This window comes from Janthinobacterium psychrotolerans, assembly GCF_001677885.1.
GTDB classification, from domain to species: domain Bacteria; phylum Pseudomonadota; class Gammaproteobacteria; order Burkholderiales; family Burkholderiaceae_D; genus Janthinobacterium; species Janthinobacterium psychrotolerans.
This window is the reverse complement of record NZ_LOCQ01000040.1, coordinates 1-57,671: the sequence shown is the minus strand read 5'-3', so window position 1 is coordinate 57,671 and position 57,671 is coordinate 1. Positions and strand designations below refer to the sequence as shown.

The window sequence follows — 57,671 nt, the reverse complement described above, 5'->3', positions numbered from 1 at the left end:
CGATAAGCGTAAAATCGGGTTGACAGCGTCCTCCTCTCGTCCTATTGTTGATATTGAATTTGCTCGCACCTGAGCAACCGCGGTGGGTCAAACTCTTGCAACCCACACGTCCTGGCCAGCCTTGCCAGGATCAGAGTCTCTGTAGCGCTTCTACCACCCCGATCGGGAAGACCTTTTCTCGATCCCTTGGGGTTCGGATGGTCTTCCTTTCGCTATTATTGACTGGAGATCATCATGATGACCAATAACAACCGCAACAATTCTTCGAAAACACCTGGTTCGCTGCGTCAAGCCGAGCAGGGAAAAGCTCCTGATCCTTCAGGGTACTTTGATTTGCACACCAAAGGTTGCGGCTATATGAACCGGATCCGTTGGGTAACTCCCAAGGGTAGCGGCCGTAAAGCAGAAAAGTTCCTGGCGTGTGCCATCAATGCCTTACATGGAAAAATCGTCGATCCGCAATACAGTTATATGGATCTGCGGGTCAGCGGACAAGAAGCGATCAATCTCGTTTCTGAGCTGATGGCCGATTGCGAAGCTGGTCGTAAGATCTTCGTCGCCTTCACCGTTGGTGATATCTATGCGCATACGTACCTTCGCGATATCAAGGAGCAGGGTCGAAAAACTGGTGAGCAGGAAGCGGCAGCCGTCATCAAAGGGCGTCTGCTACTTATTACCCATATTGCGATCGATGACGTCGTGGTCTATCACCTCGAGCATGACGGGCATGCGGATGCTTCATCCGCCAGCCAGCATAGTAGTGAACAAGCCGGGGGCGGCGATGACCATGGTCAGATGGATGAAGATCATGGTTCGCAGGAAGACGCCGTGGAAGATGGCCCAGCTGGTCGTATTAGCCAATTTCCTTCGCGCATAGGCGGGGGGCTAAGGCAGCCAGTCAGAGATCCTCGTAGCGTCGCGGAGTCGGCGTTCCGAGGCAGCTTCCGTGGAGGCGCCTGAGCTTGAACGAGAGGCATGTCGAACCTTAATAGGTCTTTTTTACTTTCAACCGAGTCCCCTCAATATGAGGGGATTCTTTTCATTGCAGACTTGATGGGAGTCTGCTATGGAAAGAATGGCATCGATTTCACCACGTGTTTTCCAGTTTTTGACGCATCAAAAACTGGTTTTTTGCAACGCGTCAACTCCTGGAACGCGTACGGTCTTCGGACCTGGAGTCCTTGTGTAATGAGCGATCCGCTCCGGCCAACCCCGCAAGTTGGCGGCATGGATCGTGAGCTCCGAGTTTGGAATCTCGAAGCAAAGTCCAATCTGCAGCCAGTCTGGAACTGGCTGCTTTCGCGTTGGAAACAGAGTCCCTTTACAGTTCCCACTCCTTCGTCCAGCCAAAAGCAATGACGACGTCCCTGCGGCTTTCGAATGGCGGAGGCGCAAGCGGTAACACGCTCGCCATTCGAAAGCCGCGGGTTCCGCTGGAAGCTGAAAACTGGGCAGCAGCCGCCCCCAGAGCTGTAGCCTTTGCTGCTAGGATTTCGCTAGCGCAAACCTATTGCCACCCTTGGCCTTCGCATTCGGGTGACCCGAGAAGCACCGTCGCATAATGTCGATCACCGCCAGATCTTCATTGGCACTGGCCGCTGCGGAGAAGGCAAATTCCAAGCTGCATCATTCCCAGATGGGTTCCTGGAAGAGGCATTCGTCTCTTCCAGGGAAGCACATGGCTATCTTATTCACTCATCTTCCCGGCACGGTCCTGGCGCGCCAAGCGCCCCCCCATTTTTTCTTACTGCGAACGGCTCAGTTGAAGGTAATTTATGTAATCCATTCGCTACCAGATGCTCGCGCCGATCGCAAGCGCATAACAGTTCCTCGTATGCCATTTTTTCCAAGGACCTGATGCCTACCTCACGCTAAGTTAGAAGTGTGCAGCAGGGCAATCCACAAACGATTTTTCTGCAGCAGCGTCAAGAATTTTTCTCGACGCGAAACCGGTCATGGTGTTCCGATTTTTTGTTATGAAAGGAGATTATCGATATGGATACGTTTTTAAGTCGGCATCCCGTTTCAGTGATTCGGCCGACGAAGGAGCAGGTACGGCGCTGGATGGAGGATCGGCGGTGTTCTTCGTTGCCGCCGCCATCACAGAGCGAAATTCGGCGTCAGCTCGGATGGGAGCTCGTCCATCCAGAAACATGGGTGACGCGATAGAGAGGTAACTTTTACAGGAGGTTATGATGAAAATGCTCGCTAAGGACTTTCATGGCGTGGCCGTCACGCCAAATACCAGCTGCGGTTCGACAAAACGTGCTGGACAGCGGGAGAGGAATGACTATGTCCATTATCGCGTTGCGAAACGCGTCGAGGATTTGATCGTGGCTGCGGGTCAGATCACAGGCAAAGACCTGGCGGCCGAGATGAAAATGTCAATGGACCAGCTGCGAAAGTACACCAGATATCTGCAAGCCGGCGGCCGTGCGCACAAAATGCGCGGCCTGCAGTATCCGACCGGCGTGTGGATTCCTGGTCCTGAAACTGCCCACGAACATGAGCGGGGCCAAGTGCCGGTGCACTTGCGTGTGAAGCACTGGCAGCGCTCCGCCTGTCGAATTGAACTGGCTGAAGCGCTTTTGTTCAACCGCTTTCCTGCACTGACGGCTGCCCTGCTCGACGACAAGAAAAGGATGGCGACCACCATTCGCTTTCCCAAAGCCGAGTAGGGTTGGATTTGCCAATGTTTCTTGCTGGATTTTTCTAAACGTAGCATGTCATTGTAGTGGACGATTTTGGCCTCTGCGACTACACTGACTTTCGAGGTACGCTGAATTTCGATTCGGCGCAAGCTAGTCAACCCCTGAAACTAGCGCAGCTTTTTGCTCGGGGTACATGTCCACCATCACCGCTCCTTAGGCCAGCCCTAAGGGCGACGCTCCGGGAGTTTCTCTGACCAAAGGAGCTTTTATGTCGAGCTTTCAATTTGATTCGTTAGGGTATTCCGAGCGTCTTCAAGAGGCCGGCGTATCCGCCGCACAAGCTGCTGTTCACGCAAAGGTCATGGCCGAAGTGCTGTCCAGATCTGTTGCATTTCCGGAGGATATGATGAGACTTGAATCCTCACTATTGCAGAAGATCGAAACCTCGCAGTTGAAAATGACAGCCGAGCTTGAGAAGCTTCGTAGCGATACGACGTTGCTCAAGGCAATGGTGGGTTTCCTGATCAGCTTGCAGCTTCCGGTTCTCTTTAAACTTTACTTCGGCTAGTCGCCGACGTAATTCCCGCGTAGGAAGTCTTCTACGTCTTGCATGGCCGATACCGGTGGTTTTTGGTATGTGAGCCTCTTTTGACCTTCCTTGTTCAATGATTTTCCAGCGCATTTTTGCTTGGAGTTAATCACTTGCGCACTATTTTTAATAAGTTTGTAGCTGACGTATGTGCCCGGCCGGGAAGAACTCCTTCCCATCCGGGACTGCGTTCTCCCGGCCATTTTTTACCTTTAGGAGAATGCTATGTCGTCGATGACCCGTGAACAAATATCCGTAGTGGAAAACGAAAGCATGTTGCTTGCAGTCGATGCGTTTGCCGGCACAGGCAAGACCACTACTCTCGTTGAGTATTCGAAGTGCAGGCCGGATAAACGCATCCTGTACATTGCCTTTAACAAATCGGTCGCATCGGAGGCCTGCGCGCGGTTTCCGGAAAATGTGCAATGCCGAACTACCCATTCCCTGGCATACACCCGGGTGGGGAAACGTTATCAGGAAAAGCTTGGCAGTCCCAAGGCTTGGGAAATTGCCCAGACTTTCCAGTGCAATACCAAAAGGGCCAAGGATGCATTGCAGACCTTGGCCAACTGGTTTTGCTCGGCGGATTCTTTGATCTCCGAGGAACACCTGGATGTGGAGCTGCAGGGTGATTCTGCCGTCGCAAGCGATATCGTGCAACTTGCCGACAAAGTGTTTGCTGCGATGAAGGATAAGCGGTCACCGATCAAGATGCCGCACGATGGGTATCTGAAGATCTGGGCGCTTGAACTTCCGAACTTGGCGTTCGACATTATCTTGCTCGATGAAGCCCAGGACACCAATCCGGTGACCCTGGACGTGGTGATGCGACAGGACTGCCAGAAAGTATTGGTGGGCGACCGGCACCAAGGAATTTATGGCTTTCGTCGTGCGGTCAACGCGATGGAGACGGTGCAGGCCAAATCTCGCGTTGCATTGACGCAGTCGTTCCGATTCAGTGAGCAGATCGCCGGTATCGCAAGTGCGCTGCTCACTGACTTTAAAGGGGAAGACAAGACCATTGTGGGACGTGCAGATATGAGCAATGCCTGGTCCATCGATCGGTCGCAACCATTTACGATCATTGGTCGAACAAACGCTGGCTTGTTCAGCAGTGCGGCGGCGCTGGTACTGGACAACGACGTGAAGCTGCATTTCATTGGCGGCTTCGACAGCTATGTCTTTGGGAAAGTTCTCGATGCCTATTTTTTATGGGCGGACGAACGGTCGAGGATCACAAGTCCAAGCATCGGCAGGTTCAATTGTTTCGGGGATTTCCAGCAATACGGAGTGGAGGCCGGGGACCTGGAGATTGCGGCACTGGTGAAAACCGTCGAGCAGTACCAGAGCCAGGTTCCACGCATCTACGAAGCCATGAAAGCATCGCAGGTTAGTCTGCAAGAGAAGGCGGACGTCATTTTGACAACCGCCCATCGTGCAAAAGGCCTGGAATTCGACCAAGTGCATATGCAGGATGACTTTATCGAGCTGCCACCGGAAAAGCAATACGATCCGGAGGAAATCAACCTCCTGTATGTGGCTTTAACCCGCGCAATCCATGCAGTGCGGTTGCCCGAGAGCCTTACCCGTTGGCTAAGGGGCCGGGCGCAACGGACGAACTCGGTGAAAGCTACCGAAACGGTCGATGGCACCGAACGGTGGCATTCCTTGCAGGGCGAGATGTCCGAACGGGAGGCGTGGGTACGGGAAAATGTTGAAGCATTTGATCGTACATCGGCCGACGTCATCCGGTTTCTCCTTCAGAAAGTCGACATTCTGAGGGATGCGCTGGATTGATGTTGCATGGAAGACGCTTCTTTCGGGCGTCTTCCCTTTTTATGTTGTTTTTAATGAAACTATTTGAACTGGGAGGCTGTGGATATTCGAGCAAAATCGACATCTGTGCAATATTTTGCTTGTAAACCTAGAAAAGTTATATACGTTTTTGACTGTAAACGTTAATATCCGGTCGCGTCATCGCTTTTTGATTTTTTTTGCAAAAAGCGGCGACAATGCTAAAAACCACCAATCACCGAGGTAAGCGCATGTCTGCCAAACGAATTCTGCCTGCACGAAACGTCGTCGATATCGACGGCTTGATCCGCATCGCTGATCGCGCGGAGGCTACGCTGCTGCAGCTGCGTGACGATCTGTTGGCGCCTTGGCCACGGAAAACGTCACCCATGATATCTGGCACGCGATTGGCGCAAATGTGCAATATCGAGCGCACGAAGCTCAATCATCTCTGCAGCAAGGGCATCATACCAGCTGGCCAGTTGAAGGGTAACGGCCGTAGCCGCATGTTCACCCTGGCTGAGGCGCGCGCCATCGTGCAGCAGATCGGCCCGCACAAGCGGCGTCCGGCCGGCACGCTGGGCCTTGTCGTCTGTTGCGGCAACTTCAAAGGCGGCGTGGGCAAAACCACCACTACAGTTGCGGTGGCCCAGGGTTTGACCTTAATGGGACACAGCGTCTGCCTGGTTGATTTGGATCCTCAGGCATCCACCACCACGTTGATGGGATTTGTGCCGGATGCGGAAGTGACCGAGGATATGACGGTGATGCCGGTGGTCTACGGCGACAAGGAAGATCTTCTGTATGCTGCGCTACCCAGTTACTGGGACGGTATTGACCTGATTCCATCGTCGCCTGACCTGTTTGGCGCCGACTATTACTTGCCCAACAAGCAGGCCAGTGACCCGACGTTCCAGTTTTGGGACGTCCTGAACAAAGCCATGCAGCCGTTGCGCGAAAAATATGATGTGATCATTATCGACACGCCTCCTACCTTGTCGTATTTGGCGCTGGCTAGCTTCATGGCATCCGACGGCATGATCATCCCCCTGCCCCCGGAAACCTTGGACTACGCTTCGTCGACGCAATTTTTCCGACAGTTTTCCGAGCTGTTCAATTCGATGCGACACGGAAAGCAGATCGACAAGGAATTCGAGTTCATCAAGATCGTGTTGTCGAAGGTGAAGTCGTCAGTCTCGATGACCGATATCGTCAAGACGTGGATCAAGCAGACCTACCCGGAGCTGCTGGGAACGGCCGAAATTCCGGAGACCGATCTGGTAAAAAACGCCTACGCGGAGTTCAAGACCATTTACGATCTCGAGAGCTATGACGGCAGCCAGCGCACCTACAACCGTGCGATCGAGGCGTTCAACGCCGTCGTGGCGGAACTCGACGTGTCCCTGCAGACCTGCTGGGCACACCGCGAAATGAAGGAAGCAGCATGAGTAACAAAGACGACAAGCGCCCACCGCGCGTCAATAAGTTGGCGGCGCGGCTGCTCGGCCAGACGGCCAACCTGGAACGCAATGTCAGCGAGAATCCTCCAACGCCGATCGCCAGCCAGCGCAATGTGACCATGCCTGGCCAGCTCGGCGCCTTCCGCATTGAAGCCCAGAAGTACCAAGCCAAGATTGACGAGCTGCAACGGCAGCTGGACGAAGCGGTGGCCAAGCAGGCTGACGGTGGCTCGGACGTGGAGTCCGCGGATCTGCGTGCGCGCCTTGCGCAATTGCAGGAAGCGAGCCGGGCCGAAGTTGAGGCGCTTAAAGCTGCGCTCGATGAGGCAGCTTTAAGCGCGGGTGTGCCCTTCGAGGCACCTGTAGCCCGTATCCGTAAAATTCCTGGACGCCAGCGGCAACTGACCAATGCTGAAAGGGACGCGCTGTACGCCAACCTCGATAGCAACAAGCTGGTCACGCCTGTGACGCTCCGCCCTACCCCGGATGGCTGGTATGAGGTGGTATCCGGACATAACCGATTTGATTTTTACGTCGATCGTGGCCGTGCAACCATCCCTGCCGTACTGGATCTATCGGACGACGAACACGCAGATCGTGATGCTTTTTATGCAAACTTGCTTCACAACACCCTGCCGGATTATGCGAAGTATGTGGGGTTCAAGAAACTGCTGGACGAAGATCAAACGCTGACCATCGCCGATGTGGCAAAACATGCCGGCGTGCCTCGAACTACTGTGGCCAATCTGATGGTGTTCGGTGAATTACCGGCTGAGGCGATACGGCTGCTCGATGCACAGCAGGATAAGGTCGGCCGCAGTGCGGCCGCCGAGTTGGCTGCGCTCCATGCCAAAGGGCATACCGAAGGTGTCATGGCGGCGATTCAAGCGATCGTCAATGGCACGTCCTCCCAGTCCGAGGCAGTGGCGATGGCGACCAGGTCGGCTCGGCGTGCGGTTGCGCCGCGCGTGGCGCCGGCCCCGGTGACCGTACGCTCGGGACGTGCAACCTACTGCAAGGTCCATCAGGCCAAAAAAGTGCTGCGTCTTGAATTTACCAAAGATGTGGATGCCGAACTGGCGATGAACGAAATTACCAAGGTGCTACAAGCTCTGGCCGATGGCAGCAAGAAATAACCGGTCGATTAACGAAGATATAAGGACTGCGATGACGAGCTAATCTGAAACGCTAACAATTTGATGCCCTAAAAAGCAAAAGGCCCGGCGGGAACCGGGCCTCTGCTAATGCTCTGGCAGTGCCAAAACATGAATCACGTACTCTTCAGCCGTGATTCTAGTTCGGTGCTTAAGTCAGTGCAAGGGATTTTTTACGCCTGTCACTTGGCAATTGGAGCTCCCATGACGAATCATGGCCGAGGTGAGTATCTGCTCGCCCTAAAATTCAAGTGCTCTACCAGGCTTGCGCTGCAAGTTGGCACTGTCTTGCCGCCCCTTAGGAGCAAGTGGTGAATAGCGTCGCTGAGCCTGATGTTCGATATTTCGAGCACGGTACCGCCTTGCACCGGGTGCTGCAAGAAGCGGCCTATATTCCGCGCTGCAGTGACAACAAAACCGCGACCCGCACTCGGCCTCGCGAGTTCGCGGTACGTTATCCGTATATGCAAATCAATCGGCCAGGCCTTGTCAGCTGGCTGATCTTCGACCTCGACCATGCAAATTCCATGATATGGGAAGATGCTGGCCTGCCGGCGCCAAATCTGATCGTGCGAAATCGCGCTTCCGGTAATAGTCACCTTTACTATGCGATTACTCCGGTGTGCACGACCGAGGCCGCGCGCGACAAGCCCATCGCCTTCATGAAAGCCGTCTATGCAGCTTTTTCGATAGCGCTGCGCGCAGATCCCAATTTCCACTCAGGACCGGTGGCCAAGACGCCGGGGCATCCCTGGTGGTCGACCGAAGAGTTACACAACTCCGTGTACGAACTGGGCGCCTTGGCCGACTACGTCGACCTGGCCGTGGCGGCTCCTTGGGCCAAGAGAGTCAAGGTGGACGACATTGCACACTCGCGCCATTGTCTGCTGTTCGAGCATTTGCGACACTATGCTTATTCCATCGTCAACCGCGAGCGGCAGAGTGGAAGCTACGATGGTTTCGTGCGCTGGCTCGATGCTAAAGCGCACGAGCTGAATAGATTCACGGTGCAAGGTTTCGCCCAGGATCTACCGCTATCGTCACTGAAAGCAACGATACGCTCGATTGCTCGGTGGACATGGACCAACTATACGGGCAGCGGCCGCTGCAAGCGCGGCATCATGCAGCTTGATCCTGAGCTTCCGCTTCCAGCGCGGCAAACCCTGGCTGCTGAACGCACGCACAGCGAACGGCAGAAAAGTACAGCGGACAGGATTCGTGCTGCCTGCAGGCTTTTGCGGCAGCGTGGAGAGAGCCTCACCCAGATGGCGATCGGACGCATCGCCGGCGTGACACGGCAGACGGTGGCCACCTACAAAACAATCGTCGAGCAAGCCCGCCAGGCTCTGAAAACAGCTGAAGCGCAGAGCGCCGTCACAGCACCAGAGAATGTTAAGTTTGCTACACATCAGGTACCTGCTGTGGGGGTTGCTTTTTTGCAACTTTCGCTACCTGTGGCTTTTGAGGGCGATTCACGTGAGACTTCTGTGGTGCTGGCTAGCCGACAGTGGATTGAGGACGGGTGATCTTCTGTGTGACGGGTTTTTTGAGATATTGCTTGGTGGTGTTTGCAGCAAGTGTCTGGAGGCGTGTAGGTTGTGTGTGGTTTTAGGATTTTGAATTTATGGGTTTCCAAGTTAACCGGGCGTGGCGACGGGGGTTCCGTCGGGGCGCAAGCAAGCGGGCTCGCCCGCGCGCGAAGGCAGACTGCGGAATTTTTTTCAGTGGCTTTTTTTTTACTTGAAGCTGGCTCTTGCAGAATTAAACAATCACGCATACACTGTATATACATACAGTATTAAGTTGACAACGATTGTGTTTCCTCATGGCTTTGCTCTGCTCTCAAGTTCGCTCTGAATTCTCCGCGGAGGTTACGGATCCGTTGGTGATTTCTCACGTCTGGCGTGCAAGTGAGCTGGCCGTGTCACGTGAAGTAAGTTGTTCATCTGGCTATCCTTTGCTGGATGGGGAATTGCCAGGTGCCGGCTGGCCGCGTTCGTCGCTTGTCGAGTTGCTTGTTCAGCAATCCGGCATAGGAGAATTGCAACTGCTTAAGCCATTGCTTGCAAAGTTATCTAATAAGCAAAGAATTGTTTTAGTTCAACCTCCGTATATTCCGCATTCGCTTGCATTCAAGATATGGGGCGTCGATGTTACCCGGTTGATATGGGTTCGTGCTCCCAGTACAGGTGATGCTCTTTGGACGACGGAACAGATACTGAAAAACGGTAGTTGTGGTGCTGTAGTGTTTTGGCAGAACCATATCCGTTCCGATTCCCTGCGGCGCTTGAATCTGGCGGCCCAGGGTGCTGAAACCTGGTTCTGGCTGATTCGTCCAATGGCGTGCGCAACTGAAGCCTCGCCCGCGTCTCTTCGGCTGGGAGTTCGACCAGCGATGGGAGGTGTCCATGTTGAGGTTTTAAAGCGGCGTGGTCCTGTCTCCGATAAAACTTTATTTATTCCGCTTGCTGATATGCCTACTGGCCGTCACCCCGTGCATCATGAAAACGCCCCTGCTGTTAACTTTATACCTTCCGCTGTTACCGCTCGAAACGCTCCGCCCGTCTTGGTCTGATGCAGGCTCGTATGTGGTTGTGGATGGTGGGAAAGTGGTGGTCGCTTCGACAGAAGCGGTCTATGCCGGCGTGCGAGTCGGCATGCGGTCTGGTGGCGTGGCAACCATTGCACCTGGTACGATCATTTTGGATCGAGATATAGAAAAGGAATCGCGTGCGCTTGATTCCATTGCCATGGCAATGTTGCAGTTCACGCCCGAGGTTGCATTTACTGATGATTTCAGTTTGTTGCTTGATGTCGGTGCGAGTCTTGCGTTGTTTGGCGGTCCGCTTTCATTGTGTCGGCGGGTAAGCGACAGCATCCGCCGCCTCGGATTTACCGGACGGCTGGGTGCGGCGCCGACGGCGGAAGGTGCCTGGCTGCTTGCCCACGTAAAGAGTGGACGGCATTCTCCGCGTAGAAGGTGTCTGCAATCTGCGACTCTGGCTTTTCGCCTTGACGGCTTACCCTGTTCACTTGTTCCATCCGCCGCGCCATTCCTTACCTGGTTCGATGGTATCGGTGCCAGTACGCTGAGCGATGTGCGGAAATTGCCGAGGACTGGACTGCTACGGCGGACGAGCAAACAGCTCTTGCATGCCCTCGATCTTGCGTATGGTGATATCGAAGAAATGCATCGTTGGATATCGGTGCCGGCGCAATTCTCCGCCCATATCGAAACCTTCGATCGAATCGAGCATGCGGAAGCGTTGATGCATGGCGCCACGACATTGATCCTGCAGCTCATAGGCTGGCTTGCTGCACGCCAGCTGGCCGTGATCACATTCAAACTGCAGCTGGAGCACGAGCGTGGTCGTTCAGCGGTGCCGCCGACACCTGTTGAAATTACGTTGGCCGAGCCGGCGTGGAAAGAAACGCATTTGTTGCGGCTGTTGAAAGAGCGCCTGGCCAAGACAGAATTGAGCGCGCCGGTTATCGGTTTACGGCTGGAAGTGGTACAGCTGGAACCGAGGCGACCGCTGTCCGATCAATTATTTCCGGAGCCTGGCGGGTCGCCGGCTGATTTCACACGTCTGCTGGAACTATTGTCCGCCAGATTAGGTCCGGACAACGTTCTGGTCCCGGTACCATCGCCCGATCATCGGCCCGAGCAGTGCAATAGCTGGGGGCCGGCCACGGCGAAAATAACGTCATCCAGCGAGGATGAGTTGGTGCTGGATCGTCCGTGTTTTGTGCTGCCCAAGCCCATACAGCTGCTGACGCGGGACGAAAGGCCTTTTTATTTAAGCCCTCTCAGGCTGATACGCGGACCGGAGCGACTTGAGGCCGGCTGGTGGGATGCGCAGTCGGTCGCGCGCGACTACTATGTTGCGCAAGGTACTGATGCGACATGTTACTGGATTTACCTCGAGCGTACTGCGGATAGTCGCTGGTTTCTGCACGGATTGTACGCCTGACGGATGCGCGCCATGGCGACCGCCCTCCCCTCCTACGCCGAATTGCAGTGCGTGAGTCATTTTACGTTTTTGCATGGATCGTCCACTCCAGAACAACTGGTGCAACGCGCCGCTGGCCTCGGCTATCACGCTCTGGCGATCACCGACGAATGCACGGTGGCCGGTGTGGTGAAGGCACATCTTGCCGCCAAGGAGACTGGCCTCAAGTTGCTGATTGGGAGCCAGATGCTGGTGACGCCAGAGGACGGTTCACCGCCCTTCTCCTTGCTAATCCTGGCCATGAACCGGAACGGCTATGGCAATTTGTGTGAACTGATTACCGTCGCGCGCCGGCGAGCGAAGAAGGGAGAGTATCTTGTGCGGCCTCGTGATATTGCGGCGCCGCCGCCTGATTTGGTTGCGTTGCGAGGTATGCCCGATTGTCAGCTGATTCTGCTGCCAAGCTACGGCGCAGGGCTCGAAGTCATCGAGCGGCAAGGGGCCTGGCTGTTGCAATGTGCGGCCGGTCGTGCGCGGATCGCGCTGACCTTGCACTTTCGATCACGCGACCAGGAACATAAGGACATCGTCGCTGCTGTCGGCGCCCAGTTCGACTTGCCCGTGGTGGCTACCGGCAACGTCGTGATGCATGTACGTTCCGCCAAGCCCTTGCAGGACACGATGACTGCGATCCGTCATGGCGTTCCGGTCGCACAGTGTGGCTATCGGCTAGCATCGAACGCGGAGCAGCACCTGCGCTCCAGAGTAAGACTGGGAAACCTTTATTCGCGCGCCGCGCTCGAGGAGACGGTCCGCGTCGCAAATCTGTGTACGTTTTCGCTCGACGAGTTGCGGTACGAGTACCCGGTGGAGATTGTGCCAGAGGGGATGACGCCAAGCGGTTATTTGCGGCAGCAAGCCTACCTTGGTGCGCACTGGCGCTATCCCGCCGGCGTGCCGGCCAACGTCCAGTCTCTCATCGAGCGGGAGCTCGAACTGATTGCGGAGATGTCCTACGAGAGCTACTTTCTCACGGTCTACGATATCGTGCGCTTCGCACGGGCCAACAGGATTTTGTGCCAGGGACGCGGCTCGGCGGCCAACAGCGCCGTGTGCTACTGCCTGGGCGTGACCGAGGTCGATCCATCGCGTGGCACCCTGCTGTTCGAACGATTTATTTCCAAGGAACGTAACGAACCTCCCGACATCGACGTGGACTTCGAGCACCAGCGCCGTGAGGAGGTGATCCAGTATATCTATCAGAAGTACGGCCGCACTCGCGCTGCACTCACGGCCGTTGTCATCAGCTATCGCCCGAAGAGCGTGTTGCGTGACGTGGGTACCGCGCTCGGCGTTGATCTTTCCATTGTTGATAAGGTGGCCAAGGCCAACCACGGATGGGGAGGGCGGGCCGAATTGGCGGAGCGCATGCATAGCTGCGGACTGGATCCTGACTCCGACGTCGCCCGAAAGTGGGCTTTCCTGGCTGAACACATGATGCGCTTTCCGCGTCACATGTCACAGCACCCTGGCGGTTTCGTTATCTCGCACAGCAAGCTGTCGCGTTTGGTGCCGGTGGAAAATGCCAGCATGGAGAACCGTACCATCGTGCAGTGGGATAAGGACGATCTGGATGCGGTCGGTTTGTTAAAGATCGATATCCTGGCGCTGGGCATGTTGAGTGCCATGCGTCGCACACTGGAACTGGTATCGGCCAGGCGCGGCGAGCGATTTGAATTGGCAGACATTCCGAAAGAGGATGCTGCGACGTACGAGATGATCTGCCAGGCCGACACAGTCGGCGTGTTCCAAATCGAGAGCCGTGCCCAGATGTCGATGCTGCCGCGGCTGAAGCCAAAAGTGTTTTACGATCTGGTTATCGAGGTAGCCATTATCCGCCCAGGCCCCATTCAAGGGGGGATGATCCATCCTTACCTGCGCCGGCGCGAGGGGACCGATCCCGTGTCCTATCCCAGTCCGGAAATGGAGGCTGTGTTGTCACGGACACTGGGTATCCCCATCTTTCAGGAACAGGTAATGCAGATCGCGATGGTCGCGGCCGGTTTCACAGCTGGCGAGGCAGATCAGCTGCGTCGTGCCATGGCCGCGTGGAAGCGAAAAGGGGGCTTGGAGCAATTTGAAGACAAGCTCAAAACAGGCATGGCGGCGCGCGGCTACAGCGACGATTTCGCTAACGGCATCATTGGTCAGATCCGGGGATTCGCCGAGTATGGTTTTCCAGAATCGCATGCTGCCAGTTTTGCTCTCCTTGCCTACGCATCGAGCTGGATGAAACGGCATGAGCCGGCCGCGTTTCTGGCCGCCCTGCTGAACAGCCAGCCGATGGGTTTCTACAGTCCGTCTCAACTGGTACAGGACGCCGTGCGACATGGCGTTGAGGTGCGTGGTGTGGACATCAATATCAGCGGCTGGGAGGCCACGTTGGAGGCTTCAACTGGCGCCCAACCTGCGGTACGCCTGGGGCTCAACCTGATTCGAGGTATGGAGCGTGAAGCCGCTTGGCGGATTGAAGAGGCGAGGGCTGTGCGGCCGTTCAAGGATTTGCATGACTTGGGCGTACGCGCGGCGCTCGATGCGGCGCAACTGAAGCTGCTAGCCAGTGCAAATGCGTTGTTGGAGATCAGCGGCAATCGGCGCCAGGCGATATGGAATGCGGCGGGGAGCGTTCCTGACTGCGGACTCTTGCGGGAGGCCCACATCGTTGAGGAAGAGTTGATGATTGCGCCGGCCACTGAAGGGCAGGAGCTGGTGGCGGATTACCGCCATATGGGATTGACGCTCGGCCGTCATCCGCTTGCGCTGTTACGTGCGCGGTTGCACGCGATGCGGTTCATGCCTGCCGAAATTCTGAATTTGTATGATGATGCGCGCCTCGCGCGTGGCTGCGGTTTGGTAACCTTGCGGCAGCGCCCGGAGACTGCGAAGGGCGTCGTGTTCTTGACGATCGAGGACGAGACAGGAAACGTCAATGTCATCGTCTGGCCGAGCCTTTTAGAGCAGCAGCGCCGGGAGGTGATGAGCGCGCGCTTGCTGGGTGTGTATGGCCAATGGCAGTGTGCGAATAATGTCAGGCACCTGGTGGCGAAGCGGCTGGTGGATCTTACCCATTTGCTTGGGGATCTGGACACGCGAAGCCGCAACTTCCATTGAGCTGTCTTTCTATACCAATGTTCATTTTAATGTTGATAACTCCCAAACATCATGCATCTATTAATACCGCTTACGGGAGTAGAACGAAAACAGTAAGTCTTTGATTTTATAGGGTGTTCAAGTTGAACATGTTATTTTCATTCAAAATATCACGGGCGTGAGGTTGCCTGGGAGGTACAGAGGATGGCCTGGATGGCCAGCCTGTGTCCTGCGCAGGCGGTGCAGACTCGGTACCATGGCCCGAACTGCTTGGTCGCGTCCGAGGTGAGTGCCGTTTGTGCCCCATGCAGCTACCACTATGCCGGCGCTGCCTGCAAGGGTGACAAGGTGCTTGTCATTCTCCGGGCCGATTGGATCGGTTGCTGCCAACATGTCGGCTGGCTTAGTCGCACGGAATGCGAACAGATTGGTCATGCACAGTGCGCCATATCCCCAAGATTTAGCGAACGCCATGCAGCGCCGAATTGTTGGGTCGTCCAAGACCTCATCGGCTGTGCTTGGATTCAAGCCGATGAACATCGCGTAGCCGTCACCGCCCAGGTTCCCGACATCGCGCCAGAGCGTGTAGCGATAGGTGCGGCAGAGCGAAAGGATCGTTTCACGGGTGGTCATATTTATCGGCTTACTCAAGTTCATAGTCACGCTCAAGCGTGTTGTCTTTAAGGCGGCACTCCTTGAGCGTCTGGAGCATGACATGGCCATCGATGATCGCGCGAATCACGTCACGCAACGTATTCAAGTCTACTGACGCTTCAAGCTCGACTTCCACATCAGGGAATTCACCATCAGGTTGAGCCGTCAGCGAAGTCGTGACACCTGCCGCAGCGCATGCCGACATAAACTCCGTTACATCTGTTGGGCATTCGGCCCTAAATGAAAAAAATGCCATCGAAATTCCTAACCCCGGATACCGTCCAGGTTACGGGCTTTTACAAGCACAACTCAGTCACAATGTGGAATGCCATCGCTGGTTATGGACCGAGTTGGTGCTTCGGGGGGGCAGTAGTGAGGACCGGTATCAACGCAGTGAGCTATTCCAGTACCTTCAAGTGACCATTTTCTGCCCTCTGGACAACCATGTGGGGTAGGAGGGGAGATACAAGCGGATAGGGCAATACCGCGCGAACAATCGTTGTCGAACTGCTCCTTTGTTCGGACATCTCCAGCAGCCTTGGCCAACAAGAAGGGATCATCCCGAGGTGGTGGCATATCACCTGGACAGCCAGAATAGGTCTTATTCTTGTAAGAGTAGGGAGTGCAAAGCACCCCCTTAATCACCACGTTTTGCCAAGCGAAAACAGGTGATGTAAAGAGCGAAACGCCAGTTCCCAAGATGAGAAGAATTGATGATTTATTGATCATTGCAAATATTTCCTCCGTCGGCATCCGGCCGCTACGGGCGCCTAAGGCGCGTTTACCCCACCTCTACAATTTCGACGGCTTGCCGCCGCTTACTGTTTCATCCTGTTTGATACCGAGGCGTCAAGGACCTCCTTCCTTGATCAAGTTTGACGTTAGTCAGATCGTCAGCCGTCAGAAACCTTGCGACTCGTGCATTGAGCTAAAATGTGGTTACATTTATATGGAAGTGCTACCACGGCGGTATTCTCGACGTACGGTTCCATATTTAGCGATAAGGTCTTGAACTGTGCAACGCAAACCGAGTTTCTGCGCGATATCCAAGGTGAGAACCCAAATATCCGGGCGATCGCTCGGCAGCGATCGTTGCACTTCAGCGTATGCATTTAATGTATTATCCAACGAAACCAGAGCATCGCTGTCAAGTCCTACGCCATCTGAGATACCGAATCTTACATTTGACACTTTGCCACTATGCAGATCAACCGACGCAAACACCGGGCCGCCAGCAGATCTGCCAGTTGGAAGCGGGAGACTAATGGCGACATCGAAAATCTCACCGTCGAGTTCAACCCAAGAATGGTCGAAGCATGGACCATTGAACCTGACCTCGCCAATGCATAAGTGTGGCTTTAGTCCCATTTCTGATAATAATATGAATAGGACTGCAGAAGTCGAGTGGCATGCACCGAAGTAATTTGTATCCCAAACATATAGCAATAAGGCTCTATATGCCTCTGCTGCTGCCCCGTTAATCTCTTTCTGAGCAACCGCTGTCTGCAGTCTACTTGAGTAGTGTTTAGCACATGCCATACGTCCCAACCACATATCTTCACCATGGTCATGAGCGCGATGTTTCTTCGCAAAAATATCTCCTTGCTTTCGCTCTTCAGGTATCTCTTTATTGCTGGCGTGGTTCATAATGTCTCGCTGTTTTAAGATGGGTCGGTACCCTGCCTGGCCTTTTGGATGCTCTCTTTCTTCGCACAGGCAGTGGGTGCTGCGGTGGGTGTCACCTATGCATCGTGATTATCTATCGTTACCATGTTGATCTTGGCTGACCAATCGTACCGGCGTAGGATTGGTATTGATCGTTACTGAAGCTACCTTGTGAATGACAATGCTCGTCGGATCGAGCTGTAGGGCCGGTTCCGGCTGGTGCGTGCTCGCCAAATAGCAACGCCGCTCGCTCGGTTGTTGCCGATATATTTTCGGATCATACTCATCGTACTCGTCACCGCCTTCATCGTGGGCCGTCCATAATTCCGCACTGGCGGTAACGTTTTCAAGGTCGGCATCGACTGCCATCGCAGCTTTGTAGAATAGAACGACATTCATATTCTCGGCGCCGTGCGGTCCGTTCGACACTTGCACGGACGGGTAGAGAATACCGTCGATATCAACTTCAGTATGCATTGCCAGATAATCCGCGATCACCTGCGTGATAAGGTAATTGCGATCCTGTTCCTCTGGCATCACTGGGACCGTCATTTTTCGCGAAAGCGTCTCAAGAAAGTCACGTCGCTGAAATGATGCCATGGTCGCGGGATCGAATAAGCTAGCGTTGTGCGGGATATGCACTAGTGCCAACGAAGCAAGGTTCAACAGCTTCAACGGCCGCACAATATCGAAGCGCGCTACAACAACTTGACTGCCGACGGGAGGACGTACCTCGGCAAGTGCGGTAGCCTGTTGGGATGCGCCGTAAAAGGCGGGTTGCCCGGCCGTATTCATTCGGCCTGCGTTGCCCATACCCATCGGCGGCGCTCCAAGCCATTTTTCCGGATGGCAAAGGGCTTTTTTGATATCCTGGTCGGACTGGAATACGCGGGCCCGATAGAATGCACGGTACTCAGAAGCGGGTCCTACGTCGACCAACACCGACAATCCATTGGCGGTGACGTCCGATGCAATCCCTCCGAATATCCGCTCCATGAACCCGGATACTTTTGGATTGAAGAATCTGGCTTCGCTGCGAAGGCTAATTTCCATTTGCGACCACTCCCACGGCAATTGGGAGTCAACGGCGCGACGTCGTACGAACCATGGCTCATCAGGCCATTCCTCTTCCAACACCTCCACGATGTCGGCAGCCACATCCCAGGTCACTCCTGCCATATTTTCGATCGTATCGGGAAAATCCTGGCCGTTAGGCATTCGATCATAGACAATCACAGCCATAGTCTGGCTGGAGTCGTCGTAAAAGGCATGTAGTACCTCACTGCAGCGCGCGGCCACCGTTGAAATTGGCGCAGCGGGGTAACCACCCTCACAGTAGTCGCAGGAATAATCGTCGGATGCTTTCGATTCAATTTCTAAGCGAAGGAAGGGTTCGGTAATACACGCGATACAAATATGTTTCATCGGTTCCATGATCAAGATCGGTGGGTATCACTGGGCGGATGGAGCGGTGATGATACGCATTTTGCAATAAAAAAGCTACGTGAGCTGACACCGTTTCCCATGCGCGGCGGGGTGATGCTTCCGGGGACCAAAACCGTGCCTTGTACCTCAGACCGACACTCCTCAGGCGATGATGCAAGCGCCGCTGTAGCGGTTGCAAGTCGAGCCGCGCGACAAGCGTTGGCTGTGCCGTACGTAGGCCGCCGATTGATCCTATCGAGGTCATATGACGGTGCGCGCCGCAGGCACCACTCCAATAGCCGACAATGCTACATGCAGCCCCATCCTGAGATGCTAGCTAAGTCGGCGGTCACCCCTGCCATGTGGATCTTTCCAAGGGGCCTGCAGTTTTGGCGCGATCTGGCAGCAGCCAACTGATGGTGGCGCACCAAAGCCCCGCGACTTAGCTGCAGGACCACAAGTCCCATTGGCTACACCTGCATTTCGCGCAGGGCCGCACCGAACCGGTGCCGCTGGCCACCGTCAATTGCGAGCCGCAGCGCTGGCCGTTGGAGAATGTGCTGGGGCGCGTCGATGAAACCGCCGCCCGGTGCTCTCGTTCACTGACGGGGCCGCCCGCACCATCTGGCTGGTGACTCACTGCGTAGAGTCCATGCTAGTCAAATGTCCGATGACCGACGCGGCACCGCTGCAGGCGCTAGCCGGCCTGGACGGCGGCCAGCCGTCGATACCCTGTTTAAGCAAAAAACTGAGTGAAACCGTTTGTTCGATCAGCGGCAGAGGAGCGGTGGTAGCGGCAGGCGGTAGGTGCCGACATGGCGGGCAGCTGCCTCGGCGTGGACCATAGAGGGGGAGAACACAGGATTCGGAAAAAATCGGGCGCTAAGCCACTTCACTCGTTATTGCGGAACCCCAACGGCCGAAATTGTCCATCGTCGCTCTTCCGACTCTGACGCCAGACGTAATCTCCGGTCAGATTGATGTGTTCCCAGCCCAAGGGCGAAAGGTATTGCAGCATGTCGTCCTTGGCCAGCTTGCCTGACTCGCGCAAGGCCTGCGTGGCCCGCTCCAGGTACACGGTGTTCCATAGCACAATGGCGGCCGTCACCAGATTCAGGCCGCTGGCACGATACCGCTGCTGTTCAAAGCTCCGGTCCCGAATTTCGCCCAGCCGGTGGATGAAGACTGCCCTGGCCAGCGCGTTGCGCGCCTCCCCTTTGTTCAATCCGGCGTGGACGCGCCGGCGTAGCTCGACGCTTTGGAGCCAGTCCAGAATGAACAGCGTGCGCTCGATGCGGCCCAGTTCACGCAGCGCGATCGCCAGACCGTTCTGGCGCGGATAACTGCCGAGCTTGCGCAGCATGAGCGATGCGGTGACGGTGCCATGCTTGATTGACGCCGCCAGGCGCAGGATTTCGTCCCAGTGCGCGCGCAAGTGCTTGATGTTCAGGGTACCGCCGATCATGGACTTCAACCCTGGATAGTCCGCAATGGCGCCCGGAATGTACAGCTTCGTGTCGCCGAGGTCGCGAATGCGTGGCGCGAAGCGAAAGCCCAGCGTATGCATCAGCGCGAACACGTGGTCCGTGAAGCCGGCGGTGTCCGTGTAGTGCTCCTCGATGCGCAGGTCTGATTCGTGATACAGCAATCCGTCGAGCACATAGGTCGAATCCCTGACGCCGACGTTGACCATCTTGGTGCTGAACGGAGCGTAGTTGTCGGCGATATGCGTGTAGATCATCTTTCCCGGTTCGGCGCCGTACTTCGGGTTGATGTGTCCGGTACTTTCGGCCCGGCCGGCCGCGCGGAAGCGCTGGCCATCCGATGATGACGTGGTGCCGTCGCCCCAGTTAGCGGCAAACGCGTGAGAGGATTGAGCGTTGACGAGGTCGGCCAAGCCGGCCGAATAGGTTTCGTCACGGATGTGCCAGGCCTGTAACCACGACAGCTTGGAATAGGTCACGCCGGGGCTCGATTCCGCCATCTTGGTCAGGCCGAGGTTGATGGCGTCGGCAAGAATCGCCGACAGCAGCAGTGTCCTGTCCTTGGCCTGCTCGCCGTTTTTCAGATGGACGAAGTGGCGGGTGAATCCGGTCCAGTCGTCGACGTCCATCAGCAGTTCCGTAATCTTGATGCGTGGCAGCATCGCGCTGGTGAGGTCGATCAGTGCCTGGGCCGACTCGGGCACCACCGCGTCCTGCGGGCTGATTTTGAGGCCAGTGTCGGTAATAATGGCGTCCGGCAGTTCATTGGCCAGCGCAAGCCGGTTGACCGTGGCCAGTTGCTGGTTCAGCAGCATCACGCGTTCGAGCAAGTACTGGTCGAGGTCAGGGTTGATTGCAATGGGCAGCGTACGGGCCTGTCTGAGTTCGCTGAATTTTTCCGGTGACAGCAAATACTCCTCGAAATCCCGGAACTGGCGCGAGCCCTGCACCCAAATATCGCCGGAGCGCAGGGCGTTCTTCAGTTCGGACAGTGCGCATATCTCATAGAAGCGTCGGTCGATGCCATCGCTGGTGATAACTAGCGGTTTCCAGCGGGCTTTGACGAATGTGATGGTCGCATCTTCCGGTACCTTGCGCGCTCCGGTCGTGTTCATCTTACGCACGACATCAATGGCGTCGAGCACCGCTTGTGCTGCGGGCGCCGCCTTGAGCTTGAGCACGTCGAGAAATTCGGGCGTATAGCGACGCAATGTGCTGTACTGCTCTTCAATCAATTTTAGATGGTCAAAGGTGGCGGGCCGGGCGAGCTGGGTGGCCTCGGTGACGCTTTGTTCAAATTCAATCCACGGCAGCACGGACTCGATCGCGGCATATGGGTCGTCGCCGGATTCTTTGGCTTTGACCAGCGCACGGCCAATTTTCGAATACAGACGTACCTTGTCGTTGATCGCCTTGCCTTGCTTTTGGAACTGCTCCTGGTGCTTGTTCTTGGCGGCGCTGAACATCTTGACCATGATGCGGTCGTGCAGGTCGACCAACTCGTCCGTCACGGTGGCCATGCCTTCGATGGCCAGTGCTGCCAGTGTGGCATAGCGCCGCTCGTCCTCAAATCTGGCAAGGTCACTCGGTTGCATCTGCGCGCCTTCACGCGCAATCTTCAGCAGACGGTTTTGGTGAATATGCCGGCCCAGTCCCTCCGGCAGGGCGAGCGACTGGAAGATCTTGAGGCGCTCGATATGCTCCCGCACGTAGCGGGAATTCGGTTTGCGTGGTGACTGACGCAACCATACGAGCCAAGTGATTTTTATGTCCGGCGCAACATTGAGCAGGTTATCCAGCCCGCTTCGGTGATGTCGTTCCAGCGGCTCGATCAACGTCCGATAGATGCGCCTGTTGGCCCGCGTCACAGCTTCCGCGCAAGCACGCTCAATGACCGATAGAGCCGGCAAGATAATCCGTTTCTGCCTCAGCGTTTGCAAGGCATGGCTTGCGAGCACGATGCCTTTGTCAGTCTGCATGGCAAGGTCAGCCAAACTGTGAGCCAGCTTCCGAAAATCCGTCAACCCGAACGGTGACAATCCGAGATAGGCGCGCAACTCATGCAAATGCTCATTCCGCGTTTTTTCGCGCACCCCGTATTCCTGCCAAGTGGCGGCATCGCTTCGTACCTGGCGGGCGACCCATTGAATCACCATATCCGGCACCAGCATGTCGCCAGCCAGCGCGTAGCCAGGGTAGCGCAGCAGGCACAATTGGACGGCGAAGCCGATTCGGTTGGCGTCGCCGCGGCGCTGCCGGATCATGGACAAATCGGACTCGGTGAAGCTGTAATGCTGAATGAGATCGTCTTCGGCCTCCGGGAGGGCCAATAGGCTCTCCCGTTCCGTTGAGGAAAGTACCGAACGACGCGCCATACGTTACGTCATCCTGCCGACGCATAGGCACCTCATGTTGGCCCCGCTCCGCCAATTCGCGAAATGGTTTCAATCAGCGTGGTTCGCTTGACCCCAAAGGTTCGGCAGACAGCCGCCTTGGACATGCCGTCGCGCAGTGCGGCAAGAATGGACTCCAATTTTTCGCCGGTAATTGACGGTGGGCGGCCGCCGACACGACCGCGCCGACGCGCTGCGGCAAGTCCGGCGGTCACGCGTTCCTTGGTCAACGCCCGCTCGAACTGGGCCAGCGCGCCGAAAACATGGAACAGCAGTTCGCCGGAAGCTGTCGTCGTGTCCATTCCTTCGGTGAGTGACCGAAAGGCGACCTGCTTGTCTTTGAGCGTGTTTACGATGGAAAGTAGGTGCGGCAATGAGCGGCCGAGCCGATCTAGCTTCCAGACGACAAGCACATCACCAGGCCGCAAGAATTCAAGCGCCTGAGCCAAGCCTGGCCGATCATCCTTGGAACCGGACGCACGGTCTTCATAAAGATGCCGGACATCGACGCCCGCCGCCTGCAGCGCGTCGCGCTGCAGGTTGGTGTTTTGGCGGTCAGACTCGGACGAAACCCGCATGTACCCGACAAGCATGTACGGAAAACCCATGAAATATGATTGTCGTATGCTACACCATGACGACATAGTATTCCGTACACTTTTCATGCCTTGGGGTGTAAGCTCGAGATATCGCCTGTCGAGCCGTCGGAAAACATCTGTTTTCCGACAGGCAGCTTTCGGCCAAAAGCGGACTGTCGCTGTCCGGCAAGCCCGTAGTAGCGAACCTGTGGGCCAGTTGGTGCCCGCCGGTCGTCGAGAGACGCCGGTCTTGGCCAAAGCGCAGGCAGGGCGTGGCGATGTCGTCTTCATCTTTGCTAATCAGGGTGGTTTTGCCCCGGCATTCAAATGCTGTCTTTCCCAAAAAAGCCTGGTCCTGCAAAATGTTCTGATCGACCATATTGGCGCCATGGCGCGCTAATCAGGGGCGCGCTATCGCCGGCGACCTTGGCCAAGCATCTCGACAAGCTAGCCGTTCGGCGACAGCGCTGTGGGCCATCAGCATCGCGATGCCGTGGCCAAACGCAACGACCTCGATCCTCACGTTGTCGGCGCCCAGGTCATCCTGCGCATTGCAAGTATTGTTGAGCGTCAGATTCCGTTTCATGGGGTTGGCGTCGCTCCCCTGGAAGACGACCCGCCATGCGGTGGCAGTCCCTGCGGCTGCAGCTCCAGAAAGAATTCCAAGTGCACCGGGCGCTGCCAGGGCAAGCGCTTGGGTCACGACCGCCCCGCGCGATGGTGCGTTTTTGCCCATTTTGTCCAGGAATCGTTACCGCCGCAGTGCGACGCGCTGCACGCGGTACCTGAACGTACTGAAACCCGCCGCAGGCCGACAATCCGGCGCTCATTATTTCTGCCAGCCCCACTTGGCAAAGATCGCGCTGCCTTGCGTCGATTGCAGGAATGCGATGAACTGCTTCGCTTGCGGGTTGGCGGCGCCATGCTCAGTCAACGCCACGCCGGTATCGCGGTAAATCGCATAATCAGGTTCGATTGGCACGACGTCGGCCAGGCGCGGGTTCGACACCTGCCAGATATTCCAGATAAGCCACGCGTCGATGTCGGTGCGGGCGGTCCAGGTATCGCGCGCGCTCGCGCTGTTGGGTGCGTAACTGGCAATATTCGCGCGTACCTTGCGCACCGACTCCATGCTGCCTTTGCGGCCAGCCATGTCTTCCCAGACGCCGTTCTGGCCGGCGCCGTTGACCACAAGCAGACGCACGCCAGGCTGCATCAGGTCGGCCACGCCGCGGAGGTGCTTGGGATTGCCGGGACGCACCAGGATCGCCAGGGGACGCATATATAGCGGGGTAATGCTTGCCTCCTGTATCTTGCCGCCCATCGCTACCGTAAAGTCCGTCATCATCGTTTCCGAACCGCTGTAAATGATGTCCGCATCCTGTTTTGCATGGTCGATCCAGCTTGGCGTGGGGCCGGCCGTGACGGTGACTTTGATGCCGTTCGCATGCTCGAATGCCGCCGCTGCTTCTTTCATCGCAGGAGCCGGTCCACCCGGGCCGTACACCAGCAACGGCTGCTGGGCACACGCGATACCAGCGGTGAGCGCAACTGCAGCAACAAGGCTGCAGCGCGCCGCGGTCAAATAGTGATGTGATGTCATGGCGTTATCTTTCGTTTGTGGAAAATGGATGGCGTACTGCTACGCCCTTAAACACCCAGAAATTTGATCAGGGTGAAACTGATGACACCAAGGCCGAGCAGCGAAAAAATGACAACCCCGGCGACCTTGCCGCCGGCACGCAGGACAGCGCGGGCATCGACGCCGAGGCCGAGCGCGGCCATCGACATAATGGTGAAAAAATTGGCGGCATCGTGCGCTGGCGCCAGCGCTGCCTGCGGAATCCAGCCCAGCGAGCGCAAGCCCAGCAATGCAAGGAAGCCGACGATAAACCACGGCACCAGGTGCGCGACGTTCAGGCGGGCGCCTCCCCGTCCGCTTCCCATCAGAGACAACACCAGCACGACCGGGCCCAGCATCAACACGCGCACCAGCTTGACCAGGGTGCCAATGTGTACGCTGACTGCGGACACCGAACTCGTTGCCGCCAGTACCTGTGGCACGGCATACACGGTCAGCCCGGCAAACACGCCGTATTGAACCGGCGTGAATGACAACAGCCCCACCAGCAACGGCAACCCGAGCACCACCACCACACCCAGCACCGCCGTAAAGGCGATGGAGGCGGCCACGTCCTTGCCATCTGCGTCGATCACCGGGGCCACCGCCGCAATCGCCGAGTTGCCGCAAATTGAATTGCCGCAAGCAATCAGGATCGCCATCTTTTTCGGCAGACCGGCGCTGCGGCCCAGGAAATAACTGAACAGAATCGCCAGTACGACTACCCCGGCAATGCCGCCGACCAGTCCCATGCCGTTTTCGAGCAGCGCGCCGGCGCTGACGGACGCGCCCAGCAGCACCACGGCAATCTCAAGCAGCAGCTTGGCGCCCATGTGGATGCCTGGCTCGAACCGCTGATCGAGACGGTGCACGGTGCGCAGTCCAGTTCCGAGCAAAATCGCCAGGACCAGGCTTTCGAGCCACGCGCGTCCGAACAGGTGGGCTTCTGCAGCTTCCATTCCATACGCGGCCAGCGTGACAGCGCCGCACAGCAACAGGCCGGGGACAAATGGAGCGCATTTTTGATACTGGGATGTCATGGTCGACTCTCGTTCAGATGTTCAGAGCATGCATTATCGAACGGTGATTTCGTTCGGTCCATCGTATAATTAATTACAAATCATTAGATTGGATCGAACGATGACATTGGACCAGCTACGCATTTTTGTTGAAGTCGCACAACGGCAGCACCTTACCCAAGCGGCTGCCGCCCTATTTTTGTCCCCGTCGGCCGTCAGCTCCTCGATCAAGGCCCTGGAAGAGCACTACGGCACGGCACTGTTCCATCGCATCGGGCGGCGCATCGAACTCTCCGAAGCCGGGCGGATCTTTTTGGCGGGGGCTCAGCGCACGCTGGCCAGCGTGCGCGCCGCCGAAAACATGCTTTCGGAACTAGGTGAGATGAGGCGCGGCACGCTGGCCATTCATGCCAGTCAGACTATCGCCAGCTACTGGCTGCCTCGCCTGCTCGTTCAATTTCGTCAAACGTACCCCGCCATCGACCTGACTTTGGAAGTGGGCAATACCGACAGCGTGGCGCAGGCCATCCTGCTGGGTGGCGCTGACCTCGGTTTCATCGAAGGCGACATCGACGAACCCTCCCTGGCCATCGAAGCTGTGGGGGAGGATCAGCTCGTTGTCGTGGTAGCACCCGATCATCCATGGTCCGCCGGGGTGCCGCTGGCGGCTGCCGACCTGGTGCAGGCGCAATGGATTTTGCGCGAAACCGGTTCCGGCACGCGTTCGGCGTTTGAGAAAGCGCTGTCGGACATGGGCGTGCCGGTCGCCGCAATGCAGGTTGCTCTCAGCCTGCCGTCCAACGAGGCGGTGCGCAGCGCGGTGATGGCCGGTCCCTTTGCCACCGCGATTTCCGAACTGGTCGTGGCATCGCATGTTCAGGCGGGCCTGCTGGCGCGCGCGGCGCTGGTCCTGCCGGCGCGTGGGTTCTCGATGCTGCGTCATCCTGAACGCCATCGCAGCCGTGCGGCGCTGGCATTTGAAGAATTGATGAACACAAAAAAATAAATACAAATACATGGAATAAAAACAGGGCAATGACGTTTGCACCTGTAGCAAGCCCGTTTTTCAACCTGACCTGTACTGGACCGCACCCATGAAAACCACCCACCTGATGTTCCTGTTGGCCAGCACCATCGGCATCGCCACCACGGCTGTTGCCGGGCCTGCGCTGGATATGGCGCAAGCCCACTTCGCCGCCATTGGCGCCGGTGAACACGCCGCCATCGTGCATGATTACGCCGACAATGCGCGGCTGACCTGGGTTGGTGGACCGCTTGACGGCAGCTACGACGGTGCAGCCGCCATCGGCGCCGTATGGAGCAAGTTCGGCGCGATGGGCCCGCTGCGCGTCACCGTTATGGGCGCGTCCGAGTCGGTCAATCCGAAGGGTGCGACCGTCACGGCGGCAGTGCAATTCGACGGCAAGGCCTCCATCAAGGTGCGCTACGTGTTGACCTACCGCGACGGCAAACTGGTCAATGAAACCTGGCAGATCGATCCGAAGCTGGCCGCCAGCGCGATGTAATCACTGGTTCCATGAGCGTCCTGCCCCTTCTTCCCGGCGCGGAGTTGCTGGCGTGTGTCCCGCGGCTGCGGCGCTACGCGCGCGCGCTCGTGGGCGAGCGCGCCGCGGCCGATGACCTGGTGCAGGACACGCTCGAACGCGGCTGGGCCCAGCGCGCCGCGCTGCAACCCGGCACGGACGCGCGCGCCTGGCTGTTTGCGATCATGCACAATATGCGTATCGATCAGATACGGCGCGGCGCACTGGTCACCGAGCCGCTCGACGATGATACGCCGATGCCGGCCCTGGCGGATCGCAGCACGGTCAGCATCCAGGTGCGCGAGATGGATGCCGCGCTGCGCCTGCTGAGCGAAGAACAGCGCGCGATCCTGCTGATGGTCGGGCTGGAAGACATGCGTTATGAAGAAGTGGCGTCGACGCTCGGCATCCCGGTCGGGACCGTCATGTCGCGGCTCGCGCGCGCCCGCGAAAAGCTGCGCAGCCTGATGGACGGCGGCGCCCGCGTGAACTCGTTGAAAGTCGTGAAATGAACCTGCCCGTGACTGAAGCCGATCTGCACGCGTACGTCGACGGCGTGCTGCCGGCAGCACGCGCTGCCGAGGTCGCCGCCTACCTGGCAGAGCGCCCCGAGGAAGCTGCGCGCGTGCGCGCCTACGCGGCCCAGAACGACGCCATGCATCGCCTGTTCGATCCGGTGCTGGGCGAACCGGTCCCGGCGCCCATGGCAGCGGCCACCACGCCGCATCGCAACCGGCACTGGCAATGGCAGGCGCTGGCGGCGGGCCTGGCAATCGCGTTGGTGAGCGGTGGCGCCGGCTGGGGCTTGCGCGGCGCGGCAACTGGCCAGTCCCTGGCGCGTATGGAGCAGCAAGCGCCCGCGTATCAGCAGGCAGCGTGGTCCGGCCTGGCACACCAGGCCGCAATAGCCCATGCCGTGTACAGCCCGGATGTGCGCCGGCCAGTGGAAATTCGCGCCGACCAGGAAGACCAGTTGGTGACCTGGCTGTCGAAGCGCATGGGCAGCAAGATCCGTCCGCCGCATTTGGGCAAGCTGGGCTATGAACTGATCGGCGGGCGCCTGCTGCCCGGGGCCAGCGGGCCGGTAGCGCAATTCATGTACCACGACGGCGCTGGCCAGCGCCTGACGCTGTACGTGTCGACGGAGCAGGCGCGCAACAAGAACACCGGCTTTCGGTTCGCCAAAGAGGGCGACGTCAACGTGTTTTACTGGATCGACGGGAAGTTCGGCTATGCGCTGTCCGCAGCCGTCGACAAGGGCGAACTGGCACGGGTTGCCAGCGCCGTCTATGAACAACTGGAGGGACCGGTTTGAAATTTTCACTTTTTTTGGGCGCCATGCTCTGGTGCTGCACCGCCACAGTCTCGGCGCAGCATGCTGGCCACCATGGCGCGACTGCGCCGCCTGCCTCGTTTATCGCCAGTAGCGACAGGCCCTATGCGTCTCTCGCGGATGATGCCATGGCGATCATGGATGACGGCATGCGACGCGCGCCCACAACCGGGGATCCCGCGCATGACTTCATGAGCATGATGATTCCTCACCATCAAGGCGCGATCGATATGGCCAAGGCCATCCTGGTGCACAGTAACGACCGCGAACTGCGCAACCTGGCACAAGGCATCATCGTCGAACAACAGAACGAAATCAATGTAATGCGCGCCTGGTTGCAACGCTACCAGGCAGCCCACGGCGCAAGAGCCGATTCCACCAACGCAGACACCAGGAAAGACTCTCATGCAACTCACTGAATTGAATAAGCTCACCTTCGCCATGACGCTTGCGGTCGCTGCCATGGGTACTGCGCAGGCTGCGCCAGGCACACAGGACCGCGTCTATACAGCTGACCAGAACAGCAACACCGTTTCGGTGATCGATCCATCCACCAATCAGTTGCTGGGACAAATCCGGTTGGGTAATCAGCGGCCCGACATCCTGTCTCCTTTGTACAAGGGGCAAGTGAATGTTCATGGACTGGGTTTTTCGCCGGACCATAAAACCTTGATTGCGATATCGAATGGCTCCAATTCGGTGACCTTCATCGACACGGCCACCAATAAGGTCAAGGGCGTTACCTATATCGGGCGGTCGCCTCACGAAGGATTTTTCACCGCGGACGGTCGCGAAGTCTGGGTCGTGGTACGCGGCGAAGATTACGTCTCGGTCATCGATCCTGTCACCTTCAAGGAAAAACGCCGGATCCAGACAACAGGTGGTCCGGGCATGGTGATGTTCCATCCCGATGGCAAACTGGCGTTCGTGGTATCGAGCTTTAATCCTGTCGTCGATGTCATCGACATGAAAACATCCAAAGTGATCAAGCATATTTCTGTCACTAGCCCGTTCTCGCCGTTCTTGCAGTTCACGCCTGATTTCAAGGAAGTCTGGATGACGCACAAGGACGTTGGCAAGGTCACCCGCATCGACGTGGCGACGCTGACAGTCAAAGGCGTCATCGACACCGGTTTTATTACCAACCACCTGGCGTTCGGGAAGAACGCTGGCGGCGCAAGAGCCTACGTGACAGTGGGCGGAGAAAATGTCGTCAAGGTCTATTCCACCGGTGATCAGCCACAACTCATGGCGACGATACCGACCGGGGCCTTGCCGCATGGCGCATGGGCGTCGGACGACGGCAGCAAAGTGTACGTTGGTCTCGAAAACGGCGATGGTGTCGACGTGATCGACACCGCAAGCAACAAGGTCGTCGCGCATGTGGCGGCCGGCCAGGCGCCGCAAGCGCTTGTCTACGTGTCCCATGCCGTGCCCACCGGTGCTGGTACCAGCAACCTGGTGCCGCGTGTGAACGGCGAGTCGAGCAATATCGCTCTCAAGTCCCGCGGCGACGGCAAAGGATTCGTGGTCGTGCGCAGCCTGGGCGTGACCGATGCACTGGAAGTGTTCTTGTACAAACTGAAACCGGAGACTGTTTACAACGTCTACGCCGGTGGTCAGCGCGCGCCGGTGGGTCGCTTCAAGACTGACGGCAAAGGCATGGCGAACGGTACTGCCATTGGGCCCATGCGCGACGTGCGGCCGGGCCTGGCGCAGCAGCCTGCTGGCGCCAGCCGGATCCTGGTGATGGAGGGCGACACGCCAGCCGGAGCGGAGCAGGCAGCGCTGGCGAGCAGCGAGTGACGTCTGGCGTGCCGGTGGCTCCCTTGCTGGACGATGTAGCCGAACTGGCACGCCGCGTCGAACTGCTGTCTCTTCCCCATGTGGTCGCGCTCAACCAGTGGGTCGACACGCACGCAGCCGTCCGCGCGCTGCCGTACTTCGATCCGCTGGACGGCGGCGCCGATGCGTCCATTCTCATCTTGCTGGAAGCGCCGGCGCGCCATGCGATGCGCCCGCGCTTCGTCTCGCGCGACAATCCTGGTCCTGCGCAGCGCAATCTTCAACGTTTCCTGGCGCAAGCCGCCGTCGCGCGTGCGCGTACCGTGCTGTGGAATACCGTGCCCTGGCTGGCCGACGAGCAAGCTCCGCCGGCGCGCCTGGGTGTGGCGGCGGTACGTGCAGGCATCGCCATGCTAGGCGATGTGCTGGACCTCCTGCCATGCCTGCGGGTGGTCGTGCTGGCCGGACGCACGGCCCGCCAGGCCCACGCTGCCATCGAGGCCAGGCGGCCGGGCTTGATCGTACTGGAAATGCCTCATCCGAGTCCGCTATCTGTTTGTACGTCGCCAACTGTGGCCCCGCAAATCGTCGCGACACTGGCGCGCGCGGCGCAACTGGCGCGCTGAACGTTGGCCTTCAGGGCCGGTTCATCGACGCAATACAGGGAGAGACGAACAGGTTGCCACGGTAAGCGCCGAGCGCGGTGCGCCATGCGACAACCAGCCACAGGCTTGCCAGTACCACTACCAGCGCGCTGCCGAAGACCTCGAAGAACAGCGAATCGAGCACCTTCGCCAGACGCAGCGTGGTGACCGCGAATACGCCGAGCGGAAAGGTATAGCCCCACCAGCCCAGGTTGAATGGAACGGCTGCCCTGAAGTAGCGCAGCGTAATCAGGGTTGCCAGCATCATCCACCACAGGCCGAGTCCCCAAAGCAGCAGGCCGCTCACCACGCCCATCCCGTTGGCCACGTGGCCAACCTCGGCCAGGCCAAACGGCGCCAGCGTCGCCGGCGCGGCGGCGCCGAGCACCAGCATGCCGAGCGCGCCGGTGCCCACTGGTCCCAGCGCCAGCCAGCTCGATGCCGCCATGCTTTCGTGCGGCAGTTTGTGCAGGGCCATGCGTAATAACAGAATCGCGAGAATGCTGAGCGCCACTGGCACCGAGTATGCCCACAGCACGTAGCCGGTGATCAGGACTGTGAAGCGCGCGCCACCATCCTGCAGGTGCGGCACAAGCAGCCCGGCGCTCGCCGCTGCAACCTCGGCAGCGACGACCGGCAGCAGCCAGACCGCCGTCATCTGGTCGATGCTGTGCTGCTGGCGCGTGAACATCAGGTAAGGAATGAGGACGCCGCAAGCAAGTGCCATGGCCACATCGATCCACCACAAAGCTTCGGCCACCGCGACGGCGGCGGCGCCCCAGCGCGCCACGCCAAAGCTGAGAAATCCATTGATAATTGTAGCTAATCCCATGGGAATGGTACCGAAGAACATGGAGACGGTCGCATGGCCGAACACCTGTTTCGCTTCGTCGAAAAACATGACCCAGCGCGCGCTGTACAGCGCGGCAAACAACACGAACAGCGCAATGTTAAAAAGCCAGAGTCCCTCGGCCAGGCGGGCCATCCCCGGGAGCGCGCCTGGCAGTTGGGCGAGCGCAAGCGACAAGATGCCGGTGCCCATCGTTGCCGCAAACCAGTTCGGCGTAAACTGACGGATCACTTCGATAGGACTGCGCAGCTGGCGTAAGGGTGTGGCGCCAGCGGCCATCGCCTGAATTTCCTTGAATGACATGCAAATCCTTGATTGAAGGCGTGAAGCCGGATGGCATCCGGCATATTCCGTCAGCATAAAGCAAAGGCCGTACTAGCATTAATCAACCTGTTTCCTAGCTAGATATGACTTGAATTATGCGTTTTCCTGTTTTGATGCGGAGTATTAAAGTGGTTTCATTCTGCTGACCTGCAAAGGTCGCGGTCAGCACCGCTCCCCACCATTTACGAGGAAAACATCATGCACGCTCCAAAACGTATCGCGGTCACCGGCGCCGCCGGACAAATCGGTTATGCCTTGCTGTTTCGCATCGCCAGTGGCGATTTGCTGGGCCCAGATCAGCCGGTTATCCTGCACCTGCTTGACCTTCCCCGCGCGCTCGGCGCACTGAACGGCATCCGAATGGAGTTGGATGATTGCGCGTTTCCACTGTTACAGCAAGTCGTCATCACGGATGATCCACTGACAGCGTTTCGCGACATCGATCTCGCGATCCTAGTCGGCGCGCAGCCGCGCAGCAAGGGCATGGAACGCAAGGATTTGCTGGCGGCGAACGCCAACATTTTTGCCGAACAAGGCAGAGCACTCAACGCGGTTGCGCGGCGGGACGTGAAAGTGCTCGTGGTGGGCAATCCCGCCAACACCAATGCGCTGATCGCCATGACGGCGGCGCCCGATCTGGCGCCGTCCTGCTTCAGCGCGATGATCCGCCTCGACCAGAATCGCGCGCAAGCGATGCTGGCCCAGCACCTGCACCAGCCGGTGGACCGTGTCAGCCAACTCGTGGTATGGGGTAACCATTCGCCGACCATGTACCCGGACTATCGCCATGCCGAGGTCGATGGCCGGCCAGCGCCACTCGCCGTTGGCGACGAGTCATGGAATCAAGAGGTGTTCATTCCGACGGTCGCGCAACGGGGAACTGCAGTGATTGAAGCACGCGGCCTGTCCTCTGCAGCGTCGGCGGCCAATGCCGCATTGGACCACATGCGCGACTGGGTCTGCGGCAGCGCCGGGCGTTGGGTGTCGATGGCCCTGCCATCTGACGGATCGTACGGCATCGCCACGGGAATTTTCTTCGGCGTTCCCGTAGTTTGCCATGGCGGCCAGATCGAACGCGTCGCCGGCCTGGACATTAATGCGTTCGCCAGGGAGAAGTTGCAGCGGGCCGAGGACGAGCTGCGGCAGGAGCGTGCGGCGGTCGAGCACCTGCTGCACTAAGCGTCCAGGCCGGCCGCCATATGCGCAGCCTCGCGAGATACGCACCGGTGCCGCCTCGTATAATCCTGCATCGACTTCACGGATCCGGCTTCATGCGCCTTTCACTTCGCCAGCTCCAGATATTCCTGGCCGTCGCGCAATGCGGCAGCACGACGGCCGCCGCGACGGCACTCGCGCTATCGCAATCGGCGACAAGTGCCGCACTCAACGAGCTCGAATCGCTTCTCGACATCGTCCTGTTCGACCGGGTTGGCAAGCGCCTCGTCATCAACGATAACGGCCGCGTGCTGCTGCCGCAGGCACGCGAGATGCTCGACGCTGCAGCGACGATCGAGAAGCAGTTCGGCCGCCATGCGGCGCTCTCAGGAAACGGGCTGAACTTGGGTGCGAGCACGACCATCGGCATTTATGTGCTGCCGCCATTATTGGCCGCCGCATTCGGCAAGCATGCGGCCAATCCGCCACTCGTCAAAATCAGGAATACCGCCGAGATCGCCGCTGCCGTCGCGAACTTTGAACTCGACCTCGGGTTTATCGAAGGCCCGTGCACCGACGCCGCCCTGGAAGTGGCACCATGGCTCACCGATGAACTGCTGGTAGTCGGCGCGCCCGATCATCCACTGGCGCTGCAGAGCGCACGACGCGAGGTCACGCTGGATGAATTACGCGCCGCCCACTGGCTATTGCGGGAACCGGGCTCGGGAACGCGCGATGCCGTAGAGCAGGCGCTTGCGCCGTACCTGCACAGCCTTCGTTCGGCCGGAGAGTTCAGCAATGCCGAAGCGATCAAGCATGGCGCCGCCGAAGGACTGGGACTAGCCTGCCTGTCGCGGCTGATCGTGGCCGATTTCCTCGCGAACGGCCGCCTGGTTGCGCTATCGACGGCACTGCCGCCCTTGACCAGGCATTTTTTCATTGTCTACCACCGGCGCAAATTGCTGTCCCCCAGGTTGCAGGCGTTTCTGACATTCTGCCGCACAGAGCCGGTGCGTAGCCATCCATAGCGCAGCGGTCGGATAGCGGGCGCCTTGTCGAGACCGCTGGCTTTGCGATATGATCGCACCAGGAGATGACGTTCCTCCTTGAACCGCAGTGGAAACAGCGCTGCTGATGACGTCTACAGACACCTGACCTTGGTCGGGGCTGTAGGCGTTCGCGTTCACACCCCGGTCATTGGTCAGCCCGTATCGTTCGAGCAAAGATCGACCCAATGACAAACTCTTCCAATATTTTTCATATCGAGCAAATCGCACTGTTGCCTTCCATCGGCAAATGGCTGTGCATGGCAAGCGTGGTCGCCGCACTTGCCGGCAGCGCTGCTGCAGTATTTTTAATGACCCTCGATCATGCCACCGCGTGGCGCGAGGCGCATCGCTGGATCATCTGGCTGCTACCGGTTGCCGGGTTCGGCGTGGGAATGGTCTATCACCTGGCCGGTCGATCGGTGGAGCGCGGCAATAATCTCATCATCGACGAGATCCATGATCCCCAAAAGGTCATCCCGTTGCGTATGGTGCCGCTGGTGTTGGGCGGCACCGTCGTCTCGCATTTGTTCGGCGCGTCCGTAGGGCGCGAGGGAACTGCCGTTCAAATGGGCGCGGCGCTGGCCGATCAGCTCACGCAACTGTTTCGCGTCACGCCGGAGGGCCGCCGGGTCCTGCTGATGGCGGGCATGAGCGCCGGCTTTGCCGCAGTGTTCGGGACGCCACTCGCAGGCACCATCTTCGGCCTGGAAGTGCTCGCCATCGGCCGCATCCGCCATGACGCACTATTGCCCTGCGTTGTCGCCAGCCTCGGCGCCGACCAGGTCTGCCTGGCATGGGGCGTTCACCATACACACTATGCAATCGGGACGATCGTCCCTGTCGGCTTCTGGAGCGTTGCCGCCGTAATCGTCGCTGGCATCGTCTTCGGCCTGGCCGGCATGGCATTTGCCGTGAGTGCGCGCCGGGTGGGTGCCGCGGCGAAGCGGTGGGTTGCCTATGCGCCGCTGCGCCCGGCGATAGGCGGAATCCTCATCGCGCTTGCGGTATGGGGGTTCGATGCGTGGCACTACACCGGATTGGGCATCCCGGAGATCGTGCGCGCGTTCCAGCAGCCAGGGTCTCCCTGGGACTTTTTCGGCAAGATGTTTTTCACTGTCCTGTCGCTGGGCACCGGCTTCAAGGGGGGCGAGGTCACGCCGCTGTTCTACATCGGCGCGACGCTCGGGAACGCCCTTGCACCGATCCTGCATCTGCCGTTTGCCATGCTCGCCGGCCTGGGTTTTGTGGCCGTTTTTGCCGGCGCGGCGAATACCCCGATCGCAACTACGCTGATGGCCATCGAGTTGTTCGGGCCGGCAATCGGACCGTTCGCGGCCATCGCGTGCGTGACGGCTTATTTGTTTTCGGGCGACACCGGCATTTATCACGCGCAGCGTATCGGGCGGGGCAAGCACGGGATGTACCGGGGTGCCATTGCGGCCCCGGAATCTTCGATACGCTAACTGCAGGCGAGCAGAAATGTATGCTTGCGCGCGAATTCCGCATCCGTTGGGAGAACTTATATCGACATTAACCGTCGGGTTTAACACCTTAAACAGATTTTCCGGTTCGCTGCACTTCCTACCCCTGGCCCAAAAGTCTTCCACGGGCCAGTTTCAAGACCAATCCGATGGGCATGGCCAACGGCACTGCGATCGCGCCAATGCGCGACGTGAGCAACAGTCTGAACTCCAGGCCGTGACCGCGAGCCGCGTCTTGGTGATGGAAGGCGACGTTGCAGCCCATCCACAAGAGGCCGTACTGAGCAGCGCGCAGTAAGCAAATTGCGACAAAACTGTGTCAGTATGGCACTGAACAGTTTCATAACAATAACGGAGACCCGTATGGCGAAGACCTCGTTGGTATTGACGGCGGAGGCGGCGCGGCGCCGTTCCTTTCTGAGGCAGGCAGGCACGTTCGGTGCCGTCACCGCTTTCGGCAGCCCGGTATTGAGCGCGCTGGCTGCAGAAGCCGGCCACGTCACGCTGCCGTTTGAAAACGGCGAGCGCGAACTGGTCGCGTATCCCCAAAAGCGACCGCTGATCCTGCTTACCGCCCGTCCGCCGCAGCTGGAAACTCCGTTCAGTGTGTTCAACGAATCGGTGATTACGCCGAACGATGCGTTCTTCGTGCGCTATCACTGGAGCGGCATTCCCACCGCGGTAGATGCGCAGACGTACCGCCTGCGCGTCGGCGGCAATGTCAATACTCCATTGGAACTCTCACTCGCCGACCTCAAGCAAATGGCCGAGGCCACCGAGCTGGTCGCCGTTAACCAGTGCTCCGGTAACAGCCGCGGTCACTTGTCGCCGCGCGCCAACGGCGGCCAGCTATCGAACGGCGCCATGGGCAACGCCCGCTGGACAGGCATCCCGCTACGTAAGGTGCTGGAAAAGGCGGGCGTAAAGGCCGGGTCAGTGCAGGTCTCGTTCAATGGCCTTGACACTCCGCCGGTTGGTGACGGGCCCGATTTCATGAAGGCCCTCAATATCGATCATGCGCTCGACGGCGAGGTAATGCTGGCGTGGCAAATGAACGGGGTCGACATGCCCATGTTGAATGGCTATCCGCTGCGGCTGGTTGTACCTGGTTACTACGGCACCTATTGGGTCAAGCATCTCTCCGACATTACCGTTACCGACAAGGTATTCGACGGATTTTGGATGAGCACCGCATATCGCATCCCGGACAACCAGTGCGCCTGTACCGAACCGGGAAAGGCGACTATCCCGATCAATCGCCTCAACGTGCGTTCGTTCGTGACCAGCCTGACCGACGGCATGCATGTCAAGGCGGGGCGTCAGACTGTAGTGCGCGGAATCGCGTTCGACGGCGGCTACGGCGTGAATGAAGTGGCGTTTTCATCCGACGGTGGAAGGAACTGGCAGGCAGCACAACTGGGCAAGGACTTGGGGCGGTACTCCTTCCGAGAGTGGAGCGCGGCGTTCACGCCGAAACAGAAAGGGAACCACGAACTGCTGGTACGGGCGGTGAACCGGATTGGTCAAGGCCAACCCGCGAGTGCACTGTGGAACCCTGCCGGCTACATGCGCAACGTGGTCGAATCAACGCGCGTCGTCGCGGTATAAGGGGAACAAAATTGAAACATCCACTGATTTGTTCTCTGTTCACCATCGGCCTGATGGCTGCGGCCCCAGCTTTCGCCCTCGACATTCAGCTTCCGCCTGAAACTGCTGTCTTCAAACCCAGCGATTTGCCGGGATATGCGCTGGCCCAGCGCAACTGCATGACATGTCATTCAGTCCATTATATCCAGTCGCAGCCAACGACGTCGCCTCGCGGCTACTGGGATGCGACCGTGAAAAAGATGAAGAAACCGTTCGGCGCACAATTTCCCGATGCGGATATCCCGGACATCGTTGATTATCTGGTCAAGACCTACGGGGCCGAGCGCAGTACCGCAATTCCGACTGCGACAGCAGCGGTAAAGCCAGCTGCCGTGGCACGGACGGTCGGGACCGCCGCCGCAACCGACACAAAAGCGCTGCTTGCCACAAATGCCTGCACGGGATGTCATTCGATCGACAAGAAAATCGTCGGGCCGGCATTCAAGGAAGTGGTTGCTAAATACAAGGGAAAGGCAAACGCAGAGTCATTGGTAGCGCACAATATTCGGGCAGGCGGCGCCGGCAAATGGGGGCCTGTACCGATGCCAGCATTCGCCCAACTGAGCGAGACCGAGGCGATGGCTTTGGCGCATTACGTCCTGGCGCAGTAACTTTGATGCGGCGTTGCGGCAGATAAGAACGTGCGCTCTTGAATTTGGTCGCCACTCGATGTCAAGTCGAAGCGATAGTCCTGCGCGCCATAATTATTAGTGATGCTGCTGGGAACACCAGGTAGTCGGGCCGGACGCAGCATGCTTGCGCAACGTCCACTCCGATCACCGCAGCAAAGCCGCGTGGCGAAGGGATGGTGAAAAGGATCTGCCGGCCGCAAACGAGTGGACGGGGGAGAAAGAGGAACCTTGGCATATTACCTCGGCAGGGCCAGGCGCTCCACCTTGGTGCGCATGCCAACCTTGGCGCTTACCGCAAAGTGTAGGTTCTGTCGCGTTGTTGAGCGCAGCGCGGAATTTCCCTGGTGCGCATAACCGCGGCTTACAGGCTTAAAGCAACCCTACCTAGTCGTTTAGGCGACAGCAGAATGAAAAGGATCGCATTGATGCGAACGGCTGCTTTGGGTCGAAAGCGGTCCTACATTGAAGGACACGTTGCCTTAGCGCCCGATTTTTTCCGAATCCTGTGTTCTTCCCTAGAGCGGATGCGCACCAGTCACCGGTAATGGCCGGCCAGAGGCAGAGGAGGGCGCCTGTTGCCGAAGGCGGGCCAGACGAGAATCAGGTCACGGTCCAATATACCGCCCAGGAGCTCGGCAAGCAGCTGTCACACGCGAACGAGCGCATCGGATGGGCCTGCCCTTCCGTGATAATCCGTATTATCACGGAAAGATTATTACTCTTTTTGCGCGTGAAACAGGTATGATGGCCGGGTAAACCCCCATATTTATGGGGCCACCCATTACACGCCATGCCGGGCGCCGTCCCTCAGTCCGGATCACCCAGGAGCAACGCCGCCATGACTACCGCCCCTTCCATATCGCCAGCGTCGCCGCTCACGGCCGACGACCTGGCCAGCTGCGGCTATCAGCAGGCCTTCGCGCGGGATCCTGAGCCTTGGTACCTTGGGATGTTGACGGAACTGAACCTGGAGATCCGCACGGCGCAACGGGAGGGGCATTACACCCGGGAGCGCGCGCTGATCCTGCTCGCCAGGATCTGCTCGCTGCAGCTGGAATCGGACAACAAGAGGGCGCCATTTATGCCGGAGTGGAAAGCGCCTGACGGCCGACGTGGATTCATGCCTGAGGACCTGACAACCGACGAGATCGCATCATTATCAGAGTTCGTCGATGGCGCTGAGAACATCCTGTTAAAGGCGCGCGTGGCCGACCTCGTCTGGCTGCGCGATCGACGACGCGGGATTCGTTTCGCTCACTTGGCCATCGATACCTACTGCCAGCTTCCGCTCGACGACGATAGCTGGCTGCTGTCGGGCCGCGATGGATGGCGGCGTGCGCTGCAGCTGGCGCGGGGGATCCGCGATACTGGGCGGGGCACGCTGATCGAGGCCAGCTTATTGCAGGCATTTCGCAATGCCGTCGCCCTACCTGGCCACATGTCGTTGTCGTATCTCGGGCCAATGTGGGCGGAAGATGCCGGGCGCACCCACGCTGAGGAGATCGGTGAGCGATTGGCGGCGCAGGCCGAAGTTGGGCGCCGAGAGGGCAGCTATACCGATGCACTGGAATATGCCGAAGCGGCGGCACGGTGGTTTACGCGAGCGCCCGCCGGTGCCCCGCGCGAAGCTGCCATGCTGGTCCTGGTCGGCCAAATCATGGCGGCGATCGGCGGCGCCGCCGCCGCCGCGATCACTCGAAAATATTGGTATGCCAAAGCGATCGAGATGTATCGCGCGGTGCCGGGCGCGTACCGGGAAGAGCATCAGGTTAATACCATGATCGCCGCAGTGCGCGCGCAGCAGGATGCGGCCGGGCGTGAGGCCCTGAACGAAATGGAATCGTTCGAGCACGTATTCGACCTGTCGCCTTTTGCCGCAAAAGCCCGGGATCGCGTGCAGGGCCGGTCGCCATTCGGCGCGCTATGGGCACTGACCCGGATTCATGCGCTACCGAACCGTGCACAGTTGATTGCGGCATCTGAGCGGCCGCTGCCAACAGGGCGTATCAGTAGACTATTCGATTCGGTGGTACTGGCCAATGACGGCCGGGCCGTCGCCCGGCGGCCCGGCGTCGGTGTGGATGGTGAGGGTGGTGATGCCCAGGTGCTGGCCGAGGCCACTCAGGCATGCCATCTGCTGTGTACCACCACGGTAATAGGTATGATCCTGCCGGCACTGGAGACCATGTGGCGGGAAATGCATTTCGACCTCGGAACGTTTGAGGCGCTGGCCAACAGAGCACCTCTGGTTCCAATCGAGCGTGCTGCGTTGGTCGCCCAAGGGCTGCACGCCGGCTGGTGTGGTGATTTCGTGCAGGCGGTGCACATCCTTGTGCCGCAGTTTGAACATATCGTCCGCATGAAGCTGAAAGCAGCCGGCGCGCTGACCACGACCCATGACGCGGCTGGTCTCGATACCGAGATTGGCTTGTCTAATCTAATCGAGCGTCATGAAATGCGTGACGCATTCGATGTTGACCTGACCTTTACGATACGCGCGCTGATGTGCGATCCATCAGGACCGAATCTGCGCAATATGGTGGCTCACGGCCTGGCCGACGAGAGCCTGGTCAAGGGACCATACGGCATCTATCTCTGGTGGCTGGTGCTGCGCCTGGTGGTGGAGCAGTGCGCCGCGATGGAGCGCCCGGCCGGTACCGCTGATTCAACGGCCCCCGGCCACCCGGCGAACGCAGGCGGCTAAATGGCGCAAAACACCCAGGTCGTGATCCCGCCGATCGCCTACAACCGGACCGATTACACGGCACTGCGCGCTTTTGTTCAAAAAGTGCCCATTCAGCGCATCGCCGACCTGTACTACCAGGAAGACAGCTTTCAGGTGCAACAGGGACTCGAACGATTCCTGATCCACATGCGCGACGAGCTGGTCGAACGCGCGATCGGCCACAATCCGGCGTTCGCAGACATTCTTCAAAACGCACGGCGTGGCGGGACGATCTCGGTCAAGGCGCTCGCCATCCTGGTACAGGCGGCTGACCTGCCGGAACCGGTCCCCATGCCGGATGACGCGATAGGGCGATGGTTTCGGCCGCGGCTGACGGCCGCGCTGCGCGGTGAGGGTGTGCACACCCTCGGCGAATTGGTGGCGATGATGCAGGTGCGCGGGCCGACCTGGTGGCGAGCGGTCCCGCGCGTCGGGTTCGGCCGCGCCGAAGTGCTGGCGCGCTGGCTGCAACGCCATGCCGAAACGCTTGGCTCCATCGATACGGATACGCGCGCGCTTGTAATGCGCGACGATCTGCCAGTGCTTGATGCTGGCAATGGAACGCTGCCACCTCTTGGGACATTCACTCTTCCTGCACTTTACGACGGCAGCCGTGGGATCAATCGCGCCGAGCGGTTTTGCTTCATCAGCGCCACAAACGACCTGGAGGCAATCGAGTGCTACCTCGCGCGGTACGAGGGCCAGCCGCACACGCTGCGCGCGTACCGGCGCGAGTTGGAGCGTCTCGTGCTGTGGAGCGCGCTGATCGTCTGCAAGCCGATCTCGTCGTTGCTGGTCGATGAATGCCAGGCTTACGTGCGGTTCCTGGCCATGCCGACGGCGAGCTTCTGCGGCCCGCGCGCGCCGCGCACCAGCCGCCGTTGGCGCCCGTTCTCCGACCAGGCGATGTCGCCGGCCTCGCAAAAGCAGACGGTGCAAATCCTGCGCGCCGCGTTCGAGTATCTGGCGCGCGTGCGCTACCTGGGAGGCAATCCCTGGCTGGCGGTCAAGGATCCCGTGGTCGATATCGAGACCGATCCGATCCAGGTCGACAAGGCGTTGACGGCCGAGGCCTGGGAAGTATTGATCGCGGCGCTCGAACGACGCGCCCAGCAAGCCGACGGAGGACGGGACCGGATCGCCCTTGCGATGCTGCTGCTGATGGGCGATTCGGGTTTGCGTCGCGCGGAAGCTGTATCAGCCCGCCGCAACGCGCTCACACCCAGTCGTCATGTGCCAGGCATCTGGATGCTGAAGGTGCTGGGTAAAGGCAGGAAGAGGCGGGTGCTGCCCGTCAGTCCCCGCACTATTGACGCGGTGCGCGCGCACTGGGCTGATCTGGGGGCGGATTTTGACCAGGCCTGCGATGATCGCCCGCTGTTGTCTCCCTTGGTCATACCGGCCACGCCGGCGGCGCTGGCACGCCATGGTGTAGGAACGGCGGGCCACCGTGGCTACACGGCAGGAGCGCTGTACGATGTCGTCACAGGGGCCTTGCGGCGCGTGCACGACGATCTGCAGGCGGTTGGTGCCGAAGCGGAGCTGTCATCAGGAGATATGTTTGCGCTGATCGAGGCCACGCCGCATGCCTTCCGGCACACGTTCGGCATGTTGGCGGTGGAGGGCGGTGTGGAACTGTATGTGGTGCAAGAAATTCTCGGCCACGCCAGTGCAGATACAACGGCAGTGTATGTTCGGGCGCGGGAGAAGCGTCTGGCGGAGGCGGCTAGCCTGCTTTACAGAAATGATCCGGCAAGAAGAGAGTGAGGGCGGTGGTTGTACGGGCTGTTGGCGGCTTTTTAATGCTACTGACAGTCTTGGATTTACCAGTTCGCCGCGCACTTGGGCCTTTGGACAAAACCAAACGTTCGTCCTCACTAGCGTGGTGAATTAGCAGGGGATCGACATAGCATCTCCCTCAAAATCGACTGCGCCGACGCTGAGATAAACCGGCGGCTGCAAGGCTATCAGCGTTTCTGAGAAAATAATACTACAGACCAATATTTATCGTATGATAACTCCGAGAGTCCTTTGTAGGAATCGCTGATGTTTTGCATGACCAGGCAAAGCGCCTGATTCCCTATTTGCATTGTTGCACCCATTGGGTAGAAAAGAGACACTGTTGAACCTGTCCGAATTTATTGCCGAGCTCTTGAACGAACCGAGCCTTGCTGCCATGGCTGCTGGTGCCCTTGCCATGTCTGTCCCCGTCGCCACCAACAAAGAGTCGAAGGCGCTGTACAAACTCCTGCCGGAGCAGATTGCCGCAAATGACCGTCGCAATGCTGGGGCATCCGTGCTAGCGCTCCTGCGTCTCGATGGGAGTGTTTGGCTTGCACGCATGCGCAACGATGGCCTGTTCCGTGCATCGCGCTACGGATTTGACGGCGCCTGCCTGAAGAAAATCGTAGCGGCGGCGCTCGATCTGTCGGTGGCAGCGCCCCTACCCCATGAGCAGATCCAGTACCTCGAATCCGTGCAGGCGCTGCTGGAGCTCGCGAGACCCGCGAGGCAGATCCACCGGAGCATCGTCGACCGTTTGAAGACGCGCAAAGGCGCGGCCCTCAAGACCTTGCTGGCGAGCGTCAATTACTCGTTCTCCGTCGACTGGATCGGTAGCGACAAAGTCGACGAAAGCCATCTGCTGCGTTGGAGCGCTACCGATCTCGCATCAGCGTTCTCTCGGCTCTATATGATCCTGCGGGACGACGTCGGCATCGGCGCACGGATGTGGAACTTGACCGATGACCACGCCGCATCGCCGCATGAGGGAATCTATTCCAGCCTGCTGGTGGACGCCGTGAGAATCAACGAACTCATCGACGCGGAGGTTTTGCTCGATGGCCTGCCGTACAAAGCGATAGCAAATCACGCCGGGGTACTGGTATCTGCCATCGATCCTGAGTTCGAAAGATCTGTCCGGCTGGGTTATGTCCAGACCGATCTCCAGGGGCTGGTTCGCGTGGCTTCGTTCATGCAGGATTTAGATGAGGATCGGCCGATGCTGCCATCCTTCCAGGAGGGGTTGTCGGTGTTCCTCGATGCTGGCCTGCTGGAGTGTGTAATGCTCAAGGAAAAGCCGTTCGCGCGGTTCGTAATTGCGTTGCCAGAACTTCCGCCGTTGATTGATTTCTTGAATTTCGACGCTCCGTTCCGGGAGGAGTTCCCTCTTTTCCAAGGCGCCATGATCGACAACTTCCAGTCGCCCAATAGTGCTACCCTGCAGGTCAGCGAGCACCTTTCCATCATGGATCTGTTCAAGGCGCAGCGGCTGTTCAACCTCGTCGACACCTTGTTCCGTAAGAAGTTGGAAACAGTGGACAACGTGGTGACACGCAGGGTCCTGACGCTGCAGTCTACGGTAATGGTTATACAAAGCGCGGATTTGCGGAGGATGCTGCAGGTTATGATGTCGCCGGAAAAGGCGCAGGAGCTGATCTCGTTATTGTCTCTACCTACGAAGAACTCTACGGCGGGCGCCAACTTCTACGTCGATCTCCAATACAGGCCGTTCGTGCACTCGCTGAACCCTACGGGCGATTACATCGCCATTCCACCAGCGATCGTGAGCAAATCGAACCTAGTTCGCAGCGTCATGTACGCCAGCGGGGTCAAGAAGTCAATCGCGGCGGCCGACGATCCGATGCAACTGGCTGTTGCAGCGGCGTTGAGGGAGGCAGGCTTTCTTGTGCGCGAGAGCTTCGAGTTTAATATCGACGGCGATCGCGAGACCGATATCTTCTGCTATCGCGATGGTGTGCTCGTCGTCATCGAGTGTAAGAACGCCTATCACCCATGCTCACCGCATGAGTTGCGCAACAGCTACGATCTGGTCTTGACGGGAGAGACGCAACTTGATATCCGCGCTCAATGGCTGGCGAATCCTAACAACCAGATCCGCCTTTTTAAGGCATTAGGTTGGGAAGTCGCTACGCCTGCGCGCGTGCGCACGTGTGTCGTGACGGCCAACCGAGCATTGAGCGGCTACCACTGCGGCCCTCATCCGGTGCGACAGGCGCACGAACTGATCAACGTCTTGGTCCGTGGCTACGTCGGAAGAGGTGCTGGAAAATCACTCTGCCGGTTTTGGCGCAATGAGGCCTTTGATGTTGTCGATCTGCTCGACTATTTGGATGGGAAGTCCGTGCTCCAGACGCAGCACGCTGCTATGGTCCCCGCCATTCGGGGAGTCACCCTCAAGGATCGCAGACTGGAGTTCGCGCAGTTCGAGATGGATCTTTCGGACATGGACCGTCGGCTTGAGGAGTCCTTTAATACAGTTCACGACGCCAAGGTCTCAGATAGCGGCAACGAATTGCTGGAGCAAAAGGTCGACGCACTCTGAAGTTCCTTTGTCGGCCCGCTGGAATTCGTAGTTGGCCGTGCTTGAACCGCACCATGCGGCGGGGCCGACGATTGATAAAATCTCGTCCCGCCGCCTCCTGCCCCTAATCCAAGATCAAAATTCGGGGATTCCCAAGTCGGCCTCCTGGGCCTCGTCGTATTCAAAATCCTGTTCGCGCCAGCTCTCGTCTACGCCAGCTGAGCCGTCAGATTCGACGAAAATCAGCCCGGCTCGGCCCGCTTTGTCGAATTTGAGCTTGCCGCGGCAGTTGAGTGTGTCGCCAGCGAACATACGGTCGCTTTCGGTATCATGTCCTCCCGTCATGTCGCCGCTGGCTTCGATGCACCACTCGGACCGCGCTGCCCACAAGTCGTCGGTAGCGGGAGTTTCATATGGCAAGTTGGCATCGGAGTCGAAATAGGCGTTGGTTTCCGACATGGCGGCCGACACGTCGTCGGAGTTGTTGATCGTGTCGACTAACTCCTCGCGGGCATAATCATCATAGAAGTGGTCGAGGTCCGCGAAAACTCGGACAGGCGCCACGTCTTGCAAGGCGGCGATGCACGCTGCAATCAGCCCCGGAGCTGCCACGTCAAGAGCATGGGCCCGTCGCTCGCCCGCGGGAGGGTTCAATACCAGCATCTCGGCGTCGTCGAGATGATACTCCAGGCTCTCGTCGTTTTCCTCGACAGAGAAGGCTGCATAAGTCTGGTAACCCAGAATGGCTACTAATACTTCCTGGATGTGCGATCGCTTGATGGGTTGGCCGTCTTGGACCAGGGACTTTGATGCTGCGTGGGATGCCACGCTAATAAGCTTCGTCATAACATTCTCCAAGTGCGTTCGGGCGCGCGGGTCATTTTGTCGCTATCGAACAGTCGGAATGGTTTGACGGTTGGATGCTTGGTGGTGCAGTGTTGTTGAATGCCGTTTCAAGCTGACCAGAACTTAGGCGGACCGCCTTGAATTCATCATAACTTGAAATCAGGCGATGTGCAATCGCGACGTTGGTGATGGTCCGACTTGGCCAGAGTAAGCGAAGCGCTGTGCATCTCCTACGGGATATGACTGACGTAGCACCCTGATCAAAGTACTGTTTTGGAGTAGTAACGGCGGATCGAACTTCTGTAGGGCGAGATCGTACTACCGCCAAACTCACCGTACTTAGGAGACGTTCAACCCGCACACCGCATAGCGGTTGTGGTGTGGATCGCTGGGACGTCGCGCATGTTCGTCGTCGCGCACCAGCCGCAGCAATTCCATTGAGACCAGGAGGTTCTTTGCGGTATTGATGTCGTTGCGGCGCAAACCGGTGTAGCTCTGAATTTTCTCGTAGCCGATCGAGGCAAAGTTTGTATGGCGATCGCGGAAGTGCAGGATCAGCATGTACAGCTTGAGCGCGTGTAGGGAGGAGGGGCGGCGCAATTGGTCGACGAAATGTCCCAGGCGCCGCAATTGCGCTTGACCGTCCTGCAGGTGCGATTGAGGCAGTGCGCACCAGTGTCCGTTCTGATCGATACCGTTCAGTGTGAAGAGGTTGCGACGACCGTCGCGCACCTTGGTGATGGCCTTAACCATCACCAACAGCTCCAACCCATCCGAGATGAGCTTACGGGACAGCGGCACCATTGCATGGATATCGGGATATGTTGCCGCTATCGTCTCGTCCTTACGCAAACCATCCTTGCGTTGGGCTTTATTTGAGATGACCGCGAGGGCGAACAGGATCAGCAGGGCGGCCGTGGCGCCGCCTTTGTGCTGACTCCATTGGAGCATGGCCAACCCCCCATCGACATGGACTTGGTTTCCCAGTTCATCGATGTACGGGACCGTGCCTTCGCCGCCTATGGGGAAGTGTTTCGGATGCCGCACCCAAAACGAGGGCAACTTGGCGAACGCGCCCCGGCTCATTGTGTGCCGCCGCGCTTGATGGCCAGCACTGCCACGTACAACGCCAACCCCACGACACCCAGAACCACTAAGAGCGTAATAAACATTTGAGTAGCTGGATCGTTAATAGCAGCGAGCGTTTCAAACAACGTAACTAAGATTTTCATGATGTATCTTCCTAACTAGGTTATCGGAATCTGCATAATGAAGGAGTTTGTTAGCTGTTTCTAGAAAGCGTACCGCCAGAGTATTCAAAAATTTTCCGATTTAACCATTTAAAATCATAGAGTTAAATGATTTTTTAATAGTTCAAATGAGATATTAATTAGTTCACCAAAAGCCTATTCTAGCCCGATTCCGGTGCGTTCCACTGGCAAAACATAGTTCATTCGGGCCCGATTAGTTCACGAGAATGGGACCATCAGCGTCTTCTGTCGAGTTCGACCAGGTCACCTCGGCTGAACGCGCTGAGAATGGCTGGGCGGTTGATTTCGCGCGTGTTGTTCTTCAGCACTTCATCAATCGCGCAGTTCAGATACTCGAACATCGTTTTCTTGACGTCACTGCGCGCATTTAGCGCCTTGTTGAAGGACTCCACTGCACCTGCTTTGTAGTGCTGCATGCCCAGTACCGCCAGCTCCCCCGGGGGCACCTCATGCAGCGCAAGATCGACGTCCTCAATTATTCCTTCGACGATTCGATGGCTTGGTATGACGGTGTAAAGCCTGTTACGCTTCTCCCTCTCGCAGTAAGTGCCTATCACGTATTCCGTTAACAGGCTATCCCAACCACGCTTGTCGATTTTGTGCTGCTTTGCGGTGGCGAGCGCGCCGTGGATGGCGTGCAGCACCACGCGGGTCACAACTTCCGCCGTCAATAGCCCTTCCATGTCCTTGTCCAGGAACATGTCTTCAGGCCATTGGCTGCCGCCGGCGCGTAGCTTGTTGCGCTCGCAGTCCATCAGGATCTGGTAGGTCCCACGGACGGCTGGTCCGGAGCCCTCATAGCCATAGCGCATCAGACTCAAGTGGTTGTTAATCCCGTTGAGCACGTGCTGGGCGGTAAGAGTGCTGCCCGCGAAAGCGATGAAGCAGTTGCTCGCCAGACGTGGTGTGAAGTAGCCCTGGAAATCGTAGCCGTTGAAGCTTGGCTGGTAGACCGTGATCGGTACCCGGTAGATCTTTTTGAAGCCGCTTAGCAGTGTCTGGTGACCGTCGGTAATAGTGCTATCTGCGGTCACGAACAGGCCGCGCACGCTGCCGGCGAAGCCTGGCCTAGAGGTGTCAGGTGTGATGTCGTGCCCAGCGATTACAAGAGTCATGGATTGTTTCGAAAATTGCAGGTGAGTAATTGTTGTATGGACATGGGCTGCACAACGATTGAGGCAGCCTGGCTCGAGTTATTGTATAAATTCCTATTTGCCACTTTGGTGATGATCCCTAGTGGAAAAAAGATTACGCTTTCATTAGTTTTGGTGCCGGTTCCGCTACCATAAGTTTGGCAGGGTAAAGATTCAGGTAAGCGCGCGCCAGCTCAGGATCGCGACAGTCGAGCCAATCGTCGTAGTCGGCTTCTGGCACGATGACGAGGGAGCGCTTTTCCTGGTTCGGGCGGTGAAAATGATCCATCACGGGATGGCCGTCGGCATTGATGGTCAACTGAGTGAAGGAATGCGTGAGCGTGCCACTATTCTTGTCCTCCTTAGCGCGCCACAGGCCAGCCACGGCAAATGGGGCTTGGTCGCGCATGCCGATCGCCCAACGTACATGGACGCCCGTTTCCCAATTCGGTTCGAAAAAGCGAACCATCGGTACCAGACAAAGCTGTCCTTCGCGCCACGCCTTTGAGTATGAGCGTTTCGAGCCAATATCCTCCGACCTGGCATTCATGGTCGAGTATTTTTTGATGTGAGCGGGAATATCTTTCTGCGGAACCATGCCGTATGTACCGACGAGCGTCTCGCGTCCCCCATCAGCGTGGCGCCGGATGATTGGAGCAGGGTAGTCCTGCCAAGTTTCCGCTGGCCATTCAGCGTCGGCCGGGGCCACTGTGTTGAAGAAGTCAAGTCCTTGGCGGGTAACCGGAATGTAATTGACGCACATGCAGTGCTTTCGAAGATCATGACACTTCAGATTTTACAACTAATTTTGGGTATTATCACCTCAGCAATAATGCTATCCTTCGTCAGCTAGCCGAGCCCGGCCCAAAGCCAACTTTGATAAAACTTGATGCTGCACTCGCCGAACGATATGGCAAAAATTAATAAATACAAGTATTCGGAAACACATGGCTTCGTCTAAGAACAGCTCGAAGCTGAAATCGTCACGCGGCAAAGGCGTGAAATCCGCACCCGCGCCCGCGACGCTGCGTTCAACGAGCGGCGCCGGGTTCGATTTAGAGGACCTTATAAGCGCCTGGCAACTGGTGAAGGCATTGTCAGGTGAGCGAGCACCAGGTATCGACGCCGTGGCCACGCAAATCCAAGCCCAAGTGTCCACATTGGGGTGGCACATCGACGATCTGCTGCTGACGAGCCAATCTGCTGCAGCGCCGCGTCGACTTGCGATCTCGGTAAAGGGTAACTTGCAAGTGACCGCAGCAGGAGTCCCCGCTGACTTTGTGAAACGCGCTTGGGACCAATGGCGTGATCTGCAGGGACCGTTTAATCGCGCGACCGACGAGCTGGCTCTAGTCACGGTCGGAACTCATCACGAGTTCGACCCGACGTGGCGCGAGGTGAAGAACGCGTGCAGCAACACTGATCCCTTGCTTGCGATGAGCCGCATCCGCAGCAACAAGAAGCAATTGGGCGTCTTCGACAGCGTCAAGAAGCCTGGGGACGCATCCGACGAGGAGACCATCGAGCTTATTCGCCGCCTGCACGTGCTACCGACCAATTTTCAGCTTGCGTATTCCGAGAACGAGAACCAGGCCATCGCGCAATGCCGGCGTTTGCTTATATCCGGCAGTGACGACGAAGCCCGGTCCCTTTGGGAGGGACTCATCAACGTGGCAAAAGAGGGGCGCCTTCGCAGTGGGACCATCACAGTCTCAGGCTTGTTGGCTTTGTTTCGAAGCCAGTTTGGCCTGCGACATCACCCTGACTTTGAGCACGATTGGGAGGCGCTTTCCGACATCACCGCGGATTACAAGGCTCGGATTGAGACAGAGCTGCCTTCAGGCTATGCCGTGCCCCGTACGGCAGAAAAAGCTGCGCTCCACGCTGCGCTCGCCGACAACCTTGTCACGGTGGTCTTTGGCGAGTCGGGCTCGGGAAAGACGGCTTTGGTCAAAGCGGTCTTGGACGGTGAGTATGCATCTTGGAACCAGGTATGGTTTGGTCCGGACGAGCTGAGGACGGCGCTGAGTGCGGCTCGACGCAGCACCATTCCTCTGAAACATGAACTTTCGCTTGTGCTGCACGCTACGGTCAAGCCGCAGAACATACTGGTCATCGATTCTGCGGAACGTATAGAGGCCAATGAGTTTGTCGTCATTCGCAGGCTGCTTCAATCCATCCTGCCGAATGACGTTGAAGGGTCCAGCTGGGCTTGGAAGGTCGTGATCGTTACGCAGACCCAGAGCTGGGTCGAATACGAAGAGACCATCCTCAGCGGGAGGAAAGCGCATCTTGTTGAAGTCGAAGCCCTTAAGAGTGATGCTGTGAAGCTGGTGCTGCGGTCTTGGCCTACCTTGGGGTGGTTGACTGGGCATGATGACACCATCGCAGCACTGACCAACCTAAAGACATTGGCCTGGGTGCTCCAAGCAGGTGCGGCGCTAGGAAAAAACGCCAGTGGATTGGCATCTCATACCGCCATCGCCGACCGTCTTTGGAAACATTGGACGAAAGAGCGTCCCGACATGCAGGTCTTGATGATGCACCTCGCCAAGCGAGAAGCGTCATTTGAACGCAGCTTCGCGCTGACAGACCTGGCGCCGGCGGAAGCTGCGACGTTCACGCAGCGGCCCCAGGAACTTCCGCTGCGGCTGAACGAACGGACTAGCCGAATAGAGTTTGAGCACGATCTCGCAGCGGATTGGGCGCGCTTCCAGTACTTGAAGCAGATTTGGATTGACACGCCACAGTGGGCAGCCCTGGTCGGTAATCCGCTTTGGACGAATGCGCTCCGGATGCTGGGTCAGTTTCTGCTGCGAGAGCCAGCTGAAACTGGCACAGCCTGGGATCTCGCCTTCGAGGCAACGGAAGCTGAGAACAACCAGTTGGCGGGCAATATCCTCCTTGACGCGCTTTGTTTGGATCCTGACGCTGAACGCTTCCTGACCGAGCGCGTTGATCTCCTACTGGGCAATGGAGCGAAGAACTTTACGCGGCTGCTTATGCGCTTCCACCACGTCGCAACGGTGCCGAGCGGTGGCGCTATAGATCATAGCGCGCTCGGTCTGTATATGGAGGCGCAGTACCGCTCAATTGTTTTTGGCCGGTGGCCATCTGTTCTACGCTTCCTCATCGCGCAGCGGAAGCGACTAGCTGAGTTGGTTTCCTCTGCCCTCGCGAAGGTTATCCATACCTGGCTGACGAAGACGCCACAGACGCTGAGCAGCGGTGCCCGGATGCCTTACCGCCTGGAGATGGCGCAGATGGCGCTCGACATGGCTCGGAACGTGCAGGTTGAGAAAGGCCACGGCGTGATTTATGCTCCGTTTGAGCCGTTGCTGTACACGGCACCACTGGCAGGCGCGACCGACCTGCCGACCGAGGTCGGGAACTGGGCGCTCGAACTTGCTGGGCGCCGAGAGATCGACCCTGACGTTAAACGGCGCATTACCGAGGTTCAGCTACAGAAGGCGACGGTACACGCCGAGCGTCTGAAGACCGATGCCAAGTACAAGTTGCGGCACGAGGAACGGAAGCAGATGCTGCACTCCGTTGGGTCGTTCCGCACTCGACTGCCGCCTTGGCCGCTAGGGGCAAGGCACAAGATCGATATGGATTTCCGGACTGCCTGCATCAAGGAGTATGGCATCCAGTCTCTGATGCTGGCACAGCCTGAGTTGGCTGCCGAAGTCATGCTCGCGCTCTTCATTGACGACCAGCCGGAAAGAGAGTCCGGTGCCAATCGGTACGAAATAGACCTCGGCCTAGAATATCTCCAGGACGCATACCCGACGGCCTTCTGGAAGAGCCGTTTCTTTCCCTTCTTCCAACTGGCACCGAACGCGGCGCTTACTGCGCTTATTGCGTTGGTTAACTTCTGTACGGAGCGCTGGGCTGCCGAGGTCATGAACGGGCGAGCCGGTGAGGCTCCCGGTGTGACACTGCAATTTGCGGACGGGTCGGAGAAGTCCTTCCCAGGCTGGTGGCAGGTATTCGGCTGGCCGCAGTCCAATGCCACAGGACGCAAAGGAAGCTTGTTCTGCGCTCTCGATGCGTTGGAACGATGGCTGACGCTGCAGCTCGACGCCGGTGAAGACATCGGCCCAGATATCGATAGGATACTTCGTGAGGGGAACTCCGCTGCGCTTGTCAGCGTGCTTGTCAACGTCGCCAAATATCGGCCGTCGTTGCTAGTAGGATCCCTCTCGGCCTTGATTACGTTCCCGAACCTGTTCTATTGGGATAGCAAGCGAGTTGATCAGGTTCGCTACAACATTATTGGATGGGACTCGCCCCAAGGTGGTCAGGCAATGTACGACCTCGCCCATGATTGGATCTTGGCCCCTCATCGCAAGAAAAAATTGCTCGATGCCGTTGTTGAGCTCTTACAGGCCGATGCCGTCATTGCGGAACGTCTTCAAACGCTGCTCCCAACCTGGACGCTGCCTGAAGACCCAAAGGAGGCGCTGGAGTTCAAGCTGTTCTTTGCCACGCTTGATCAGGCGAACTATCATAACGTTACCGACCCGACGACTGGCGCGCAAGTCAGGCGCTTCGTCTGTCCTAACGACCTGTGCATAGAGGTGCAGTCATGGCAGGCCGAAAAGGAGCCCACCCTCGCATACATTCTTGTGCCGGACCGATGTGCGCAGCGGCTTCAAGGAGGGCAACCGCTCACTGACGAAGAGGCTGCTTACCTCTTCATTCTGCTTCAGGAGTGTGATGCCGGCGTACAGAATGAAGATGAGGAAGTGATATCGAATTGCCGTGCAGCTACAGCTAGCACGCTGGTCGCCTTGGGGGGGGCTTGGCTCATCCAGAATCCTGAAGCGCAGCGGCACGCGTTTGAAGTCGTGCGCGCGAGTTTGGCGGCGGTCGCGTCGACGGGAGAGGAAATTCGTGGACGGCGAGTGGGAAGCCTCCGCGACGAGTTGAAGTTCGTCTCGTACGCGGTCATGCACTTATGGCTCGCCGCTGGAGATGGTGTTCAGGAGTGGGAGGCCGCCGTCTTGCGGCTTATGACAAGTGGCGACAAGCGGGCCATCACTGTTGTAATTGGAGTGGCTTATACCAATCGGGAGCAGCTTGGCACCGCGTGGTGGCGGCTGCTCCGCGCCGGGTTATTCTGGACGGGCCTGGTCTTGCTCGTTCCGCACCACGGTGATGGCGACGGCCCGGAGCGTGTCTGGGCTGCGTGGCTTGCGCGGCTGCGGCGCTTTCCGCTGCGTGGACCGCAGGCGACGCCGGATGACATCGACTTCAAGCGTGTGGCTGCGGGTCGTGAACGCTTGGACTTCCGGCGCCGGATGCGGCTCTATGATGCCGACGAACAGATTTGGGGCGGAAAGCCGGAGCGTGAACGGGGTGGTTTGCTAGATGGTCACTTGCTCGATGTCCTGTTTAACTGGCTCGTCGAAGGCAGTGGCACTGGCGATCACGACCTCGACACTCGCTTGGTGCTACGCATATGGGATTACGATGTGACCCGGGCCAAGGCCCGCCAAAAGACGGACGGGGAGTACGAGTTGCCAAGCCAGGACATCGGCTATGACATTCTATTGAAGCTCGCAGCCCTGTCCATCACAGCGCCCGCAGGGGATGGGCGCGCGATTTGGGAGCCTGTTCTCACCCACGGTCCGGCCGCACATTATGCGCTGCAGCACTTCATTCGCGGCATGTTCTTACGTCTCGGAGAAGTTGATGACTTGGAGGCATTCGAGCGCGTTTGGCGGGCGACCGTAGAATACGGACTCGTAGCCGACTGGTCTCAACCTGGACTCTGGTTCTACGGTGAGCGCCTAATTTGCGACCTGCTTGGTTTCGGGAACGAGCATGCACTGGCTAGACTTAGACCGGGCGGGGCTCTGCGCATGAGCGATCTCTACAAAAACTGGGCTGCGACGCACCTAGTCCGCGATGAAGAATGCATCACACGTTTCTGCCACTTCCTGACCACAGAATTTGGTTCCCCACTGCGGCTTGACGGACTTCTCTGGTTCGCCGCCGTGCTGAAGGAATGCGACCTTCCCAATCGCTGGTACCGTGAAGGCACGGGGCAGGCATTGGTGGAGCTGGTGGCGACGGCAGTGAGTACCGATGCGCATGCACTGTCGCAGAATGTTCATGCACGACAGGCACTTCTCGATATAGCTGCTCCACTTGCAGCTCTGAATATCCCAGCAGCCTTGGCTCTCCAAGAGCGCATTAAGCAGCTGCGATAGCGGTCGAGGACAGGTTTCTTTAGGTATGAAGAGCCGATCTAGTAACGCCAAGGCGCGAGTGCTATGCTGCGAAAAGGCCTAGGCAACTTCGTTCTTGCGCGCATACAGGGCTTCTGTCCGCGTAGACGAGTCACCAGTCGCGCGACGGGATGAAGATGCTGATCCATATTGCAAAAATTTTGTGGCCATTCGAACTCCGATACCACTGTCATGAATGATGAGTTGAAAGGTATCCAAATGAGTGTGAAGAGCGATCAAATCCAAAGCCTGAACTACTGCGCGCATGCGGTTGAGGATTTGAGAGAGACTGCTACCATGCTGCAGCATGCGATGCCCCACTCCGCGAGTGTGCTGTATCGCCTGATTTCAATGCTGCAAACCAGCGTGAAATTTATTCTCCCTAACTGCTGCAATTTGGTTGAACCGGATGAAGTGCGTCAGGCTCACCTCGATTTGATACGATTGCCCTTCCCATGCGTCGCGTTCGAGGTGCCTTGGGACAAGGAGCGGGAGGGACCGGAGTACATCGGTGATTTCAGGCAATCTCCAATGACGAAGCGTATTGCCCTGTGCTGGGATGCGCGGCAGTTCGAACCCCTGCCGGGACTTAATAGTCTGCTCGACGCATTTGAAGAAGGTGGCGTTTTCGTTCTACCTATTTATTGGGGGCCGGAGCACAAGAAGTGGACGGTCGCGCTAGGTGGCGCGTTTGTTCCTTACGGCTGCGAACTTAGTAGCCTGGACCTTGGTGATGCTATGCCTGCCTCCAGGATAGCCAACGCAGCGAAAATTGCGGTTGGCCAGTCGCACGAGAAATCGAAGCAATTCCGTTCCGAACCGTTTCCGATTTTGCCTGAGTTTTATGAAAGAGCTATAGCCACCTACGGTAGCCGCGCAAAGGCGGATGCACAAATTATATTAGACGCTAGCGATGAGGTGATGGTGCTTATCCAGGCTTGCAGCGTGGTCAACTGTGCCAATGTCTCGACCTCTGATATCGAACCGACAGCTTCAATCAACAAGAAGCGTCGAGCTAGTGGCAAGCAGCCGTTCTTTTCGTACAAGGTGCTTGAATTGACAGAGGAACGCAGTGTTCATGGCCGAGGAAACGCCGGCGGCCAACATGCGAGCCCGCGAATGCATTTGCGGCGTGGTCACCTGCGCCAACTCGAACGCAAGGTTGTTTGGGTGCGACCAGCCCTGATCAATGCCGAGTCGACGCGCGGGATTGTGCTTAAGGACTATGGTGTCACCCCGCTGTCAACAGCGATTTAAAACTGATACAGTTTTGGCCCTCGCAGCGATTTAAAACTGATACACCTCCGTCACCAGCACGCGCTGGATTTTCACTCTTTTCATAACTCGCTCAGCCATCCTTCGCAACGCTAATACCTTTGACGGTGCCGGCTTGCCGCTGGTGCTTGAGCCGGTAGCTTTCGCCGGCAATCGGCACGATGTGCGCGTGGTGAAGCAAGCGATCCAGCAGCGCTGCCGTCAACGTCGCGTCCTGGGCAAACGTGGCATCCCATTGGCCGAACGGCAGGTTGCTTGTCACGATCAGGCTGCCTTTTTCGTACAGTGCCGCGATCACCTGGAAGAACAAGTTGGCCTGCTCACGGTTCATCGGCAGGTAGCCAATTTCATCAATGATCAGCAGCCGGTACGCCTTGATGGCTCGGTGCATCACCGTCTTCAAACTGTTTTGGGCATGCGCCGTTGTGAGCGTTAGCAGCAAGTCCGACGCCGTCATGAAGCGCGTCTTGATGCCAGCCTGGGTAGCCTTGTAACCTAACGCCATGGCCAAGTGGGTTTTTCCCACGCCGCTCGGTCCGACCAGCACCACGTTCTCGTTACGCTCGATGAAGCCCAGTCCGGCTAACTCCTCAATCTGGCTGCGCTTGACGCCCTTGGCGAAGTCATAGTTGAACTGCTCCAGTGTTTTGATTGCCGGGAAGCCGGCCAGGCGCGTCATCATGGTCTGCTTACGTACTGTCCGTCCTGCCATTTCTTCACGCAGCAGGGCCTCCAGGAAGTCGCTGTACGCCATCTCGTCCTTGGCCGCCTGCTGGGCCGCTGCACCGTAGCTTTGCCCCACGAACGACAGCTTGAGCGCCTCGCACAATTGCGTGATGCGTTCGTGTTGCAGGTTCATGCTGCCACTCCCTGCGTAACGTTCATCAGCAGCTGTTCATAGACCGCCAACGGGTGCTGGGCTGGTGCCACTTCGGCGATGCGCTCGATCACGATCGCCGGGCGCGGCACCAGCGGTTCCGGTGTCGCCGCCTGCGGTCGTGCAGCAGCGATGTCGCCCCGCCATGGTGCTGTCAGTGCCTGCAGGTGTAGCACTTCCTTTGTCATCCTCTCGGCCGGTTTCTCCTGCGTCGTGCCGTGCACCCGCTCGTTGGCGACCTCGCTCAGCCAACGTGTTACCTCAGCGTTCGCAGTCACGACATCGAGCTGCAAACCACTCTGGCCAAGCCGGCTTGCCAGCGGCACGTAAAACGACCTGCGCAGGTAGCCGTTGAAGCGCTCGACCTTGCCCTTGGTCTGAGCCCGATACGGCTGGCACAGCTTAATCCGTGCGTATTCCGGCGAACGTGACCAGCCATTCCGGCGAACGTGACCGCTGCGCAGCGGATGGCGTTACGCGGTCAAATTCTAATCCCTGCGGTCACGATGGGTCGATATTTTTCTCCTTTTTGGCTGTTTTAGGTCGCTGAGCACGCAGCGAGTCGCCGGTCAGCGTGAAGCGGTGGTTGCGCTGCATGACGCGGTCCAGGATGGCGTCGGCGATGGTGGCATCGCCGATCCATGCATGCCAGTGTTCGACCGGCAGTTGGCTGGTGATGATGGTGGCCTTGTTGCCGGCGCGGTCGTCGATGATCTCCAGCAGATCCGAGCGCGTCATGCTGTCGATGGTCCCCATGCCCCAGTCGTCGAGCACCAGGACGTCGGTCTTGGCCAGTTGCAGCAGCCATTTGCCGAAGGCACCGCTGCCGTGCCGGATGCGCAGTTCTTCCTGCAAGCGCGGTACACGCTGGTAGATCGCCGAGTATCCACGCCGGCAGGCGTACTGCGCCAGCGCGCAGGCCAGCCATGATTTGCCGGCGCCGGTGG

46 protein-coding genes, 1 pseudogene and 1 riboswitch (1 of these 48 running past the window's edge) are annotated in these 57,671 nt (G+C 58.1%); of the genes and pseudogenes, 29 read left to right on the top strand and 18 right to left on the bottom strand.

The window, feature by feature from the left end; all coding sequences use genetic code 11:
- The 11 genes from ASR47_RS03450 to ASR47_RS03400 form a co-directional block, all read left to right on the top strand.
- A protein-coding gene (locus tag ASR47_RS03450) for an ArdC family protein (RefSeq protein ID WP_150127672.1) crosses the window boundary here: on the top strand, positions 1–6 show its 3' end. The gene continues 951 nt to the left of window position 1, outside the view; the window shows 6 of its 957 coding nt (coding positions 952–957); its start codon lies beyond the left edge, outside the window; its stop codon occupies positions 4–6.
- Between the two features lie 228 nt (positions 7–234).
- Positions 235–960 carry a DUF3577 domain-containing protein gene (locus tag ASR47_RS03445; RefSeq protein WP_082988713.1) on the top strand — a complete coding sequence of 242 codons (726 nt, stop codon included), beginning with the start codon at positions 235–237 and terminating at the stop codon, positions 958–960.
- Between the two features lie 1,232 nt (positions 961–2,192).
- Positions 2,193–2,678 (top strand): hypothetical protein, encoded by a 486-nt coding sequence (locus ASR47_RS03440; protein WP_150127671.1) that lies wholly within the window; start codon positions 2,193–2,195, stop codon positions 2,676–2,678.
- 241 nt (positions 2,679–2,919) lie between these two features.
- Positions 2,920–3,219 carry a hypothetical protein gene (locus tag ASR47_RS03435; RefSeq protein WP_065306363.1) on the top strand — a complete coding sequence of 100 codons (300 nt, stop codon included), beginning with the start codon at positions 2,920–2,922 and terminating at the stop codon, positions 3,217–3,219.
- Positions 3,220–3,465: 246 nt separating this feature from the next.
- Positions 3,466–5,037: a UvrD-helicase domain-containing protein gene (locus tag ASR47_RS03430; protein WP_065306362.1), complete on the top strand. Its 1,572-nt coding sequence runs from the start codon at positions 3,466–3,468 to the stop codon at positions 5,035–5,037.
- 248 nt (positions 5,038–5,285) lie between these two features.
- Positions 5,286–6,482: a ParA family protein gene (locus ASR47_RS03425; protein ID WP_065306361.1), complete on the top strand. Its 1,197-nt coding sequence runs from the start codon at positions 5,286–5,288 to the stop codon at positions 6,480–6,482.
- Positions 6,479–7,630, top strand: a complete 1,152-nt coding sequence (locus ASR47_RS03420; protein WP_065306360.1) for a ParB/RepB/Spo0J family partition protein — start codon at positions 6,479–6,481, stop codon at positions 7,628–7,630. The genes ASR47_RS03425 and ASR47_RS03420 overlap by 4 nt, the downstream gene beginning before the upstream one ends.
- Positions 7,631–7,959: 329 nt before the next feature.
- Entirely contained in the window at positions 7,960–9,174 is a 1,215-nt protein-coding gene (locus tag ASR47_RS03410; RefSeq protein ID WP_245714248.1) for a replication initiation protein, read from the top strand.
- A gap of 359 nt (positions 9,175–9,533) precedes the next feature.
- Entirely contained in the window at positions 9,534–10,223 is a 690-nt protein-coding gene (gene imuA / locus ASR47_RS26390) for a translesion DNA synthesis-associated protein ImuA (protein ID WP_082988720.1), read from the top strand.
- Positions 10,150–11,622 (top strand): Y-family DNA polymerase, encoded by a 1,473-nt coding sequence (locus tag ASR47_RS03405; RefSeq protein WP_065306357.1) that lies wholly within the window; start codon positions 10,150–10,152, stop codon positions 11,620–11,622. The genes imuA and ASR47_RS03405 overlap by 74 nt, the downstream gene beginning before the upstream one ends.
- Before the next feature lie 3 nt (positions 11,623–11,625).
- Complete coding sequence (locus ASR47_RS03400) at positions 11,626–14,772, top strand: error-prone DNA polymerase (protein WP_065306356.1); 3,147 nt, start codon at positions 11,626–11,628, stop codon at positions 14,770–14,772.
- 141 nt (positions 14,773–14,913) lie between these two features.
- On the opposite strand, the gene ASR47_RS03395 is transcribed toward ASR47_RS03400, so the two are convergent.
- The 4 genes from ASR47_RS03395 to ASR47_RS03385 all read right to left on the bottom strand — a co-directional run bounded on the left by ASR47_RS03395 (position 14,914) and on the right by ASR47_RS03385 (position 18,504).
- The gene (locus tag ASR47_RS03395; RefSeq protein WP_065306355.1) at positions 14,914–15,384 is read right to left on the bottom strand and encodes a DUF1643 domain-containing protein; all 471 of its coding nucleotides are present in this window, start codon (positions 15,382–15,384) and stop codon (positions 14,914–14,916) included.
- Between the two features lie 10 nt (positions 15,385–15,394).
- Positions 15,395–15,661, bottom strand: coding sequence for a hypothetical protein (locus tag ASR47_RS03390; RefSeq protein WP_065306354.1), 267 nt, complete (start codon positions 15,659–15,661; stop codon positions 15,395–15,397).
- Between the two features lie 689 nt (positions 15,662–16,350).
- Positions 16,351–17,052, bottom strand: a complete 702-nt coding sequence (locus ASR47_RS26385; RefSeq protein ID WP_082988711.1) for a lasso peptide biosynthesis protein — start codon at positions 17,050–17,052, stop codon at positions 16,351–16,353.
- A gap of 108 nt (positions 17,053–17,160) precedes the next feature.
- Entirely contained in the window at positions 17,161–18,504 is a 1,344-nt protein-coding gene (locus ASR47_RS03385; RefSeq protein ID WP_082988710.1) for an RES family NAD+ phosphorylase, read from the bottom strand.
- 580 nt (positions 18,505–19,084) lie between these two features.
- On the opposite strand from ASR47_RS03385, the gene ASR47_RS28325 reads away from it, so the two are divergent.
- Positions 19,085–19,342, top strand: a complete 258-nt coding sequence (locus tag ASR47_RS28325) for a ParB N-terminal domain-containing protein (RefSeq protein WP_425402718.1) — start codon at positions 19,085–19,087, stop codon at positions 19,340–19,342.
- A 45-nt stretch (positions 19,343–19,387) separates the two neighbouring features.
- Here ASR47_RS28325 and ASR47_RS03380 read toward each other — a convergent pair whose 3' ends face one another.
- From ASR47_RS03380 to ASR47_RS03355, 5 genes are all read right to left on the bottom strand, one after another.
- Positions 19,388–22,354, bottom strand: a complete 2,967-nt coding sequence (locus ASR47_RS03380) for a Tn3 family transposase (RefSeq protein WP_065306352.1) — start codon at positions 22,352–22,354, stop codon at positions 19,388–19,390.
- Positions 22,355–22,386: 32 nt separating this feature from the next.
- The gene (locus ASR47_RS03375; RefSeq protein ID WP_065306380.1) at positions 22,387–22,965 is read right to left on the bottom strand and encodes a recombinase family protein; all 579 of its coding nucleotides are present in this window, start codon (positions 22,963–22,965) and stop codon (positions 22,387–22,389) included.
- Between the two features lie 34 nt (positions 22,966–22,999).
- Positions 23,000–23,329 carry a hypothetical protein gene (locus ASR47_RS27350; RefSeq protein ID WP_065306351.1) on the bottom strand — a complete coding sequence of 110 codons (330 nt, stop codon included), beginning with the start codon at positions 23,327–23,329 and terminating at the stop codon, positions 23,000–23,002.
- 450 nt (positions 23,330–23,779) lie between these two features.
- Positions 23,780–24,553, bottom strand: a complete 774-nt coding sequence (locus ASR47_RS03360) for a substrate-binding domain-containing protein (RefSeq protein ID WP_065306349.1) — start codon at positions 24,551–24,553, stop codon at positions 23,780–23,782.
- 47 nt (positions 24,554–24,600) lie between these two features.
- The gene (locus ASR47_RS03355) at positions 24,601–25,611 is read right to left on the bottom strand and encodes a YeiH family protein (RefSeq protein ID WP_065306348.1); all 1,011 of its coding nucleotides are present in this window, start codon (positions 25,609–25,611) and stop codon (positions 24,601–24,603) included.
- 100 nt (positions 25,612–25,711) lie between these two features.
- On the opposite strand from ASR47_RS03355, the gene ASR47_RS03350 reads away from it, so the two are divergent.
- The 7 genes from ASR47_RS03350 (at position 25,712) to ASR47_RS03320 (ending at position 30,878) form a co-directional block, all read left to right on the top strand.
- Entirely contained in the window at positions 25,712–26,596 is an 885-nt protein-coding gene (locus ASR47_RS03350; RefSeq protein WP_065306347.1) for a LysR family transcriptional regulator, read from the top strand.
- An 88-nt stretch (positions 26,597–26,684) separates the two neighbouring features.
- Complete coding sequence (locus ASR47_RS03345) at positions 26,685–27,116, top strand: nuclear transport factor 2 family protein (protein ID WP_056139895.1); 432 nt, start codon at positions 26,685–26,687, stop codon at positions 27,114–27,116.
- 11 nt (positions 27,117–27,127) lie between these two features.
- On the top strand, positions 27,128–27,646 hold the full coding sequence (locus tag ASR47_RS03340; RefSeq protein WP_065306346.1) for an RNA polymerase sigma factor: 519 nt from the start codon (positions 27,128–27,130) through the stop codon (positions 27,644–27,646).
- The gene (locus tag ASR47_RS03335; RefSeq protein WP_065306345.1) at positions 27,643–28,449 is read left to right on the top strand and encodes an anti-sigma factor family protein; all 807 of its coding nucleotides are present in this window, start codon (positions 27,643–27,645) and stop codon (positions 28,447–28,449) included. Before ASR47_RS03340 ends, ASR47_RS03335 begins: the two co-directional genes overlap by 4 nt.
- The gene (locus tag ASR47_RS03330; protein ID WP_082488630.1) at positions 28,446–28,886 is read left to right on the top strand and encodes a DUF305 domain-containing protein; all 441 of its coding nucleotides are present in this window, start codon (positions 28,446–28,448) and stop codon (positions 28,884–28,886) included. The genes ASR47_RS03335 and ASR47_RS03330 overlap by 4 nt, the downstream gene beginning before the upstream one ends.
- A complete protein-coding gene (locus tag ASR47_RS03325) occupies positions 28,873–30,273 on the top strand; it encodes a YncE family protein (protein WP_065306344.1) in 1,401 nt (466 codons plus the stop codon). The genes ASR47_RS03330 and ASR47_RS03325 overlap by 14 nt, the downstream gene beginning before the upstream one ends.
- A 14-nt stretch (positions 30,274–30,287) precedes the next feature.
- Complete coding sequence (locus ASR47_RS03320) at positions 30,288–30,878, top strand: uracil-DNA glycosylase (RefSeq protein ID WP_065306379.1); 591 nt, start codon at positions 30,288–30,290, stop codon at positions 30,876–30,878.
- A gap of 10 nt (positions 30,879–30,888) precedes the next feature.
- On the opposite strand, the gene ASR47_RS03315 is transcribed toward ASR47_RS03320, so the two are convergent.
- Positions 30,889–32,049 carry a TDT family transporter gene (locus ASR47_RS03315; RefSeq protein WP_065306343.1) on the bottom strand — a complete coding sequence of 387 codons (1,161 nt, stop codon included), beginning with the start codon at positions 32,047–32,049 and terminating at the stop codon, positions 30,889–30,891.
- Positions 32,050–32,268: 219 nt separating this feature from the next.
- Between ASR47_RS03315 and ASR47_RS03310 the strand changes: the two genes are divergently transcribed.
- The 8 genes from ASR47_RS03310 (at position 32,269) to ASR47_RS03270 (ending at position 45,104) form a co-directional block, all read left to right on the top strand.
- Positions 32,269–33,249 carry a malate dehydrogenase gene (locus ASR47_RS03310; RefSeq protein ID WP_065306342.1) on the top strand — a complete coding sequence of 327 codons (981 nt, stop codon included), beginning with the start codon at positions 32,269–32,271 and terminating at the stop codon, positions 33,247–33,249.
- A gap of 92 nt (positions 33,250–33,341) precedes the next feature.
- The gene (locus ASR47_RS03305) at positions 33,342–34,253 is read left to right on the top strand and encodes a LysR family transcriptional regulator (RefSeq protein ID WP_065306341.1); all 912 of its coding nucleotides are present in this window, start codon (positions 33,342–33,344) and stop codon (positions 34,251–34,253) included.
- 52 nt (positions 34,254–34,305) lie between these two features.
- Positions 34,306–34,376: riboswitch (Fluoride riboswitch) on the top strand.
- 83 nt (positions 34,377–34,459) lie between these two features.
- A complete protein-coding gene (locus ASR47_RS03300) occupies positions 34,460–35,737 on the top strand; it encodes a voltage-gated chloride channel family protein (RefSeq protein WP_065306340.1) in 1,278 nt (425 codons plus the stop codon).
- Between the two features lie 381 nt (positions 35,738–36,118).
- Complete coding sequence (gene sorA / locus ASR47_RS03295) at positions 36,119–37,363, top strand: SorA family sulfite dehydrogenase catalytic subunit (RefSeq protein ID WP_065306378.1); 1,245 nt, start codon at positions 36,119–36,121, stop codon at positions 37,361–37,363.
- An 11-nt stretch (positions 37,364–37,374) separates the two neighbouring features.
- A complete protein-coding gene (gene sorB / locus ASR47_RS03290) occupies positions 37,375–38,013 on the top strand; it encodes a SorB family sulfite dehydrogenase c-type cytochrome subunit (protein ID WP_245714247.1) in 639 nt (212 codons plus the stop codon).
- Positions 38,014–38,872: 859 nt separating this feature from the next.
- Positions 38,873–40,738, top strand: a complete 1,866-nt coding sequence (locus tag ASR47_RS03280) for a DUF4209 domain-containing protein (protein ID WP_065306338.1) — start codon at positions 38,873–38,875, stop codon at positions 40,736–40,738.
- Positions 40,739–42,526: a site-specific integrase gene (locus ASR47_RS03275; RefSeq protein ID WP_065306337.1), complete on the top strand. Its 1,788-nt coding sequence runs from the start codon at positions 40,739–40,741 to the stop codon at positions 42,524–42,526.
- 355 nt (positions 42,527–42,881) lie between these two features.
- On the top strand, positions 42,882–45,104 hold the full coding sequence (locus tag ASR47_RS03270; RefSeq protein ID WP_150127669.1) for an endonuclease: 2,223 nt from the start codon (positions 42,882–42,884) through the stop codon (positions 45,102–45,104).
- Positions 45,105–45,218: 114 nt separating this feature from the next.
- Here ASR47_RS03270 and ASR47_RS03265 read toward each other — a convergent pair whose 3' ends face one another.
- From ASR47_RS03265 to ASR47_RS03250, 5 genes are all read right to left on the bottom strand, one after another.
- Positions 45,219–45,929: a hypothetical protein gene (locus ASR47_RS03265; RefSeq protein ID WP_065306335.1), complete on the bottom strand. Its 711-nt coding sequence runs from the start codon at positions 45,927–45,929 to the stop codon at positions 45,219–45,221.
- A 339-nt stretch (positions 45,930–46,268) separates the two neighbouring features.
- The gene (locus ASR47_RS03260) at positions 46,269–47,015 is read right to left on the bottom strand and encodes a hypothetical protein (protein ID WP_065306334.1); all 747 of its coding nucleotides are present in this window, start codon (positions 47,013–47,015) and stop codon (positions 46,269–46,271) included.
- Positions 47,012–47,161 carry a hypothetical protein gene (locus ASR47_RS27345; protein ID WP_171898883.1) on the bottom strand — a complete coding sequence of 50 codons (150 nt, stop codon included), beginning with the start codon at positions 47,159–47,161 and terminating at the stop codon, positions 47,012–47,014. The genes ASR47_RS03260 and ASR47_RS27345 overlap by 4 nt, the downstream gene beginning before the upstream one ends.
- Before the next feature lie 254 nt (positions 47,162–47,415).
- Positions 47,416–48,315: a hypothetical protein gene (locus tag ASR47_RS03255; RefSeq protein ID WP_065306333.1), complete on the bottom strand. Its 900-nt coding sequence runs from the start codon at positions 48,313–48,315 to the stop codon at positions 47,416–47,418.
- Positions 48,316–48,448: 133 nt separating this feature from the next.
- Positions 48,449–49,096: an SOS response-associated peptidase gene (locus tag ASR47_RS03250; RefSeq protein WP_065306332.1), complete on the bottom strand. Its 648-nt coding sequence runs from the start codon at positions 49,094–49,096 to the stop codon at positions 48,449–48,451.
- Between the two features lie 184 nt (positions 49,097–49,280).
- Here ASR47_RS03250 and ASR47_RS27665 point away from each other — a divergent pair, with 184 nt between their 5' ends.
- Both ASR47_RS27665 and ASR47_RS03240 read left to right on the top strand, forming a co-directional pair.
- Positions 49,281–54,554, top strand: a complete 5,274-nt coding sequence (locus tag ASR47_RS27665) for a hypothetical protein (RefSeq protein ID WP_065306331.1) — start codon at positions 49,281–49,283, stop codon at positions 54,552–54,554.
- Between the two features lie 210 nt (positions 54,555–54,764).
- Positions 54,765–55,829 (top strand): hypothetical protein, encoded by a 1,065-nt coding sequence (locus ASR47_RS03240; protein ID WP_217270525.1) that lies wholly within the window; start codon positions 54,765–54,767, stop codon positions 55,827–55,829.
- A gap of 91 nt (positions 55,830–55,920) precedes the next feature.
- On the opposite strand, the gene istB is transcribed toward ASR47_RS03240, so the two are convergent.
- From istB to ASR47_RS03225, 3 genes and pseudogenes are all read right to left on the bottom strand, one after another.
- Positions 55,921–56,706: an IS21-like element helper ATPase IstB gene (gene istB, locus ASR47_RS03235; protein ID WP_065306330.1), complete on the bottom strand. Its 786-nt coding sequence runs from the start codon at positions 56,704–56,706 to the stop codon at positions 55,921–55,923.
- Positions 56,703–57,128: pseudogene (locus ASR47_RS03230) on the bottom strand (IS21 family transposase); the annotation flags it as partial. The gene istB and the pseudogene ASR47_RS03230, both read right to left, overlap by 4 nt.
- 97 nt (positions 57,129–57,225) lie before the next feature.
- Positions 57,226–57,671, bottom strand: a 446-nt coding sequence (locus tag ASR47_RS03225; protein ID WP_171898855.1) for an ATP-binding protein, incomplete at its 5' end; no start/stop codon positions are given.

Excerpts from the sequence above, each read along its gene's own strand:
- sorA (WP_065306378.1), top strand. The coding sequence starts at position 36,119 with ATGGCGAAGACCTCGTTGGTATTGACGGCGGAGGCGGCGCGGCGCCGT.
- ASR47_RS03380 (WP_065306352.1), bottom strand. The coding sequence starts at position 22,354 with ATGGCGCGTCGTTCGGTACTTTCCTCAACGGAACGGGAGAGCCTATTG.
- ASR47_RS03375 (WP_065306380.1), bottom strand. The coding sequence starts at position 22,965 with ATGCTTGTCGGGTACATGCGGGTTTCGTCCGAGTCTGACCGCCAAAAC.
- ASR47_RS03250 (WP_065306332.1), bottom strand. The coding sequence starts at position 49,096 with ATGTGCGTCAATTACATTCCGGTTACCCGCCAAGGACTTGACTTCTTC.
- ASR47_RS03405 (WP_065306357.1), top strand. The coding sequence starts at position 10,150 with ATGAAAACGCCCCTGCTGTTAACTTTATACCTTCCGCTGTTACCGCTC.
- istB (WP_065306330.1), bottom strand. The coding sequence starts at position 56,706 with ATGAACCTGCAACACGAACGCATCACGCAATTGTGCGAGGCGCTCAAG.
- ASR47_RS27350 (WP_065306351.1), bottom strand. The coding sequence starts at position 23,329 with ATGGTCGATCAGAACATTTTGCAGGACCAGGCTTTTTTGGGAAAGACA.
- ASR47_RS03340 (WP_065306346.1), top strand. The coding sequence starts at position 27,128 with ATGAGCGTCCTGCCCCTTCTTCCCGGCGCGGAGTTGCTGGCGTGTGTC.
- ASR47_RS03440 (WP_150127671.1), top strand. The coding sequence starts at position 2,193 with ATGATGAAAATGCTCGCTAAGGACTTTCATGGCGTGGCCGTCACGCCA.
- ASR47_RS03280 (WP_065306338.1), top strand. The coding sequence starts at position 38,873 with ATGACTACCGCCCCTTCCATATCGCCAGCGTCGCCGCTCACGGCCGAC.
- ASR47_RS03265 (WP_065306335.1), bottom strand. The coding sequence starts at position 45,929 with ATGACGAAGCTTATTAGCGTGGCATCCCACGCAGCATCAAAGTCCCTG.
- ASR47_RS03240 (WP_217270525.1), top strand. The coding sequence starts at position 54,765 with ATGAATGATGAGTTGAAAGGTATCCAAATGAGTGTGAAGAGCGATCAA.
- ASR47_RS27665 (WP_065306331.1), top strand. The coding sequence starts at position 49,281 with ATGGCTTCGTCTAAGAACAGCTCGAAGCTGAAATCGTCACGCGGCAAA.
- ASR47_RS03395 (WP_065306355.1), bottom strand. The coding sequence starts at position 15,384 with ATGACCACCCGTGAAACGATCCTTTCGCTCTGCCGCACCTATCGCTAC.
- ASR47_RS03325 (WP_065306344.1), top strand. The coding sequence starts at position 28,873 with ATGCAACTCACTGAATTGAATAAGCTCACCTTCGCCATGACGCTTGCG.
- ASR47_RS03430 (WP_065306362.1), top strand. The coding sequence starts at position 3,466 with ATGTCGTCGATGACCCGTGAACAAATATCCGTAGTGGAAAACGAAAGC.
- ASR47_RS03260 (WP_065306334.1), bottom strand. The coding sequence starts at position 47,015 with ATGAGCCGGGGCGCGTTCGCCAAGTTGCCCTCGTTTTGGGTGCGGCAT.
- ASR47_RS03400 (WP_065306356.1), top strand. The coding sequence starts at position 11,626 with ATGCGCGCCATGGCGACCGCCCTCCCCTCCTACGCCGAATTGCAGTGC.
- ASR47_RS03385 (WP_082988710.1), bottom strand. The coding sequence starts at position 18,504 with ATGGAACCGATGAAACATATTTGTATCGCGTGTATTACCGAACCCTTC.
- ASR47_RS03255 (WP_065306333.1), bottom strand. The coding sequence starts at position 48,315 with ATGACTCTTGTAATCGCTGGGCACGACATCACACCTGACACCTCTAGG.
- ASR47_RS03275 (WP_065306337.1), top strand. The coding sequence starts at position 40,739 with ATGGCGCAAAACACCCAGGTCGTGATCCCGCCGATCGCCTACAACCGG.
- ASR47_RS03420 (WP_065306360.1), top strand. The coding sequence starts at position 6,479 with ATGAGTAACAAAGACGACAAGCGCCCACCGCGCGTCAATAAGTTGGCG.
- ASR47_RS03390 (WP_065306354.1), bottom strand. The coding sequence starts at position 15,661 with ATGGCATTTTTTTCATTTAGGGCCGAATGCCCAACAGATGTAACGGAG.
- ASR47_RS03335 (WP_065306345.1), top strand. The coding sequence starts at position 27,643 with ATGAACCTGCCCGTGACTGAAGCCGATCTGCACGCGTACGTCGACGGC.
- ASR47_RS03355 (WP_065306348.1), bottom strand. The coding sequence starts at position 25,611 with ATGACATCCCAGTATCAAAAATGCGCTCCATTTGTCCCCGGCCTGTTG.
- ASR47_RS26385 (WP_082988711.1), bottom strand. The coding sequence starts at position 17,052 with ATGAACCACGCCAGCAATAAAGAGATACCTGAAGAGCGAAAGCAAGGA.
- ASR47_RS03305 (WP_065306341.1), top strand. The coding sequence starts at position 33,342 with ATGCGCCTTTCACTTCGCCAGCTCCAGATATTCCTGGCCGTCGCGCAA.
- ASR47_RS03345 (WP_056139895.1), top strand. The coding sequence starts at position 26,685 with ATGAAAACCACCCACCTGATGTTCCTGTTGGCCAGCACCATCGGCATC.
- ASR47_RS03350 (WP_065306347.1), top strand. The coding sequence starts at position 25,712 with ATGACATTGGACCAGCTACGCATTTTTGTTGAAGTCGCACAACGGCAG.
- ASR47_RS03425 (WP_065306361.1), top strand. The coding sequence starts at position 5,286 with ATGTCTGCCAAACGAATTCTGCCTGCACGAAACGTCGTCGATATCGAC.
- ASR47_RS03310 (WP_065306342.1), top strand. The coding sequence starts at position 32,269 with ATGCACGCTCCAAAACGTATCGCGGTCACCGGCGCCGCCGGACAAATC.
- ASR47_RS03315 (WP_065306343.1), bottom strand. The coding sequence starts at position 32,049 with ATGTCATTCAAGGAAATTCAGGCGATGGCCGCTGGCGCCACACCCTTA.
- ASR47_RS03300 (WP_065306340.1), top strand. The coding sequence starts at position 34,460 with ATGACAAACTCTTCCAATATTTTTCATATCGAGCAAATCGCACTGTTG.
- ASR47_RS03445 (WP_082988713.1), top strand. The coding sequence starts at position 235 with ATGATGACCAATAACAACCGCAACAATTCTTCGAAAACACCTGGTTCG.
- ASR47_RS03360 (WP_065306349.1), bottom strand. The coding sequence starts at position 24,553 with ATGACATCACATCACTATTTGACCGCGGCGCGCTGCAGCCTTGTTGCT.
- ASR47_RS27345 (WP_171898883.1), bottom strand. The coding sequence starts at position 47,161 with ATGAAAATCTTAGTTACGTTGTTTGAAACGCTCGCTGCTATTAACGAT.
- ASR47_RS03435 (WP_065306363.1), top strand. The coding sequence starts at position 2,920 with ATGTCGAGCTTTCAATTTGATTCGTTAGGGTATTCCGAGCGTCTTCAA.